Raw genomic sequence first — 54909 nt, 5'->3', positions numbered from 1 at the left:
GAGCGACACGCCCCCACCCGCCGACCGTCCCCGCAGCCGCGCGGTCTTCTCAACCGAGGACTTCGACCTGATGAAGGAAGCCGTCGGCGACTACGTCAAGACGATCGCCGACGATCCACGCTCGGCCAAGTTCAGCAACCTCTATCATCGCCTCGGCCGCCTCGGCTGAGCGCAGATCGGTTCCTGGGGAGGAAGGATGCCCGCCGGTGAGTGCCACCGGCGGGTGTTTTCGTTCCGTCGTTCGCGCTGAGCGTAGTCGAAGCACTCGGCCACAAGCACGTCAGCCGGATGCGGCCACCACATGCTCACGGAACCATGCCGCAACCTGCTCCTCCGGCAGCTCGCCGGCAGCCAAGGCAAGCATCGTGCGGATCGCGTCGGCCTTGTCGAACGTGATCGTCACGCCATTCAGTTGCAGGAAGAGGCGCGCCATGACCCAGGCGGTCCGCTTGTTCCCATCCAGAAACGGATGGTTGCGCGCGATCCCAAAGGCGTAGGCCGCGGCCAGAGCGCACGGGTCTTCCTCGCCGTAAGAGTGTTTGTTGATCGGTCGAGCGATGGCAGAGTCGAGCAGCCCCAAGTCCTTGACACCGTTAAGGCCGCCGTGCTCCGCAAGCTGGCGGTCGTGCACAGCCACCGCGACCGCCGCGCTCAGAAAGCGCGGCACCGGAACCGCGGTCATTTTGCAAGGACCGCCAGGATGTCCCGATCGTCGCGCATGATCTGCTCGGCCGCGCTCATCGCCTCGACGAACGCCGGATCGTGCGCGCGCATGGCAAAGCCGTCGGGCTGCTCCGACAGGAACAGCCGATCGCCCATTTCGACACGCAGCTTGGCAAGCACGTCCTTGGGCAGGATAACGCCGACAGAATTGCCGATCCGCACGAGATTGAGTTCAACGTTCATACGTTCGTTATAACGGCGATCGTCGAGATTTGAAAGAGGAATGCGCGCTTTGCCCGCCGAGCTCAAGGAATCCAACCTCGTCATCTTCGCCGCGCTCGCCGCAAACCTCGGTATCGCGGTCGCCAAGTTCGTCGCCGCCGCGATCACCGGCTCGTCGTCGATGCTGACGGAGGGTGTTCACTCGCTCGTCGACAGCGGCAATCAGGTGCTGCTGCTCTACGGCAAGCACCGCAGCGATCGCCCGCCGGACGCCGCCCACCCCTTCGGCTATGCGCGCGAGCTGTATTTCTGGAGCTTCGTCGTCGCGATCCTGATTTTCGCGGTCGGCGCGGGGGTGTCGGTGTACGAAGGCTGGCAGCATATCCGGGAGCCCGAGCCGCTGCGTTCACCGCTCGCCAACTACCTCGTCCTGGCGATCGCTTTCGCGCTCGAGGGCACGTCGTGGTTCCTGGCGCTGCGCGCCTTCAACGCGGTCCGCGGCGACCAGGGCTGGTGGCAGGCGATCCGCATCTCGAAAGACCCGGCGGGCTTCATCGTCCTGTTCGAGGATTCGGCAGCACTCGCCGGGCTCGTCATCGCCGGGGCCGGCGTCTGGGCCAGCCACGCCTTCGAAGACCCGCGGATCGATGGCGTCGCCTCCATCGCGATCGGCGCGATCCTCGGCGTCGTCGCGGTGCTGCTGGCGCGCGAATCGAAGGGGCTTCTGATCGGCGAGCGCGCCGACCCGGGCGTGATTGCCCGCGTCCGCGCGCTGGTCGATGCCGAACCGCGGATCACCGCGGTCAACCACGTCCGCACCATCCACACGGGCCCGACCAGCATCTTCGTCGCGATCAGCGCCGATTTCGACGACGCCATGACGATGGGCGAAGGCGAAGCGCTGATCGAACGGATGGAAGCGCATTTGAAGGCGCAGGAGCCGATGCTCTCCTCGATCTACATCCGCCCCGAACGCCGTGAGGATGCGGTGGTGACGGCACTGGGGGGATGATGGTAAAGGCCCGGCCTCACAACGGATTGCCCGCGATGAAGACCGTATTGCGCCTGCTCGCCGTCCTCGTTCTCTGGCTGGGCGTCGCCATCCCCGCCCAGGCGGCGGTGACGATCACCTTCTGGAGCCACGAGCTCGGCAACAGCTTCCCGCACGCCTTCTTCACGCTGCGCGGAGTGCCCGACGCCGGCGGCGCGCCGGTCGATCTCACCTACGGCTTCACCGCAAAGTCGGTGACCCCGGCGATCCTGATGGGCACCGTCGCGGGCAAGCTCGACATCGCCAAACCCGGCTATATCGCAGGGAGCACCGCGCAATTCGCGGTCGTGCTCAGCGATGCGCAATATGCCGACGTGCTTGCGCTCGTCGCTCTGTGGGGCGGCCCCGGCGAGGAGGGCCGCTACCGCCTCAACGGCCACAATTGCGTCGATTTCGTCAAGGAAGCCGCGCGCCGTTCGGGCCTGGCCGATGTCGAACGTCCGACGCTGATGAAGCGCCCGCGCTCGTATCTGAAGTCGATCGCCGAAGCGAATACGGACAAGGTCGAGATCATCGACAAGCAGGGACGCGACTATCTGCCATCGCTGGCCGCACTTCCGCGGGACGACGCTCCCGGGGCTTCGGTCACCCCGCCGGTGGAAGCAGTTCGATGACGTCCAGCGTCGATTCGAAGCGCGGATGTGGCAGCACGATCCGCCACCGTGCCTCGCCGACCCGCTCGACGATCCCCGCCATGTCGCGCGACGCGTCGCGGCCATAGTTCAGCGCGCGGGTTTCGTCGCCGATCACCACCGTGCCCAGGAAGATCGCGCGCGCATCCGTGTCGGCAAAGATCGCACCCACCGGGCGCTGGCCGCCGCTCTCCCGAACGAACCCGGTGCCGCCCTCGATCGGCGCGACGGTACACCGTCCCCACACCGACATCGCGAACTCGGGCGTCCCCGCCTCGCGCCCGCCCAGCTTGAACATCCGGCAACGATAAGCGCCCGCTGGCGGAATCGGCCCGCTCAGCGCGCGATCGGGATCGAACAGCAGCCCCTGCGCCCCCGCCTGCGCCGCCGATCCGCCGCCGCGCACCTGGCGCAATGCCGACATCCACGCGCCGCGCCACTCGCGAAGCCGCGCGCGGTCCGCCGGGGTCGCCACACGCCGCCAGTCGACCTGTGCCGCCTGGGCCATCCCGCACGCCAGCAGCAGTGCGATGGCCGCCGCGTATCTCAAGCCGCGGTCCACCCACCATCCATCGACAGATTGGCGCCGGTGATCGCCTTGGCTTCCTCGCGGCACAGAAACAGCGCGAGTGCGGCGACCTGCTCGGGCGTCACGAAGTCCTTGGTCGGCTGCGCGGCGAGCAGCACGTCGGTCATCACCTGCTCGCGGCTCATTCCGCGCGCCTTCATGGTGTCCGGGATCTGGTTCTCGACCAGCTGGGTCCACACATAGCCCGGCGAGATGCAATTGACGGTGATGCCGCAGGTCGCGGTCTCCAGCGCCACCGTCTTGGTCAGTCCCGCCAGTGCGTGCTTGGCCATGACATAAGCCGATTTGTTCGGGCTCGCGACCAGGCTGTGCGCCGACGCGGTCGAGATGATCCGCCCCCAGCCCTTGGCCTTCATGTGCGGCACCGCGGCACGCATCAGGTGCCAGCACGACGACAGATTGATCGCGATGATCGCGTCGAACTTTTCCACCGGAAAGTCCTCGATTGGTGCGACGTGCTGGATGCCCGCATTGTTGACCACGATGTCGCAGCCGCCGGTCTCGGCCACAGCGCGCGCGACGAGCCCCGCGATCTCATCGGGCCTGGCCATGTCGGCGGGGTCGTACAGCGCCGCCGCACCGCTCGCCTGCGCCAGCGCGGCACGCTCGCGCTCGATCGTGTCTACGTCGCCGAAGCCGTTCAGCACCACCGCCGCACCTTCGCCCGCGAACGCCTTGGCATAAGCGAGTCCGATGCCGGAGGTCGATCCGGTGATGATCGCGGTCTTGCCTGTCAGAAACATGCGCGGCCCTGTCTTGGAGTTACAACGTGCTTGCCCGCCATCAACCACCTGCTGCGCGCCGATGCAACCGCGGGCGCCGTTCGGGCATTCATCACGCCAGCGTAACTTTGAACGGAACCACTCCATGCGGCTCGACGATTTCGATCCCAACATCAACGTCGAGGACCAGCGTGGACAGGGTGGCGGGGGTTTCGGCGGCGGTGGCGGCGGCGGGCTGCTGTTCGGGCTGCTGCCGCTGATCGGCAGCCGCTTCGGCTGCGGCGGCATCGTCGTGGTGCTGATCCTGATGGCGGTGTTCGGCGGGCTCGGCAACATCGGTGGCATGCTCGGCGGCGGTAGCCAGGCGCCAGCGACCCAGAGCGGACCGCGCCAGGCGGGCAGCGATACGTCGTCCAGTTGCACCCTCAACGCCAACAGCCGCGCCGCGTGCAACGCCTTCAGTTCGGCCGATCGAACGTGGGAAGCGATCTTCGCCAAGAGTGGCCAGAAATTCACGCAGCCCAAGCTCGTCTTCTTCGGCGATCAGGGCGGCCGCTCGGGCTGCGGCGCGGCGCAGGCCGCAATGGGGCCGTTCTACTGCCCGACCGACCAGGGTGTGTATCTCGACACCAACTTCTTCGACGAACTGGCGCAACGCTTCGGCGCCAAGGGCGATTTCGCGCAGGATTACGTCATCGCCCACGAATTCGGCCACCACATCCAGAACCTGCTCGGCACCTCGGACCAAGTGTCGCGAGTCCAGCGTTCCGGCAACGAACGCGAAGGCAATGCCGCCTCGGTCCGTCTCGAGCTCCAGGCCGATTGCTATGCTGGCGTCTGGGCCAACGCCAACAAGGACCGGCTCGACCCCGGCGACATCGAGGAAGGCATGACCGCGGCGCAAGCGATCGGTGACGACACCCTTCAGAAGCAGAGCCAGGGCCGCGTCGTCCCCGACAGCTTCACCCACGGCAGCTCGGCCCAGCGCATGGCGTGGCTCAAGCGCGGCCTCGACAGCGGCGACCCGGCGCAATGCGATACGTTTTCGGGCGCGATTTGAGAGATTTGGTCGCCCTCACCCTGCCCACTGCCTTGGGCAGCAGGCCCCTTCCCTCTCCCGCCGGGAGAGGGAGGGAGGCGCGGAACGCGCCGGAAGGGTGAGGGCGACTTAAAACAACATCACACCCGAACCAGCATCTTCCCCGTATTCCCGCCCGAAAACAGCCCCAGGAACGCGTCCGGCATCGCCTCGAGCCCCTCGTGCACCGTCTCCTCGCGCTGCAATTTGCCCGCCGCCAGCCAGCCGCCCATGTCGCGGTAGAATTCCTCGGCCCGCGCCATGTAATCGCTGACGATGAACCCGCGCATCTGCACGCGATTGCCGATCAGCCGCGCCAGATAGCGCAGTTCGGTCGGCTTTCCGTCGTTGTACACGTCGATCATCCCGCAGATCGCGAACCGCGCCTTTGGACGCGCAGCGGCAAGTGCGGCATCGAGATGCTCGCCGCCGACATTGTCGAAATACACGTCGATTCCCTTCGGCGCCGCATCGGCCAACGCCTTCACCACCGGCGTGCCCGCCTTGTAATCGATCACCGCATCCGCTCCGAGCGACTTGACCCAAGCGCATTTCTCCGCGCCGCCCGCCGATCCGATGACGGTCATTCCCTTTGCCTTGGCGACCTGTACCACCGTGGACCCAACCGCGCCCGCAGCTGCGGAGACGAACACGGTGTCGCCTTCCCTGGCCTGGGCAACCGCCAAAAGCCCGAAATAGGCGGTCATCCCCGGCATCCCGAACTGCCCCAGGAACGCCTGCGGATCGACGCCCAGCGCGGGCAACTTCTGGACACCCTCGGCCGGGACGACCGCCTGGTCCCGCCAGCCCATCATGTGCTGGACCATATCGCCGACCGCGATGCCGGGGGCGTTGCTCTCGATCACTTCGCCGATCGCGCCGCCCTGCATCGCCTCGCCGATCGCGAACGGCGGTACGTAGCTCTTCACGTCGTTCATCCGTCCGCGCATATACGGATCGACCGACAGCCAGCGGTTGGCGACCCGCACGTCGCCCTCGCCCAGCGCACCATCGGCCAGGTCGATCATCGCGAAATCGGTATGCTTGGGCGTCCCCTGCGGCCGTGCCGCCAGCGACCATGCGCGTGCCATATCCTGCTCCTGTGCTTGTAGCTTCGGAACATCCGGTATGGCCAAGCCGCCGTCTGCGCAAGGGGAAGGACGCGCACGCTGGATCGCCCCGTGCTGCCGTGCGACCCTCGGTCGAACCCGCTTGCGGGAATGTCGGCGGGGCGGTTGCACGCCTGGATTTCCCAAGCTAAGGGCGTCGCAACGCGCGACTTCCAGTCGCGTGAGGCGCGGGGCCGTAGCTCAGATGGGAGAGCGCTGCAATCGCACTGCAGAGGTCAGGGGTTCGATTCCCCTCGGCTCCACCACCGCGCCGGTGCCACGCAAGCAGCGAAGCTGCGCGCGAGAGCACCAAGCGCGGCCGGCGGGCAGCGCCCGTCCGACGACGCGGCTTTGCCGCGGCGCTACCCCGCTCGAGTAGCTAAACCGCCCATGCCCGACGCCATCCCCGCCGCCACGCTCATCGTCTTCCGCGAAACCTCGTTCGGCCCGCCCGAAATCCTGATGGTCGAGCGCGCACGGGCGATGGCGTTCGCCGCCGGAGCCCTGGTCTTTCCCGGCGGACGGATCGACCCGGGCGACGTCGCACTCGCCGCCGCCATCGCCCCCGAACGGCACGACGCCGCCGCGCGCATCGCCGCGATCCGCGAAACCATCGAGGAAGCCGGCATAGCGATCGGCCTGGTGCCGCCACCATCGCCGCAGGCGATCGCGACCATGCGCGCAGCACTCCACGCGGGACAAGCCTTCGGCGATCTCCTGGACGCGATCGGCGCGACCCTCGATCTCTATGCCCTAGTCGTCTTCGCCCGATGGCTCCCCGCGCACGCGCACGCGCGCATTTTCGATACCCATTTCTACCTCGCGCGCCTGCCCGCCGATGCGCCGCCAGCGACCGTCGACACGACGGAAAACGTGCATCTCCGCTGGGCCACGGCATCGCAGGTGCTGACCGATGCCGATGCCGGGGCGGCGACGATCATCTTTCCCACCCGGCGCAATCTCGAACGGCTGGCAGGCTTCGCGAACTTCGCCGCGGCGTTGGCCGATGCAGGCGAACACCCGGTCCGCACCATCACCCCGTTCGTCGAGGCGCGCGAGGGCATCGACCACCTCTGCATCCCCGACGACCTCGGCTACCCGATCACCTCAGAACCCTTCTCCGCCGCCGTCCGCGGCTGATGCGCCGCGTTCGTCGGGCAATCGGCTGGGCGGTCGGCATCGGCACCGCGCTCGTTCTCGCGGTTCTGCTCTGGGCCTCGGTGCGCGGGCGACCGCAGGATCTGCCGTGGACCCCGCTCGATCTCGGGCAACCGCCGGGACTATTCACCGCGGGCAAACTCGCGGCGCTCGGCCGCGATGCGCCGCAATGCCGCGCGCTGCTGGATCGCGCAGGAGTCCGCTACGCCGCGCTGCCCGCTGGCGGGGACGGCCCACGCTGCGGCTATGCCGACGGCGTCCGCTTCGCGCCCGGCGGCGCGCGACGGATCGCCATGCGGCCCGCCAGTGTCGGCATGGCCTGCCCGGTCGCGGCGGCGCTGGCAATATGGGAATGGAGCGTCGTCCAACCCGCCGCCCAGCGCCATTTCGGCGCGTCCGTCGTCGCCATCGACCATCTCGGCAGCTACAATTGCCGCCACATCGCCGGTCGCGAAAGCTGGAGCGAGCACGCGACCGCCGACGCCATCGACGTCGCGGGCTTTCGGCTGAGCGACGGGATGCGGATCACCGTCCTGCACGACTGGAAAGGGTCGGGCGCAAAGGCCGCTTTCCTGCGCGAGGTGCGCGACGGTGCGTGCACCGTCTTCACCACGACGCTATCGCCCGATTACAACGCCGCCCACGCAGACCACCTCCACCTCGACGAAGCGGATCGCGGCACGATGGGCTGGCGCGCCTGCCGCTAACGGCTACGCCGCGGCGACGTCCACCTTTTCGACCCAATAGGGAAAGAACGCCGGCTGGCGGTTGGACCAGCCCGACGCCGTCGCCGCCGCCTCGCTGATCGACTGGAGCAGCTTGCGGCGCAGTTCCGGGTGCAGGTGCGGCAGCGCCGCCGCGGCGCAGAACGCGCTCGGCAACCACGGCCGCACCTCCGCGCCGATCAACCGCTCGTAGAGAAAGCGAAATGCCGAAAAGGTCGTCAGCCGCCCTTGCCCCAGGTCGAACGCCGCCAGCGTGATAAGCGGCGCCAGAAACGGCTCGATCGCATCGAGACCGCTATCGTCGGGCACCATCTCGCGCAGTTCGGGCAGATTGCGGTACAGCTTGGCCTGCGCACGGATGCTCGCCGCCTCGACAACGTCGCGCGACCAGCGCACCGTCGCATCCTCTCGGTCCAGACCGATATCGAGCGAACGCCGGACATACCGCTGTGTCGCCGACGGAAACCCAGCGAACTCCTTCATTTCGGCCAGCGTCATCGCACCCTCGGCCGGTTTCATCTTCGAACCCATCGCCTTACCCCGCCCGCTCGTGGTTACCGGGGATGACGATGCACCCAGGATGGTTAACGCCGTCCCTACCGCCTCATCGTCCCTGTCGGAAGCGAACACGAAAGCTGCTGCGCTGCAACAAGCTATGCGACGAGCGGAGGCGATGGGATGCAAACAATGCTGAAGTGAGGCTTTCGCGCAACTATATGTCAGCCGTACTCACTGGCCTTGCAGCTTGGCCTCGGCCTCCGCGTCGAACCCGGACGAGGCTGCCGGTTCGCCGCTGTCGCCGGGCTGCACCGCGCTGGGCGGGTCGCTGGCGTCCATCGACTCGTCCAGCCCGTTGTCGAGCTGCGCATCGGCATTGTCGGGGTTCTTCTCCAGCCGCTTCGCGATCGATTTGTCCTGGCCCGCCTGCTGGCGCGAATCCTCGGCATCGTTGTCGGCGGGCGCCACCGAAAGGCTGTCGATCGCGCGTTTGTCGATGTCGGTCATCACCGTCTCCTGTTTCGGTTCGCCAGCAGAACGGTTCAGTGCTACGGGCGTTCCTGCATGACGCGCACGCGCTGCGATACCAGCTGCGCCTCGCCGAAGGTCGTCATGAACGCGATGTCGGTCGCGTCGCGTCCCACGCACACGCGCGCCAGGTCGCTGCACGATGCCATGCCGGTCGCATCGACCAGCCGCCAGTCGCCGTCGAGCCACAGCTCGGCCACCGCATGGAAGTCCGGCGGATCGACGCCCGGCGCATAGGCCGAGACGCACCGCGCCGGGATGCCCCCCGCCCGTGCCAGCGCCACCAGCAGATGCGCATAGTCGCGGCATACACCCGATCGGGTCGCAAAGGTGTCGAGCGCAGTCGTCGATCCGTCGCTGGCATTGGCCCGGTAGCGCAGCGAGCCGTGCACCCATTCGGTCAGCGCCGCTGCCATCGCCCCGCCACTCAGCCCCGCGAACTCGCGCTCGACAAATCCGACGAACCGATCCGCCTGGCAATAGCGGCTCGCCAGCAGATACGGCACCAGCGCGCCGTCGTGCAGTCGCACCGGCGTGGCTGCGTAATCCGCCAGCCGCACCGCCTCGCGCGCGACATCCACCGTCGCACGGTAGGACGCGGTCATCCGCCCTTCGGCATGTACCCAGCATCGCTGGCCGACGCCGTCTTCACCGGGCACCGCGTGGATCGGCACGTCGGACCAGAGCGTCAGCGCCTCCGCGACGATCCGCTGGTCGGGCAGCGCCGCCACCTCGACCTGGAGCAGCACGTCGGCGGCATGCTCCAGACTATAGTCGAGATCGACCTCGATGCGCAGTCGCATCGCATTCCCCCGATACGAAAAGGGCCCGGCGGATGTCCGCCGAGCCCGTTCTCAGTCCACCGTTCGTTGCAATCAGTTGCGGCCCGAACCGAACAACCGCAGGATGAACAGGAACATGTTGATGAAGTCGAGATACAGGCTCAGCGCCGACATCACGACCGCCTTGCCGACGAAGTCGGTGCCGGCGACTTGTGCGTACAGAGCCTTGCTGCGCTGCGTATCGTAAGCGGTCAGCCCGGCGAACAGCAGCACGCCGACCGCGCTGATCACCATGCCGAGCGGACCCGACTGGACGAACATGTTGACGATGCTCGCGACCAGCAGCCCGACGACGCCGATGATCAGGAAGGTCCCGAATGCCGAGAGGTCGCGCTTGGTGGTGTAGCCGTACAGACTCAGCGCCGCGAACCCGGCGGCGGTCGCGAAGAACGCCTGCGCGATCGCCAGCGGGCTGTAGACGAGGAAGATCGTCGACAGCGACAGCCCCATCACGACCGCAAAGCCCCAGAACATCGCCTGCAGCGTCGCGGTCTTCATTCGTGCCTGGCCGTAGCTCATGCCGAAGACGAAGCCGAGCGGGGCGAGCATGATGACCCACTTCAGCGGGCCGCCCTGGGTGAAGACGCTCGCCGCAGCGCCGCTCAGCGCGAACGCCAAGGCCACCGCACCGGTCAGCAGCACGCCCGACGCCATGTAATTGTAGACCGACAGCATGTAGGACCGAAGACCCGCATCGTAGGCATCCGTGCGCGCGCCCGTCGCCGCGGGGCGGAACGACGCGGCACCGGGCCGGGGGTCAGACCAATTCGCCATGTTTGCTCCTTTGCCGGCATCCACGCGCCGGATGATGCGAATATCGGCGTTTCGCTTCGCGTTTTCAAGCGGAACCGCTACGCCGATGTCGCCATTCGCGCATCCGACATGAAGGAAAGGTGAAGGATCTGTCATGCGGCTGTTCGTTGCCCTGCGTCCACCGGCTGCCATCCGCGCCGGCCTTGCCGATGCGATGGAAGGCGTCGGCTGCGCGCGCTGGCAGGACGACGACCAACTCCACCTCACCCTGCGCTTCCTGGGGGAGGTCGATCGCCGCCAGGCCGACGACCTCGCCGCCGCACTCGATCAGGTGCACGCCCCTATTCCCACCGTCGCGCTCGCCGGGGTCGGCCGCTTCGCCGATTCGCTCTGGGCCGCGCTTGCCCCCGCCGAAGCGTTGGCGTCGCTCCACCGCAAGGTCGACCACGCCTGCGTCCGCGCCGGTTTCGCTCCCGAGCGCCGCGCCTATCTCCCCCATGTCACGCTGGCGCGGTTCGCGCGATCGCGAGGCGGCGATCCCGAATTCGCGCGGTGGCTCACGACCCATGCAGCGCTCGCCAGCCCCGCCTTCACGATGCCCCATCTGATCCTCTACCGGAGCACGCTCGGCCACGGCGGCGCCAGCTACGACGCGCTGGCGCGCTGGCCACTGGGAACCCGGGGGACGGTGGCGGGTTCGCTTCCGTAACGACCAGGGAGATACGACGATGCGGACGACCACGATCACCACGCTGGCAGCGACCGCATTGGTGCTGACGGGTTGTGCCAGGGGCATGGACACGGGCGCGCCGATGGCGGGTGGCCGCACGGCCACCGCAACGCTCCGCACCGCCGACGGCGCCGACGCGGGTCGCGCGACCGCGACCGAGGTCGCCGGCGGCATCCGCTTCACCGCCGACATAAAGGGGCTGCCCGGCGGCACCCACGGGATCCACGTCCACACCGTCGGCGCCTGCGATGCGCCCGGCTTCACCACCGCAGGCGGGCATTGGAACCCGACCGCGGCCAAGCATGGCACGATGAACCCGCAGGGCCCGCATGAGGGCGACCTGCCCAATCTGATCCTCGGACCCGACGGCCGCGGCACGGTGGCGGCGACGATCCCCGGCGCCATGATGGACGCGCTGCTCGACACCGACGGCGCGGCGATCGTCGTCCATGCCGCTGCCGATGACCTGATGACCGATCCCTCCGGCAACAGCGGCGGCCGGATCGCGTGCGGCGTGTTCGCGGCGGGCTGAAGTCCACCCATTCCTCCCCGGCACGGGGATGGGGACCAGCCGCAGGCTGGTGGAGGGGGCCCGCCGCACGCGATTCGTTTGAGGCGGCCCCCATCACCCCCGCTTCGCAGCGGCTAGATCGCCTCTCCCACCGCCCGCGCCCGCGCCTCGCGCGAAGCCTCGGCGGCCGGAACCAGGCGGATCGCCGCGATCGCGCACCCGACCGTCAGCGGCACTGCCAGCAGCAGCGACAGCATCCCCGTGGACAGGCTGCCCGACAGCGTCGACACCCGCCCCGCCAGATACGGCCCCATCGCCAGTCCCAGCAGCGTCGTTCCGATGAAGAACGTCGCGGTCGCCGCCCCGCGCATCCGGGGCAGCACCAGATCCTGCGTCGTCGCCGCCGCCGCCCCCAGCGCCGAGCTCGCACACAGCTGCCCGATCGCGAGCGCAGGATAGAAGACCAAGGTCGAATCGGCGGTAAAGGCGATGGCCAGGAACGGCGCCTGCATCACCGCCCCGAACAGCACCACCCACAGCCGCCCCGCCGGGTGGCGCTGCCGCAGCCGATCCGCAATTACCCCGCCCAGCGTCACGCCGAGAAAGCCCGAGAGCGCACCCAGGCTGCCGATCGTGAACCCCGCCGCCGCGGGCGTCTGCCCGAGCACCCGCAACGCATACGGCGCCGCCCAGAAGCTCGCCGCGTAGCTCAGGAACGCGTTCATCCCGTAAGCGACCACGGTACACAGAAACGCGGGCGTGCCGACGATCAGCGCGAACGTCGCCGCGTCGCGCCGCTTCAATGCGGTCGCCCACGAATACACCGCATAGACGCCGATCCCGATCGCGAACCACTGCGGCTTGGGCTCGCCCGCCGCGAGCAGCGCCGCGACCGCGGCGACGACGACCCCCAGCCCCAACAGGTTGATCGCCACCCCGCGCCCGCCGCCGCCACGCCAGGCGCCGTACACGGTCAGCGGCGGCAGGATCGTCAGCAACTCGTCGAAAAACGCGCGAAACGGCGCCGGATGCCGATCGGGCTCGGGCAGCCCTTCGACCGCGCCACGCACCGGCTCACGCAGGGTCGCGATCCAGATCGCCACCAGCACGCCCGGAATGCCGACCGCCAGGAACGCCGCCTGCCAGCCCATCAGCCCGAGCGGCCCACCGGCCGGATAGGCCGCGTTCCAGCGCTGGACGATCACCCCGCCGATGAACAGCGAACAACCCCCGCCGACGTACAGTCCTGCGGAATAGATCGACAGCGCGGTCGCGCGCAGCCGCTTGGGGAACCAGTCGGAAATCAGCGAATAGGCCGAGGGACTCGCGGTCGCCTCGCCGATCCCCACCCCTATCCGCGCCGCCGCCAGGTGCCCGCCGGTCCGCGACAGCCCCGAGAGCGCGGTCATCGTCGACCACAGCGCCAGCCCGATCGTCATCAGCCGCACCCGGTGCCAGCTGTCCGCCAGCCGCCCGAGCGGAATGCCGAACAGCGCATAGAACACCCCAAAGGCGGTGCCGTACAGGAACCCCAGATCCTCATCTTTCAGGTGCAGGTCGCGCCTGATGTCCTCGGCCAGGATCGAGATGATCTGCCGGTCGATGAAGTTCAGGATATAGACCACGAACAGGATCGACAGCACGTACCACGCGTAACGCGAGGCTTGCTGAGGGGGCGCCGATGCTCCCGTTTCGTCGCCGATCCCCGTCGCCATCCACCGCTCCCAAGCTGTTTCGCCAAGCTCGTTCGCCAAGCTCTTTCGAACGCGGGGTATCAGACGATCAGGCGATGGCGAAGGCCTAAACCGACGTTTGGGTCAGCGCGCGGGGATGCTGCCGAGGCGTGCCTCAAGCCGCCGAAGCAGCGCGTCGATCGACGGTGCCGCGGCCGCAGGCTCGGGAGCGAGTCGCTTCGGCTGCGGCGATGCGACGGGTGGCGGCGGGGTCAGCACATAGGTGTCGATCCGCTCGCCGGGCGCCAGCGCAAGGCGCGCCAGCGGTGCGACGGGTGCGGACGGTGTCATCGGCACCGCCGGAACCGCCGCGGGGTCGAACGCCGATAGCGGCTGGTCGAGGTCGGCGGGCAGCGTCCGTTCGACCACCGCGGGTGACGGGTCCGGGGAGGACGGCGCCACCTCCATCAACGGCGTGCCGAGGTCGGCCGCAGTCATCGGCCACCGCGGCGGCGCGTCGGGATGCGCATCCGCCCGCCGCACCGCTGGCGCCGCGCGCGCGGCCTTGGGCGCCAACAGGCCGCCCGGGCCGAACAGCAGATACAGCAGCGACCAGACCACCGAAGCGGTCAACGCGCCTCCGGTGAGCGCCAGCACCGCGCGAGCGGTCGTCCCCAGCGGCGGTGCCGCCGCCCCGACGAGCGCGGGCACGCCGCTGCGCCACACCCAATCCTCCAGCATCGTCGCGGGAACCAGCGCGCAGACCCCCGCAACGGCGACGCCCGCGACCAGCGCACCGATCGGCGCAAGCAGCGGATTGGCCCTGAAGGCAGTCAATGACGGAATTTCAGCGAACGCGACCATGATCCATCCGTGCGGGCGGCCTCCACCAGGCCCTGGTAAATCGGCAGGTAACGCGAAACGTTTGACGACCAGTTACGCTCGGCCTCGACAAACGCCCGCGCCCGCACCCGCCGCGCGTTCCAGCCGGATCGATCGTCGAACATTCCGGCCAGCGCATGCGCGATGGCGGCGGGATCGTCGGGGCGGAACAGCGTGCCCGTGTCGCCCCCATCTCCATTGGTGCGGATCAGCTCGCGGTGGCCGCCGACATCCGATGCGGCGACCAGTCTGCCCTGCGCCATCGCCTCCAGCGGCTTGAGCGGGGTGACAAGCTCGGTCAGCCGCATGGCCTTGCGCGGATAGGCCAGCACGTCGATCAGCGCGTAATAGCGCTCGACCTCCTCATGCGGCACACGCCCGACGAAACGGATCGAACCCGCCGCCGGCGACGCAGCCGCCTGCGCACGAAGCGCCGCCTCCATCGGCCCACCGCCGACCAGCACCAGCCGCGCCTTCGGCCGCCGGGCGACGAGCGCGGGCATCGCCGCGATCAGGTCGTCGAGGCCTTCGTAATCGTAGAAGCTGCCGATGAACCCGACGACATCGGCACGGTCGAGGTCGAGCGAACGCGCCAGCACCGGATCGCGCGCCGCGGGCATCCCGAACAAGGTCATATCCACGCCATTCGGCGCCACGGTCACCTTGTCCGCCGGAATGCCCCGCGCGACCAGGTCGTCGCGCAATCCTTCGCAGATCACGGCAATGGCATCGGCGCGCCGCGCCATCCATGTCTCCAGCATCCGCGTCGTGCGGTAGCGGATCGACCCCTCGCGCCCGGTGCCATTGCCGACCGCCGCATCCTCCCAGAACGCGCGGATTTCGTACACCAGGGGCAATCCACGCCGCCGCGCCACCGGCCAGGCGGCCATCGCATCGAGCACCGGCGAATGCGCATGGATCACGTCCGGCCGAAAATCGTCCGCCGCCTGCCCGATCCGCCGCGCAAACGCCGCCACTCCCGCGATCTCGCCGACCGCTCCGGTGCGCCGCGCGCCGACTGTCCGGTGAAATGTGAGCCCGTCGACCGTCTCCACCGCCGCGCTCGCGGCGCCATGCCGCGGCCCGGTCACCGCCGCCACCTGCCATCCGCGCGCGATCTGGCTTTTCAGGATCGCACGCGTGCGAAACGTGTACCCGCTCTGCAGCGGCAGCCCGTGGTCGAGGACGTGGAGGATGCGCATCGTGAGCGCGAGCTTGCCACGCCGCCACTTAACGCCGCGTCAACCGCATCCCGGCTAGAGCGCGATGGGGCCGGGTCGAACCATTTCCCGTTCGCCCTGAGCGAAGTCGAAGGGCATGGCTCCGGGCCGAGGTGCTTCGACTTCGCTCAGCACGAACGGGAGGGCGAGACAGCCGCCGAATCGCAGCAGGACGCCACCCATGATCGACAATCTCGCGATCGCCATCACCCACGGCCTGATGCTGCTCGCCTGCTGGACTCTGCTCAAGCGCCCCGATCTCGACCGCGAACCCGGACCCGCCCGCAACCGCAAGGCGAAGCGGCGTGCATGACCTGATCTTCGTCGGCTTCCTGGCGCTCGTCTTCGCCAGCGGCTTCCGGCGCCCGTTCATTCTCGTCCTCGCCTACGTCTATATCGACATCGTCTCGCCGCAGCGGTTGACCTACGTGCTGCTCAACACCGTTCCCATCTCGATGATCGCGGTCGCGCTCGCGGTCGGCGGCTGGCTGCTCTTCGACGACAAGCGCGACGCCCGCTTCACGCCCCGCCAGGCGCTGATCCTCCTCCTGCTCGGCTATTGCTGGTGCACGACGCAGACCGCCGACTTCCCGCTGGACGCGAAGGAGAAGTGGGACTGGGTCTGGAAGGCGCTCGCGTTTGCCGCCTTTCTGCCGCTCACCCTGCGCACCCGCCTGCGGATCGAGGCGCTGCTGCTGTTCATGATCCTCTCGGCCGCGACCATCGTCATCGTCGGCGGCATCAAGACCGCGGTCAGCGGCGGCGGTTACGGCGAATTGAACCTGATGATCGACAACAATTCCGGCCTCTACGAAGGCTCGACCATCTCCGCCGTCGCGATCGCGATCGTGCCCGTCATCCTCTGGCTGATGACGCATGGCACGATCTTCCGCCCCGACTGGAAGGTGAAGGGGTTCGGCATCGCGCTGATCTTCGCCTGCCTGCTGATTCCGGTCGGCACGTCGGCACGCACCGGCCTGCTCTGCATCGCGCTGCTCGCCTTGCTGTCGCTGCGCACCGTCCGGCGCAAGGGGCTCTACATCGGCGCGCTGGCGCTGCTCGGGGTGGCCGCGATCCCCTTCCTGCCTTCAAGCTTCACGCAGCGGATGAACACGATCCAGACCTACCAGGCCGACGAATCCGCCTCGACCCGGCTCGCGGTGTGGCAGTGGACGATCGACTATGCGAAACAACACCCCTTCGGCGGCGGGTTCGAGGCGTATCGCGGCAACCACATCCGCTACGACCTGAAATCCGCCGGCCCCGGCGCCGCCGCACCCGCCGAAGCGGTCGACAAGGCGCGCGCCTATCACAGCGCCTATTTCGAGATGCTCGGCGAACAGGGCTATCCCGGCCTTGCGCTCTGGCTCCTGATCAACATCGTCGGCCTCGTCCGCATGGAGGTGCTGCGCCGCCGCTACCGCGCCCCGGACGACCTCGCCTGGGCCGGATCGCTCGCCGGCGCGCTCCAGTCCGGCCATCTGATCTACCTGCTCGGCGCCGCGTTCGTCGGCATCGCCTTCCAGCCGTTCGTCTACATGCTGCTCGGCGCGCAGATCGGCCTCGACAGCTATCTGGCGCGCAAACGCAGCGAAGGCACGGTTCGCCCTGCCTTCGACCGCAAGCTGGCTGCCGCCTGAGCGTGCCGGAACGATGCGCCAGCCTTGCGCATTGGGAAGGGCCAGCCGACCAAGGAGACCCGATGCCCGACCGCATCGTCTACAGCGACGACCAGAAGCCCGGAATCACGCGCCGCAAGCTGCGCGGCCACTGGGCCTATTTCAGTGCCGCGGGTGAGCGCATCACCGACCGCGAAGAGATCGACCGCCTCAACGCCATAGGCCTGCCCCCCGCCTACACCGATGCCTGGTTCAGCCCCAAGGCCAACGGCCACATCCAGGCGGTGGGTTGGGACGAAAAGGGCCGCAAGCAATACCGTTACCACACCGGCTTCCGCGAAGCGCAGGAGACCGCCAAATACGAACGCTGCGCCGAATTCGGCCATGCACTCCCGCGCCTGCGCAGGCGGATCGAGGCCGATCTCGCCACCCGTGGCCTCGGCAAGGACCGCGCGGTCGCCGCGGTCGTCCGCCTCCTCGACATCGGCCACATCCGCGTCGGCAACGAAGCCTATGCCGAGGCCAACGAGAGCTTCGGCGCCACGACGCTGCGCGAAGAGCATGGCGAAGTGAAGGGCAACACCCTTAAACTTCAGTTCAAGGCGAAATCGGGCAAGGTCTGCACCAAGAAACTCACCGACAAGAGCCTCGCCCGCTTCGTCAAGGCGTGCCAGGACCTCGACGAGCAGCACCTCTTCGCCTGGCTCGACGCCGACGGCGAGGCGCATCCCGTCACCTCGTCCGACGTCAACGCCTATATCAAGGACGCGACCGGCGGCGATTTTACCGCCAAGCATTTCCGCACCTGGGCCGCCAGCGTCACCGCGTTCGAGGCACTCGCCTCGGCCGAATCGGACCTCAGCCTGAAATCGCTGCTCGAGCCCGTCACCCACAAGCTCGGCAACACCGCGGCGATCGCGCGCAAATCCTATGTTCACCCCACGCTCATCGCGCTTATTAAAAAGGGGCAGTCCGCATTTCGCGCCGCGCTGCAATTGCCGCGTGCGTCCAGCCACCTCAGCCGTGCCGAGCGCGGGCTGATCGCGTTTCTCGAAAGAGCGCCTGCCTGAAGGTTTCACGATGTCCAATACCGCTGCCGCCGCCAAGCCGCCGATCTTCGACGCCGGCGTGTTCCAGGCGCAAACCCAGGGGCTCATCACCGCCAGCTTCGGTTGGCTGCGCGTCCACTGGCTGCAGATCCTCATCGCCTTTGCGGTCGGCACGGTCATCGTCCTCGCGCTTCACGGCGCGCGCAAGCTGGGCGAGAGGCTGTGCGGGCGCGACACGGGCCCGACCGGCTGGGGCACCGTGCTCGGCCGCGCGATCGTGCGCACCAACAATTTCTTCATCGTCATGCTCGCCGCCAAGCTGGTCGCGGGCTACGCGGGCGCACCGCCACAGGTCGCGACGACGATCAACTTCCTCTTCACCGTCGCGGTCGTGTTCCAGGCGGCGGTCTGGACGCGCGAGATCATCCTCGGCGCGATCGAGCACCGCACCAGTTCCGAGCATTATTCGGGCGAGGCGCTGCTTTCGGCGATGGGGCTGATCCGTCTTCTGGTCAGTTTCGCGGTGTTCGCGGTCGCGCTGGTCGTGGTGCTCGACAATCTGGGGGTCAACGTCACCGGTCTCGTTGCCGGGCTCGGCGTCGGCGGCATCGCGATCGGGCTGGCGGCGCAGGGCATCTTCGCGGACCTGTTCGCCGCACTCGCGATCATCTTCGACCGCCCGTTCCGCCGCGGCGACAACATCAGCTACGACAAGGCGTCGGGTTCGGTGGAAGCGATCGGGCTCAAATCGACCCGCATCCGCGGCATCGACGGCGAGGAGCGGGTGATCTCGAACAAGAACCTGCTCGACAAGGAAATCCTGAACAACACCAAGCGCGACCACAGGCGGGCGCGCTTCGCCATCGGCGTCACCTATCAAACCCCGCCCGAGACCTGCGCGCGCATCCCTGCGATGCTCAAGGAGATCGTCGAAGCGCACGGCAAGACATTCATCCGCGCCGGCTTCACCGGCTTCGGCGCGTCGAGCCTCGATTTCGAGGTACAGTTCGACAGCGACGGCGCCGATTACGCCCAATTCTACGATGGCCGCACCGCGGTCGGTGTCGCGATCCTGAAACGCTTCAACGACGAAAAGATCGACATCGCCTACCCGACCCAGACCTCGTTCACGGCCGCGCCCGACGGCACGCTGGTGATGCCCTACGCTGCGCCCGAGGGCATGACTGCGCACGAGACCGCGACGGACACCTGATACCTCCCCGACACGGGGAGGGGGACCGCGAAGCGGTGGTGGGGAAACAAGACAAGCCGCAGTAGCGGCTGCGCGCTACCGCGCGCGTCTCCAATTCCCCACCGCCAACCGCTGCGCGGCTGGTCCTCCTCCCCGAGTCGGGGAGGAGTTACCCACCTCACCCGTTCCGGATCTTGGCCATGACCTTGTCGTGCAGCCACAGGTTCATCTCGGCCGATCCGTTCTTCTCGCCGGTATAGCCCAGTTCGGTCGCCAGTTCCTGGCGATTGTGCAGGCTGGAATCCATCCCGATCAGCTTCATCAGGTCGACGATCGAGGTCTTCCAGTTCAGATCGGGATCGCCCTGCGCATGCGCGATCTTGGCCAGCGCGGCGTCGGGGTCGATCTGCGGCTTGGCCGCGGGTGCAGGCGCGGGCGCGGCGCTTGGGGCCGGCGCGACTTTCGGCGCGGCCGACTGCGGAGCGGGCGGCTGCTCCTGCACCGCCTTGTGGCCGAAGATGGCGTCCTTGATCGAACCGAAAATGCTCATGGGTGTCTCCTTTGATGACGGCGGCCCAACGCGCGGTCCGTGGTTTGGAGCCACTTATTCCTCCCCGGCACGGGAGGGGGACCGCCGGCGAAGCCGGTGGTGGAGGGGCAACCCCAAGCGACACTCCTGCTTGGCTGCCCCTCCACCAGCCTGCGGCTGGTCCCCCTCCCCGTGCCGGGGAGGAACTCTCAAATCCCCCCTTCATCCAGAGACAGCAACGTCGCATTCCCCCCCGCGCTCGTCGTATCGACCGACACCGCCCGCTCCACGCAGAAGCGATAGAGGTAATGCGGCCCCCCCGCCTTCGGCCCGGTCCCCGACAGCCCCTCGCCGCCGAACGGCTGCGATCCGACGACGGCACCGATCATCGACCGGTTCACGTAGAGATTGCCGACCGCCGCCTCGCTCTCGACCACCTCGGCCGCCCGCGCGATCCGGCTGTGCAGCCCCATCGTCAGCCCGTATCCTTTGGCGTTGACCCGTGCGATCGTCTCCGACAGCGCGCCAGCCTTCCACGTCGCGACATGCAGGATCGGGCCGAACCACTCTTGCGTCAGGTCCTCGACCCGGTCGATACGGATCAGCGTCGGGGGGACGAACAGCCCGTCGTCCGGAACCGCGACGGTCTTGACCCAACGATCGCGGACGCTCTCGCGATACCCCATCAGCCGGTCGTACGCCGCCCGGTCGATCACCGGCCCCACGTCGGTCGCCGGATCGCCGGGATCGCCGACGATCAGCGTATCCATTGCGCCGGTCAACATCTCGACCACGCCGTCCGCCACATCCTCCTGGACCAGCAGCAGCCTGAGCGCCGAGCACCTTTGCCCTGCCGACCGGAACGACGATGCGACGACATCCGCCACCACCTGCTCGGGGAGAGCGGTCGAATCGACGATCATCGCGTTGATCCCACCGGTCTCCGCGATCAACGGCACGATAGGGCGATCATCATCCTCCAGCAACGTGCGCGCGATCCGCTTGGCGGTTGCGGTCGATCCGGTGAAGGCAACGCCGGCCACCCGCACGTCGCCGACCAGCGCCGCGCCCACGTCCGGTCCGCCTGGCGCGAGGATCAACGCATCCGCTGGCACCCCTGCTTCGTGCGCCAGTTCCACCGCCCGCGCCGCGATCCGCGGCGTCTGCGGGGCGGGCTTGGCGATCACCGTATTGCCCGTCACCAGCGCCGCCACGGTCTGCCCCAGGAAGATCGCCAGCGGAAAATTCCACGGCGCGATCGTCGCCCACACCCCGCGTCCCTCAAGATGGAGCGTGTTGCGCTCCCCCGTCGGCCCCGGCAGTTCGATCGGCCGGAGTTTCTCGCGCGCCTCCTTGGCATAATAGCGACAGAAATCCGCCGCCTCGCGCACTTCCCCGATCGCATCGGGCATCGTCTTGCCCGCCTCCTGCACGCAAATCGCCATCAGCTTCTCGCGGTGCTCGTCCAGCAGGTCGGCGAGGCGCTCCAGGCACGCGGCGCGGGTGTCGACGGGGGTAGAGGACCAGTTCGGGAAGGCGGCTTCTGCGCGCGAGACAGCCGTTGCAACACCTCTCCCCTCCCGCTCGCGGGAGGGGTTGGGGGTGGACCTGTCCGCAAGCGGTCCGCCCGCGGCTCCCTTAGGCCCACCCCCGCCCCCTCCCGCAAGCGGGAGGGGAGAAGAAACGGCCGCCACCGTCCGCTCCAGCACCTCCACATCACTCAAATCCAACCCAGCGGAATTCCGGTGCCCAGCAGCCCCGAACAAATCCACCGGCAACGGAATGCTCGGATGCCGCGCCCCCCCAACCGCCGCGATCTTCGCCACCGGGTCCGCCAGGATCTCCGCCTCGGTCAGCCGCGCGTCCGCCAATTGATGCACGAAGCTGGAATTGGCGCCATTCTCCAATAGCCTGCGCACCAGATACGCCAGCAGATCACGGTGCCCCCCCACCGGCGCATACACCCGGCAATGATAGCCGTTCTCCTGCACCAGCCGCTCGTACAGCCCGTCGCCCATGCCGTGCAGCCGCTGAAACTCAAAATCTCTGGAGTTCCCCGCCCATTCCATGATCGCCGCCACGGTCAGCGCGTTGTGCGATGCGAACGCCGGCCGGATGTTCGCCGCCGCCAGCATGTCCTTCGCCACCGCAAGATACGACACGTCGGTCGCCGCCTTGCGCGTGAACAGCGGATAGTCGCTCAGCCCTTCGACCTGCGTCCGCTTGATCTCGCTGTCCCAATACGCGCCCTTGACCAGCCGCACGTTCATTACCCGCCCGAGTCCGTCGGCCCAGGCGACGACGGGCCGCGCACGCTTGCCATAGGCCTGCACCGCCATCCCGAACCCGTCCCAGCCTTTCAGCGCCGGCAGCGCCGCAACCGCGCCGATGATGTCGAGCGACATCTCCAGCCGCTCGGATTCCTCGGCATCGACGGTCAGCGCGATACCCTTGCCCGCCGCCTGCACCGCCAGCGCCTCCAGCATCCCGGTCAGCGCAGGCACGCACTCGCTCCACCGCGCCACCTCGTAGCGTGGATGAAGCGCCGACAGTTTAACCGAGATCGAATGCCCGGCTGCAATGTCGTGCCCGACCGCATCGATCGCGCCGACATAGGCCTGAAAATAGCGCGCGGCATCGTCGTGGGTCCGCGCCGCCTCGCCCAGCATGTCGAAACTTGCGGTGAAGCCCTTTAATTCCGGCCGCCGCATCCGCCGCATCGCCTCGTCGATGGTGCGCCCCATGACGAATATCTCGCCCATCATCTTCATCGCCGCGCCCACCGCCTGGCGCACGAACGGCTCGCCCGCGCGGCTCATCAAGCGGCGCAGCGGCCCGGTCTCGCCTTCCCCGACGAGCGCGCGGCCGACGACGAGCCCCCACGTCGCCGAATTGACGAGCAGCGAAGAAGACTTGCCGGTATGCGCACGCCAGTCCGCCTCGCCCAATTTGTCCGCGATCAGCAGGTCTGCGGTCGCCGGATCGGGCACCCGCAGGAACGCCTCCGCCAGACTCAGCAGCGCGACGCCCTCCGACGAGTTCAGCCGGTATTCCTGCAGGAACCGGTTGACCCACCCACGCCCTTGCGCCGCACGCAGGTCGGCGAGCAGCCCGAGCGCATGCCCGACCACCCGCTCGCGCGAGTCATGGGTCAGCGCGGCACGTTCCAGCAACGGCTTTAGAACATCGGGTTCGCTCGCACGGTACAGCGCGCGCATGATGCTGCGGGGGTCCGACGCTACGGCAGTGGCCATTTGGAAGTTCCGGTCTAGGTGGGGCTTGGCAAGCGCCGGATAGCGCGCCTACAGAGCGCCCTGCGTTTAGCGAAGGGATTGAAGCGTGGCGAGCCTGAGCGTCGACGAGATGAAAGCCCGCATCGGCACCGAAACGCTCAGCGACTGGGTCGAGGTGACGCAGGGCATGATCGACAAATTCGCCGATGCGACCGGCGATCACCAGTTCATCCATGTCGATCCGGTGGCCGCCGCTCAAACCCCCTTCGGCGGCACCGTCGCCCACGGTTTTCTCACCTTGTCGCTGATGCCGCTGCTGTCGTCCAAAGTTTCCGACGCGCCGCGCCTCGAAGGTGCGAAGATGGGCGTCAACTACGGCGGCAACAAGGTACGGTTCCTCACACCGGTGCGTTCAGGCAGCAAGGTAAGAGGTCGCTTCAAACTACTGAGTTTCGACGAAAAGAAGCCCGGACAGTTCCAACAATCCAACGAATTCACCGTCGAGATCGAAGGCGCGCCGAAGCCCGCCATGATCGCCGAATGGATAAGCCAGATCTTTGTCTGACCAGGGCTCATTGGCCTCACCTTAGCCTCACTATCGAAGGATCCCGACCATGCGTTCCGCTGTCATTGTCTCCACCGCCCGCACGCCGATCGGCCGCGCCTACCGCGGCGCGTTCAACAACCTGCCCTCGCCCACCCTGGCGAGCCACGCGATCAAGGCCGCGGTCGAGCGTGCCGGGCTGTCGGGCGAGGAGGTTCAGGACGTCGTCGTCGGCGCCGCGCTCCAGCAGGGCCACCAGGCCGGCAACATCGCCCGCACCGCGCTGCTCCGCGCCGGGCTGCCGACGAGCGTCTCGGGCATGTCGCTCGACCGCCAGTGCGCCTCCGGCCTGATGGCGATCGCCACCGCCGCCAAGCAGGTCGTCGTCGACCGGATGGACGTTGTCATCGGCGGGGGTGTGGACTCGATCAGCCTCGTCCAGACCCCCAAGATGAACATCGCGCCCGACCCCGAGCTGCTCGCCATGCACCGCGACATCTACATGCCGATGCTCCAGACCGCCGAGGTCGTCGCCAAGCGCTACGGCATCACCCGCGAGCAGATGGACGCCTACGGCCTTCAGTCGCAGCAGCGCACCGCCGCCGCCCAAGCCGCGGGCCGGTTCGACGCGGAGATCGTCCCCGTCACCGCAACGATGGCGATCGTCGACAAGGAGACCAAGGCGGTCACCCACAAGGAAGTGACGCTGTCGAAGGACGAGGGCAATCGCGCCGACACGACGCTGGAGGGCTTGCAGAAGCTGAACGCCGTCCTGCCCGAAGGCACGATCACCGCAGGCAACGCCAGCCAGCTCTCCGACGGCGCCTCCGCGAGCGTGCTGATGGAGGAGAAGGAAGCGACACGCCGCGGCCTGACCCCGCTCGGCCGCTACGTCGGCATGGCGGTCGCGGGCACCGCGCCGGATGAAATGGGCATCGGTCCCGTCTTCGCGATCCCCAAGCTCCTCGAACGCTTCGACCTGTCGGTGAACGACATCGGCCTTTGGGAATTGAACGAGGCGTTTGCGGTGCAAGTGCTGTATTGCCGCGACAAACTCGGCATCCCCGACGATCTGCTCAACGTCGACGGCGGCGCGATCTCGATCGGCCACCCCTACGGCATGAGCGGCGCACGCATGACCGGCCACGCGCTGATCGAGGGCAAGCGCCGCGGCGCGAAATATGTCGTTGTCACGATGTGCGTAGGCGGCGGCATGGGTGCAGCCGGACTGTTCGAGGTGCTGTGAGGCCTGGAATTCTACCCGGTACGGGTAGCTTTCGAACCGGCGACGTCATCGGCGCCTTTCCGTGGAAGCCCCGATCGTGTCAGCGGTCGGGGCTCTAAGCCTTTGGGGCTTGGGTCTTAGCCCGAGCCCCTCCCGTGTGCCTTATCGGCGACCTGCCACTTCTGTGATCTTCAGAACCAAGGTCGCGAAGGCGAAGAGTACGCTGAGGACGAGACACAGATGGGCGAGCGTCATTGGCTCTCCTTTCCGTGGTCGACAGCAGGATTGATGCCGCGACGCTCATGGCCGAGTGACGGTGTGCGCGCAACCAACCCCCCGCCGCATCGTTCACCCAGGGCTTGCCAACCAGGAGAACCGATATGGCCGACAAGGATACCCCGCAGGAAGTCGCAAACAAGTTTCTCGCCAAGCTCAAGGACAGCCCGTTCATTATGCTGGGTCTGACCGACGGTCAGCATTCGGAGCCGATGAACGTCAAGCTCGACGACGATCAGCCCAACACGCTGTTCGTATTTTCGGGCAAGGACAACCGCATCGCGCAGGGTGGCGACGCGATGGCGCAGTTCGTCGGCAAGGGTCACGACTTCTTTGCCTGCCTCGCCGGAACCGTGTCGCAGGAAACCGATCAGGCGACATTCGACAAGCTCTGGGACAATCGCGTCGAGGCTTGGTTCCCGAACGGCAAGGCCGATGCCCGGCTCAATCGCTTCGACGTCACGTCGGCGGAACTCTGGGAAACCGACATCTCGCTGTCGGGGCGCGTCAAGATGCTGTTCGGCGGCACGATCAAGGCTGGCGAGTCGTCGAGCCACGCGGTCGTGGACTCGGTCGCCTGAGACCACATGGGCCGCCTATCCAGGCGGCCCATGTGCTTCAGGCGTTGATCGTCATCCACTCCTCGACCACCGGCGCGATCTGGTCACGCCAGCGCGAGCCGTTGAAAATGCCGTAATGCCCGGCACCTTGGGCCATCAGATAGCGCTTCTTCGTTTCGGGTAGGCTGGTCGCCAGCGTCAGCGCCGCCTTTGTCTGTCCCAAACCCGAAATATCGTCGCGCTCGCCTTCGATCGCGAGCAGCCCGACATCGGTGATCGCACCCATGTCGACCAGCTTGCCGCGGTGCGTCATCGTCCCCTCGGGCAACGCGTGCGTTTGGAACACCAAATCGACGGTCTGCAGATAGAATTCGGACGTCATATCGCACACCGCGCGGTATTCATCGTAGAAGTCCTTGGTGAGATCGGCGCTGTCGTCGTCGCCGCGGACCAGGTGTTTGAACATTTCGTAATGGCTGACCATGTGGTTGCCGAGGTTCATCGACATGAAGCCCGCAAGCTGCAGGAAGCCCGGATACACCCGCCGCCCCGCGCCCGGGTAGGTCATCGGCACCGTGACAATGGCGTTTTGTTCGAACCACGAATGCGGCCGCTTGGTCGCCAGCGTGTTGACTGCTGTCGGCGCCTCGCGCGTGTCGATCGGCCCTCCCATCATCGTCAGCGTGGCAGGGCAACAAGGATTGCCGTCGGCGCTCATCACGGCTGCGGCGGCGAGGCACGGTACGGACGGCTGACACACCGCGAGCACGTGGGCTCCCGGCCCCATCGCTTCGAGAAACCCGATGATGTAATCGATGTAATCGTCGAGATCGAAACGTCCGTCGGACAGCGGCACCAGCTTGGCATCGCGCCAGTCGGTGATGTGGACATCGGCGCTCGGCAACATGCGCTCGACCGTGCCACGCAGCAGCGTCGCATAATGCCCCGACATCGGGGCGACGATCAGCAGCTTCGGTCCGCCCTCCACGCCTTCTCGGGCGAAGCGCTTGAGCTGGCCGAACGGTTTTCGGACGACCACCTCCTCGTGAACCGCAACCTCGCGCCCGTCCACCGTCGTGCGATGAAGCCCGAACTCCGGCTTGCCGCGCGGCGCCGCCGCATGCGCGAACACCTCAAGCGCCGATCCGACGATCGTCCCACCGCCGAGATAGGCGAACGGGTTTGCCGGGTTCTGGAGCATTCCCGCGCCGAAACTCGCCATCGCACTGGCGTTTGCGAGCAGCGAACGCTGCATCTCATAGGCGTTGTAGAGCATCGGGTTTCCTTTAACCCCAGATAGGTTGCGCAAGCCGTAACGCAAACGTGCCGCACCGCAACCAAGTTCGCACTCGACGATCGCGAGCGCCTCGCGTTGAGTGTCGCGATGCGCGCTGCTACGTGAGCGGCCATGGCGTCTTCCCCCACTCCCGTCCCTCTCCCCACGCGAGAACGCCGCCGCATCGGCGACCTTGCGATCGTCTGGCATCAGGCGAAACGGTATCCGGGGCGGATCCTGCTTGCGTGGTGCGCGCTTGCGGTCACGTCGGCTGCGACGATCGCGATTCCCTACGGCTTCAAGCGGGTGATCGACCGCGGCTTCGGGCCGGGCGCGAGCGGCAATGTCGCCTCGTCGTTCCACTATTTGCTGATGATCGTCGTTATCCTGGCGATCGCAACCGCGGTGCGTTTTTACTTCGTATCCTGGCTGGGGGAGCGCGTCGTCGCCGATGTGCGTGCCGCAGTGCAGACCAACCTGCTGCGCCTGTCCCCACGCTTCTTCGAGGAGAACCGCCCCTCCGAGATCGCGTCCCGGCTGACATCGGACACCGGGCTGATCGAGAATGTCGTGGGTAGCACGGTGTCGGTCGCATTGCGCAATGCCTTCACCGGCGTCGGCGGCATGATCTACCTGTTCGCGCTGTCGCCCAAATTGGCGGGAATGATGATGCTGGGCATTCCGGCGATCATCTTGCCGATCGTGGTGCTGGGGCGGCGCATCCGCAATCATTCGCGCACGTCGCAGGACCGGATCGCCGACGTGGGATCGATCGTCACCGAGACACTGGGGGCGATGAAGATCGTACAGGCATTCGGGCAGGAAGAGCGCGAGACCGGGCGGTTCGTGCAGGCGGTCGAGGCGTCGTTCGGCGCGGCCAAGCGGCGCATAGCCTTGCGCGCGATCATGACCGCGATCGTCATCGGGCTCATCTTCGGATCGATCACGCTGATCCTGTGGGAAGGCGCGATCGACGTCGCCGCGGGGCGGATCAGCGGCGGGTCGATCGCGGCGTTCGTGCTGACCGGCGGCATCGTTGCGGGCGCGTTCGGCGCACTGACCGAGGTCTATGGCGACCTGCTCCGTGGCGCGGGCGCGGCGGGGCGGCTGGCCGAACTGCTGCGCGAGCGCCCGGAAATCGCCGCGCCTGCCAACCCGCAAGCGCTGCCGGCCCCCGCCATTGGTACGCTGGCGTTCGAGGGCGTCCGCTTCCACTATCCCACGCGCCCCGAAGTCGCGGCGCTCGACGACTTCACGCTGTCGGTGTCGCCGGGCGAGACGGTCGCGATCGTCGGTCCGTCGGGTGCGGGCAAGTCGACGCTGTTCCAGCTTGCACAGCGCTTCTACGACCCCGATGCGGGCCGGGTGACGATCGACGGCGTGGGCCTGCGCGACGCGGACCCTGCCGCCGTCCGGGCGCGCATCGCGATGGTGCCGCAGGATTCGGTGATCTTCGGCGCGTCGGCGCGCGACAATCTGCGCTATGGCGACTGGGACGCGTCCGACGACCGGCTGTGGGTCGCCGCCGAAGCCGCCAATGCCGCCGAGTTCCTCCGCCGCCTTCCCGACGGGCTCGACACCTTCCTCGGCGAAGGCGGCGCGCGGCTGTCGGGAGGGCAGCGCCAGCGGGTGACGATCGCGCGTGCGCTACTTCGGGATGCGCCGATCCTGCTGCTCGACGAGGCGACCAGCGCGCTCGACGCCGAGAGCGAGCGGCTGATCCAGCAGGCGCTCGAACGGCTGATGGCGACTCGCACCACGCTCGTCATCGCCCACCGCCTAGCCACCGTGCGCGCCGCCGACCGGATCATCGTGATGGACGATGGGCGGATCGTCGAGGAAGGCAATCACGCGACGTTGATCGCGCGCGGCGGGCTGTATGCACGGCTCGCCAGCCTGCAGTTCCAGGAAGCCGCCTGACGCTTGCCCGCTCCCGTGGAGCGGCGCATAGTTTCGCCGAACGGGAGTGGATGACATGCGCGATCTCGACGTGGTGGTGTATGGCGCGACCGGCTTCACCGGGCGGCTGGTCGCCGAATATCTAACCCGGACCGGCGCGACGCGCTGGGCGATGGCCGGGCGTGACATGGCAAAGCTGGAAGACGTCCGCGATGCTGTCGGCGCGCCCGCCGACACCCCGCTGATCACCGCCGACGCTGCCGACCCCGCTTCGCTGCGCGCGCTCGCCGAGCGCACGACGGTCGTGCTGACGACGGTCGGGCCGTACCAGCTTTACGGATCGGACCTGGTCGGCGCCTGCGCCGCGACCGGGACCGCGTACGTCGACCTGTGTGGCGAGCCCGCGTGGATGCGCAAGATGATCGACGCGCACCACGACGAGGCCAGGCGCACCGGCGCGCGGATCGTGTTCAGCTGCGGGTTCGATTCCATCCCTTTCGACCTTGGCGTGCTGACGCTGCAGGAAGCGGCGACGACGCGTTATGGGCGGCCCGCGCCGCGGGTGAAATGCCGGGTGCGGACGATGAAGGGCGGCTTCTCGGGCGGCACCGCGGCCAGCCTGAAGGCGACGCTGGCCGCGGCGGCGCGCGATCCGTCGCTGATCAAGCTGCTCGCCAGCCCGTTCGCGCTGACCCCGGGCTTCTCGGGCCCGCACCAGCCGACCGGGCTGATTCCCGAATATGATTCGACGATCCAGGCGTGGGTCGCGCCGTTCATCATGGCGGCGATCAACACCAAGAATGTCCACCGCACCAATTTCCTGCTTGGGGCACCGTATGGCGCGGATTTTGTGTACGATGAGATGATGGTCGCGGGACTTGGCGACATCGGCAAGGCGGCAGCGGAAGCGCTCGCCAAGATCAACCCGTTTGCCAGCGACAAGGGACCGAAGCCCGGCGAAGGCCCCTCCAAGGAGGAGCGCGACGGCGGCAGCTACGACATCCTGTTCGCCGGGCTGATGCCCGACGGCGCGCGGATCGACGCGGTCGTCACCGGTGACCGCGATCCGGGCTACGGATCGACCAGCAAGATGATCGCCGAGACCGCGCTGCTGCTGTCCGAGGGTGAACAGGAGGGCGGCATCTGGACACCCGGTGCGCTGCTCGGCACCGCCTTGCGCGATAGGTTGCAGGCCAAGGCGGGGCTGAGCTTCACCGCCGGCTGACGCGAAAGGTCACTGGAAAGTCACATCCTACACGGGTCAATCGCCTGGGCGGCCCTCCGAAAGCCGGCTGTCGGCAGAACGACGGTCAAGCATAGTCCACGCCTGTAGGACAGCGATTTCTGGTCGGCCTTACCGCCGACGTCCCTGATGACGGATGTTGGCCGGGCGCCCGCGATGCTTGAGGATGCGAGGCGGGCGCGACCCAGGCTCCGCCCCCTTGCCCTCGGGCAATTCGAACCGGAGCGCGCCCGAGACGGGGTTGGCATCCGCGAGCTTCAGCGTCAGGCGTTGGCCGAGCGCGAAGATGTCGCCGCTGGTCTCGCCCGTCAACGTCCGCGCGGCCTCGTCGAAGCGGAAGTACTCGCCGCCCAGATCGCGCACCGGCATCAACCCGTCGCCGCCGATCCCGTCGACCGTCGCAAAGAAGCCGAAGTTGGTCACGCCGGTGATCCGCGTCTCGACCATCTGGCCGACGCGTTCGGACAGGAAGGCGGCGACGTAGCGGTCGGTGGTGTCGCGCTCGGCCTCCATCGCGCGGCGTTCGAGGCGGCTGATCGCTTCGCCTATACGCTCCATCTCGCCGCCATCGGGCGCGGCACCGCCAGGGCCCAGCGCATAGGTCGACACCAAGGCGCGGTGGACGACCAGGTCGGCGTAGCGGCGGATCGGCGAGGTGAAGTGCGCGTAGCTGCCGAGGCCGAGGCCGAAATGGCTGTGGTTCATCGGCCCGTAGTAAGCCTGGGTCTGGGTGCGCAGGACCTGCTCCATCACCTGCGGGCGGAAGTCGGCGTCGCCGATGCGATCGAGGAGGTGGTTGAAGGTCGCCGGCTTGACCACCTGACCGAGTGCCAAGGGCACGCCGAAGGTTTCGAGATAATCCTTGAGCGCGACCAGCTTCTCGCGGCTCGGCGGTTCGTGGTCCCGGTACATGACCGGGGCCTTCTTCGCCTCCAGCGCCTTGGCCGCGGCGACGTTGGCGGCGATCATGTAATCCTCGATCAGCCGCATCGAGTCGAGCCGTTCGCGCGGCGCGACCGAGAGGATGCGGCCTTGCTCGTCGAGGACGACGCGGCGTTCGGGGAGGTCGAGTTCGAGGGGTTGGCGCGCGGCGCGCGCCTTGGCGAGGGCATGCCAGCAGGACCATAAGGGGCGGAGGACCACGGTCAATTCCTCCCCCGCAGAGGGAGGGGAACCAGCCGCAGGCTGGTGGAGGGGCAGCCCCACGGAATTTTCGCTTGTGGCTGCCCCTCCACCACTCGCTTCGCGAGCGGTCCCCCTCCCCGTACCGGGGAGGAATTTATCAGCAACAGCCTGCGCATCCTCGTAGGCGATGTTCGCCGCGATGCGGACGACCGCCCGCGTAAAGCGCCACGCCTTCAGAACGCCTGACGAGGTAATCGTCAGATGACACGCCAGCGCCGCCCGATCATCGCCCGCCTTCAACGAGCACACGTCCGCCGACAGAATCTCGGGCAGCATCGGGACGACGCGATCCGGGAAGTACACGGAGTTACCTCGTGCCCGTGCCTCGCGGTCGAGGGCCGAGCCGGGCCGAACGTAGAAACTGACGTCGGCGATCGCGACGATCGCCTTCCAGCCGCCGGGATTGGCGGGGTCGTCGTCGGGTGCAGCCCAGACCGCGTCGTCGTGGTCGCGCGCGTCGGCGGGGTCGATCGCGACGATGGGCAAGTGACGCAAATCCTCTCGGCCATCGCCGAGCGGCTGCGTCGCGACCTGCTGCGCCTCCTCCAGCGCCTCGGCGGCGAAGACGTCGGGGATGCCGAGCTTGTGGATCGCGATCAGCGAGAAGCTGCGTGGCGCGAACGGGTCGCCCAGCCGCTGGACGACCCGCGCGGTGATCCGCGGCGGGCGGCCCGCCTTCTCGGCCAGCACCAGGTCGCCCGCCTTCGCGTCGCCCGCGTCCGACACGGCAACCTCGCGACGATCCTTCTTGTCGACCGAAGTCAACCACATACGTCCGGCTTCTTCGCGCAGGACGCCGAGCATCTGTTCGGAGGCGGGGGCGAGCACCTTCATCGGATGCGCGATCCACCCTGCCCCGGCTTCTTCGGTACGCGCCAGGATACGTTCGCCGACCCCCAGAGCGCCGCGCTTGCGTTCGCGCACGCGCAGCCGCGGCGGCGGTGTCTCGGCTTCCCAGCGCTCGGGCACCGCCCAGACGTTGCCGCCGTCGTCGACATCGGCGATGCGCAGCACCGTCACCTTCGGGATGCCGCCCATCTTGTGGAACGCGCGGCCGGGGGCGGAATCGATCAGCCCCTCGTCCGCCATGTCCTTGAGCAACGCTTTCAGCGCGATCTTGTCCTGCGCGTGCAAGCCGAACGCGCGGGCGATCTCGCGCTTGCCCGCGGGTTCGTCGGAGGTCGCGATGAAGTCGAGGATCTGGTCGCGGCCGGGGAGGCCGGGGGTCGGTCTGCGCATCGGACGAGAGATAGGGTTTCGCGACGCCCGCGTCACCCGCTATGAACCAGGTGCCATGACAACGATGACATACGACCTGCTGATCGCCGGCGGCGGGATAAACGGCGCGGCGATCGCGCGCGAAGCGACGCTGAACGGCTGGTCGGTGCTGCTGGTCGAGAAAGGCGATCTGGCGGGAGCGACCTCGTCGGCATCGACCAAGCTGATCCACGGCGGGCTGCGGTACCTGGAATATTACGATTTCCGGCTGGTCGCCGAAGCCCTTCGAGAACGCGAGCGGCTGGTGAAGGCGGCGCCGCACATCATCCGGCCGATGCGCTTCGTGCTGCCGCACGAGAATGCGGTGCGGCCGTGGTGGATGGTGCGTGCCGGGCTGTTCCTCTACGACCGGCTCGGCGGACGCTCGACCTTGGAGCGCTCGCGCGGGCTCAAAGCGTCGGACGCGGCCTATCTTGCGCCGCTCAAGGGTAGCGGCAAGGGCTTCGTCTATTCGGACGCGTTCGTCGACGATGCGCGGCTGACCGTCCTCAACGCAGTCGACGCCGCGGATAACGGCGCGGAGATCGTCGTCGGCGTGGCGCTGGAAAGCGCGCGGCGTGAAGGCGGCGTCTGGCGCGCAGTCCTGTCCGACGGGCGCACGGTCGAGGCGCGTGCGATGGTCAACGCGGCGGGGCCGTGGGTCGCGCAATTGCTCGGGCGGCTCGGAGTCAATGCCGCCGCGGGGGTGCGGTTGGTCAAGGGCAGCCATATCGTCGTGCCCCGGCTGTACGAGGGCGACCACGCTTACATTCTACAGCAGCCCGACCGGCGGATCGTCTTCGCGATCCCGTATCAGAACGACTTCACCGAGATCGGGACCACCGACGTGCCCGTCGACGCGCCCGAAGACGCGGTGATCGACGATGAGGAGATCGCCTATCTATGCGGCGCGGTGAACGGCCATTTTGCCCGGCAGATCGCGCCCGCCGATGTCGTGTCGACCTGGTCGGGGGTGCGCCCGCTCTACGACGACGGCGCGAGCGAGGCGCGCGCGGTGACCCGCGACTACGTGCTGGAGCTCGACACCGCCGGACCACCGCTGCTGTCGGTGTTCGGGGGCAAGATCACCACCGCGCGGCATCTGGCCGAGGAAGCAGTCGCAAAGATCGCGGTGCCGATGGGGCGCGAGGTCCAGGCGGTGACCCGCGCGCGCGTCTTTCCGGGCGGCGGCATTCCCGATTTCGCGACCTTCGCCGGTCAGGTTCGCGCGCGCTGGCCATTCCTCGGCGACGCCCGCAACGAACGGATGGCGCGGGCGTATGGCGCGCTGCTCACGACCATGCTCGCCGACATCGGCGACGAAGCAGCGATGGGCCAGGCGCTCGGCGCAGGGCTGACCGAGGTCGAGGCGCGCTGGATGCACGACCGCGAGTGGGCGCGGGCGGCCAGCGACGTGCTGGAGCGCCGGTCGAAGCTGGGATTGCACATGACCAACGAGGAACGCGACGTGTTCGCGCACTGGTGGAGCGACACCTTTCCCACGGATCGAACGGTTGCATCCGCCTGATGTTGCATTGCACAATTTGCAATTGCGCAAGGACGTGCTGCGATGCACAAGGAGCACGCCTTTCAGGCATCCTCTCCTAAAAACTTTCAAAGGCCGGGCGCAAGTCCGGCCCTTTTTTTGTGCCCACCAATCCGCTATGCGCTGGGCGTCGTCTCGCCGATCATACGAAGTTTCGGAGGGGAAGCCGCCGGCAAGACCGGCACCGGCGCGAACGACATGCGGGGGATAGAGCCTTGGCTCTCCCCCGCATCGTTGCTCAACGAACCGACTGACGCGTGCTGATGCCGCCTCGATCGCAGCAATCGAGGAGAGCCGAGAAAGAATGCCGTTGGACTAACCTTTGGCTAAACTTCCGATCTTGCGATCATCGAAAAATCGAACCTGTCGTTTCAGCTCAGTAAGATCGTCCGATGAGCACCCGCTCAACCGCTGGATGGCCGGTGAACACGCACACACCCGACGTAATGCCCTGCCCCATCGGCGCGTTGCGTATTGTCAGCTTCAGCGCCTTCAACCGTTCGACCACCGCGTCGAGCGCCGCACCCGCGGGTTTCGACCACGGCACATCGACCCAGCCGGGGTTCTTCACGCCCGAGGCGAAACGAGCCTCGACCTCCGCCCACTCGTCCATGGGCACGATGTTGGCGCGCAGGGCGGCGGTGGCCTGCGCGTGGAGCGCGCCCTGGATGTCTTCGAGCATCGCGGCGGCGCCGGCCAGGAAGGCGTCGCGGGCGACGATCTGGCTGTCTAGCTTGCCATCGTGCCGGTATAGCCGGTCACGGCGGATGACCGAGACGTTGCTGCCCGCGACATCGCGGCCGCCGACTTCGATAACGACCGGCGCGCCCTTCTTGACCCAGCCCCAACGCTTGGCGGCGGCCTTGGCGGGTTTGAGGTCGAGCAGGGCGCGGACCGGCTCGCGCAGCGCGGTAAGTTTGGCGAGATCGGCCTGCAAGTCCTTGCAATAGGACACGATCGCCTCATCCTCCGGCTGATCGCGCAGCATCGGCACGATCACCACCTGCCACGGCGCGATGGCGGGGGGCACGCGCAGGCCGTCGTCGTCGCCATGGACCATGATGACGCCGCCGATCATCCGCGTCGACACGCCCCAGCTCGTCGTGTTGGCGAGTTCCAACTGCCCCTCGGCATTCTGGAAGCGGATGTTCTGCGCGGTAGCGAAGTTGGTGCCGAGGAAGTGCGAGGTGCCCGCCTGAAGCGCCTTGCCGTCCTGCATCATCGCCTCGATCGAGTACGTCGCGACCGCGCCGGGGAAGCGCTCGTTCTCGGGCTTCTCGCCGGCGACGACGTGGAGCGCGAGGCAGTCCTCAGCGAAGCTGCGGTAGACCTCCAGCATTTTCAGCGTCTCGTCACGCGCCTCCTGTGCGGTCGCGTGCGCGGTGTGGCCCTCCTGCCAGAGGAACTCGGACGTGCGCAGGAACATGCGGGTGCGCATCTCCCAGCGGACGACGTTGGCCCATTGGTTGATGAGCACCGGCAGGTCGCGCCACGACTGCACCCAGCGCGCGAACGCGGTGCCGATCACGGTTTCGGAGGTCGGGCGGACGACCAGCGGCTCCTCCAGCTTGGCGCTCGGATCGGGGATCAGCCCGCCCTTGTCGTCAGGGATCAGCCGGTGGTGGGTGACGACCGCCATCTCCTTGGCGAAACCCTCGACGTGCTCGGCCTCCTTCTCGAAATAGGAGAGCGGGATGAACAGCGGAAAGTAGCAATTCTCGTGGCCGGTCGCCTTGATCCGGTCGTCGAGGAGCCGCTGGATTCGTTCCCAGATGCCGTAGCCCCAGGGACGAATGACCATGCAGCCGCGCACCCCCGATTCCTCGGCAAGATCGGCTTCGGCGATTACGGACTGATACCAGGCGGCGAAATCGGTTTCGCGGGTGACGGGGAGCGCGTGCTTTATCATGGCCTCGGCGATAGCGTGCCTGTTCGCAGGCGTCACCCCGGTCTTGTTCCGCAGCGCAGCGGATCGCATAGCGCCGGGCATGTCATCCGACCGCATCCTGCCCGCGATCGCGCTGCGGCTGTTGTCGGTGCTAATCTTTGCGTTGATGAACACCGCGATCAAGCTGGCGCAGGGGTCCGGCGCGAGCATCGGCGAGATCCTGTTCTTCCGCCAGTTCGGCGCGTGCCTGCTGGTCGCCAGTGTGATCGCGGCCGGGCCGGGGATGCGATCGGTGGCGACAGGCAAGCTGCCCGCGCATGTCGTGCGTGCCGTGGTGGGGCTGTCGGCAATGGCGTTCACCTTCAACGGCATCGTTGCGCTGCCGCTGGCCGAGGCGACGACGATCGGCTTCACGGTGCCGATCTTCGCGACGATCCTGGGCGCCCTGGTGCTGCGCGAGCCGACGGGGTGGCGGCGCTGGGCGGCGGTGGCGGCGGGGTTCGCAGGCGTGCTGATCGTGGCGCAGCCGACCGGCGCGCACTTTCCGCTGTGGGGCGCGGCGTGTGCGCTGACGGGAGCGTTCGGGACCGCGTCGGTGACGATCCTGCTGCGCCAGATCGGGCGAACCGAGGCGGCACTGACGACGGTGTTCTGGTTCTCCGCGCTGTCCCTGCTGCCGTTGTCGATCATCTACTCCCAAGTAGCGCGACCGCATGACGTCACCGCGTGGTTCTGGCTGGCAAGCGTCGGGCTGCTTGGCGGCGCGGCGCAGATTGCGATGACCAATTCGCTGCGGCTGGGGCCGGTGTCGGTGGTGGTGCCGATGGACTATTCCAGCCTGTTGTGGGCGACGCTGCTCGGCTGGCTGGTGTTCGGTGCGACCCCTGCGCAGGCGACGTGGATCGGTGCGCCGGTGATCGTCGCCAGCGGGCTGTACATCGTCTGGCGCGAGCATGTCCGCAGGCAGGTCGAGACGCGCCAGGCGGTTACCTGATTCCGGCGAGCATCCGCTTGCCGCGCAGGTACATCTCGATGCGTTGCGCGGTGAACAGCCCGAGCGCCAGCGCGACCAGCATGTCGGTGATCGCGGTGGCATCGAGGTGGAGCGCGGTGCTTCCCGCCATGCTGCGCGCGCCGCTGCGCACCGCGACCAGCAGGAGGACGAACAGCATCGCGGCGGGCGACCCGGTCTGGTTCAGCGCGTGGGTGGCGGGATCGATCGTGATCCGCATGGTCTTGCCGCGCTGCCACCCCAACGCCGCGCCCGCCGCCAGCGCGAGCGCGCAGAACAGCCAGCCGAAGCCCGCGGGCGGCGCGTGGACGACCATGGCGACTGCGACGGCCGCGTAGAAGGCGGGAAAGACCCACAAGCGTTCGAGCTTGAGCGGGCGCGCGCGGCGCATCCGACGCCAGCGCAGCGCCAAGACGACCGCGATGACGACGGCGGTGACCGTGTAGGTGACGAGTTTCTGCTGGTCCGGCTGCATGGACGATCCCCCTGCCGTGCGGTGTGGCGTGGCGGGTAGCGCGCGTCCAGTGTCAGGACGGGCAGCTTGATACGCGTGCGGCGATCCGCCACGCTGGCGCGATGCGCCCTACCCTGCTTGTTGCCGCTCTCGCCCTTGTCGCCGCTGCGCCATCCACCACGGACGCCACGTTCGAGCGCATCTGGAAGGCGGAATGGGCTTGGCGGATCGAGCAGGGCATCGCCGATGCGGCGCCCGGGACGGTCGATGCGCATCTGCCCGACGAGTCGCCGCAAGCGCATGCCCGGCGGGCGGTGCGCTGGCGGGCGACGCTCGCCGCGCTCGACGCCCTCGATCAGGCACGGCCGTCGGCCGAGGCGCGGGTGAACTTTCAAGTGTATCGCGCGCAGGTCGCGGCGCTGCTCGACGACGAACGGTTTCGCGAGTGGGAGAAGCCGGTCAACGGCGACAGCGCCTTCTGGTCCGACGTGCAATATCCGGCGCGGGGGGACTTCGCGGGCGGCGAGACGGAGTACCGCGCCTATTTGTCGCAACTGCGCGAGCTGCCACGGTGGATGGATCAGGAGATCGCCAATCTCGATGCGGGGCTGAAGCGCGGGTTCACGCCGCCTAGAATCGTGATGGCCGGGCGTGACGCGCCGGTGGCGGCGATCGCGGAGGCGGACGATCCGGAGAAAACGGTGTTCTTCGAGCCGTTTGCCAAGATGCCCGCGTCCGTGCCGGGACGCGAGGCGCTGCGGGCCCGGGCGCGCGCGGCGATCCGCGACGGGGTGATCCCGGCCTATGCGCGGCTGTTGGCGTTCCTGCGGACGCGCTACCTGCCGGGGCTGCGGCCCGAGCTGGCGGCAACGCGGTTGCCCGACGGTGCGGCCTATTACCAGAGCCGCATCCGTGCCTACACCACGCTCGACATGACGCCGGACGCGATCCATGCGCTGGGGCTGCGCGAGGTGGCGGGCATCCGTGCGGAGATGGAGCGGGCGAAGGCGAATGCGGGGTTCAAGGGTGACCTGCCCGCGTTCCTGGCCTTCCTGCGCACCGATCCGCGCTTCTATGCCAAGACGCCTGACGAGCTGCTCAAGGAGGCGGCTTGGGGGGCGAAGCGGTTCGACGGCATGGCGTCGCAATGGTTCGGGCGGCTGCCGCGGCAGCGGTTCGCAATCCGGCCCGTGCCCGACGACATCGCGGCCTTCTACACCGCAGGGCGTGGCGGGCCGGGGGTGTATCTGGTCAACACCTACGACCTGCCGTCGCGCCCGCTGTTCCAACTGCCCGCACTGACCCTGCACGAGAGCGCGCCGGGGCATGCGTTCCAGATCCCGCTCGCCGCCGAGAACACGACGCTCCCTGCGTTCCGGCGCAACAGCTACATTTCGGCCTATGGCGAAGGCTGGGCGCTATATACGGAGCGGCTGGGCGACGAGATGGGCTTCTACCGGACGCCATACGAGCGGTTCGGGATGCTGAGTTATCAGATGTGGCGTGCGGCAAGGTTGGTGGTGGATACCGGCATCCATGCCAAGCGCTGGACGCGCGAGCAGGCGCTCGCCTTCCTGCGCGACAACACCGCGCTGTCGGAGCGCGAGGTGACGACCGAGGTCGACCGCTACATCGGCTGGCCGGCGCAGGCGCTGAGCTATTACCTGGGTGAAATCGCGATCCGGCGCGCGCGGGCGAAGGCTGAGGCGGCGCTTGGGACCAGGTTCGACATTCGCGCTTTTCACGATACGGTGCTGAGCCTCGGGTCCGTGCCGTTGCCGGTGCTGGAGGCGCGGATCGACCGGTTCATCGCGGACGATGGGCAAGGGCCGTACCAGCAGCCGTAAACGTTGCCTGAAACAAGAAAGGCCACCCATAACAGGTGGCCTTTCCGAACACTTCAGTTCCACCAGCTTGTTATCGCCTTTGCAGAACTGGCTGCTCGCGAAAAGCAGTCTCCAAGCCCGATGCTTTCGCAGCGCGGGAACGCAGATCAATTAATGTTTTACATGTGTTTTGTCAAGGACTCAAAGCCGAGACCGCATAGCGTGGCCACCCGAACGGCCCTTAGTTGTTCCGGTGAAACGCGACCGACCATCCACTGTCGCGGGCCGCCATAACGCGCCCGAGGAATCTTGAAGCGGTCAAGCCGGTCGAGAGACACCGATGAGACCATATCGCACTTCGCCCAAGCGACCGGCGCATCAAAGGGCGGCGGCAAAGCCGGGTCGAGGTCGATACGATATTGGAAGCGCTCGACAGGTATCGGCTCTGTCGTACTGAGCGGTACGACGGTAACCAGTCGCGCCCGGCGACGGAGACGCGGCCCTACTACTACGACGGGCCGCGTCTTACGCATCTCCGGCTCGACCGGATCGAGGTCGTAGTGACATACCAGGATTTCGCCAGCTGGGGGATAGTAGCTAAGCGGCATTGCTGACTGACATAGGCTCTTTCCAGACCAGCACCGGCTTGCGTGCGGCTTGGGTCTCGTCGAGGCGGCTGCGGGGCGCGAAGTGGGGAGCGGTTTTCAGCGCGGTGTCGCCTGCCTTCGCGCGCTCGGCGACCGAACGCAGCGCGGCGATGAACTGGTCTAGGGCCGCCTTCGATTCGGTCTCGGTGGGCTCGACCAGCATCGCGCCGTGGACGACTAGCGGGAAATAGACGGTCATGGGGTGGAAGCCCTCGTCGATCAGTCCCTTGGCGACGTCCAGGGTCGAGAAGCCATCCGCCAGATCGGCGTCGGAGAACAGCGCTTCGTGCATGCAAGGGCCGGAGGCGCCGAAGGGGGCGTTCAGAACGTCGTCGAGGCTGCGCAGGACGTAATTGGCGTTCAGCACCGCGTCCTCGGCGACGTGGCGCAGGCCATCCGCGCCGTGGCTGAGGATATAGGTCAGGGCGCGGGTGAACATGCCCATCTGGCCGTGGAAGGCGACCATGCGGCCGAAGCTGGACGCGTGATGCTCGCCTGCCGTTTCTTCTTCGACAAGCGCGAAGTGATCCCCCTGCTTCTCGACGAAGGGGAGCGGCGCGAAGGGAGTGAGCGCTTCGGAGAAGACGACCGGGCCCGATCCCGGGCCGCCGCCGCCGTGTGGGGTGGAGAAGGTCTTGTGGAGGTTGATGTGCATCGCGTCGATGCCGAGATCGCCCGGCCGGACCCGCCCGACGATCGCATTGAAGTTCGCTCCGTCGCAATAGACGTAGCCGCCGCACGCGTGGACGGCTTCGGAAATCGCGCACATGTCGCGCTCAAACAGGCCGCAGGTGTTTGGGTTGGTGATCATCACCCCGGCGATATCGGAGCCGAGTCGGGCCTTGAGCGCCGCGAGATCGACTCGGCCCTCGGCGGTTGCGGGGATGTTCTCGACCGCGAAGCCCGCGAAGGCGGCGGTGGCGGGGTTGGTGCCGTGGGCGCTTTCAGGGACCAGGATCGTCGTGCGTGCGCCGTCGCCACGCGCCGCCAGCGCGGCCTTGATCGCCAGGATGCCGCAAAGCTCGCCGTGCGCGCCCGCCTTGGGGCTCATCGCCACCGAGTCCATGCCGGTCAGCGTCACCAGCCAATGCGCGAGCTGGTGAATGACTTCGAGCGCACCCTGCACCGTGTCGACGGGCTGGAGCGGGTGGACGTCGGCGAAGCCGGGGAGCCGCGCCATCTTTTCGTTGAGGCGCGGATTGTGCTTCATCGTGCACGATCCGAGCGGGAACAGCCCAAGGTCGATGGCGTAGTTCTGGCGGCTGAGGCGGGTGTAGTGGCGGACGGTCTCGGGCTCCGACATACCGGGGAGGCCGATGGCGGCGGTGCGGGCGAGACGGCCGAGGCGCGACTCGACCGCCCCGGGAGCGGCGACCTCGACCCCGGTCGTGGACGCGTCGCCGATCTCGAAGATCAGCGCTTCCTCCAGCATCAGCGCCTTGTTGCCGGTCGACGTCGCAGGGACGCCGCCGGGGTTTGACGATGGCACTTCGGGGCGCCAGCCGCTTGCGTTGATCGTCATGCCAGCACCTCCGTAAGCGCAGTCGCAAGGGTTTCGACGTCGTCCGCCGTTGTCGTTTCGGTGACCGCGACGACCAGGCCGTTGGTAAGGCCGCTTTCGTCGGGGTAGAGTCGCCCCAGCGACACGCCGGCCAGCATGCCACGATCGGCAAGGGTGCGGACGACAGGCCTTGCAGCCTTGGGAAGTTCGAGCGTGAACTCGTTGAAAAAACTGTCGTTCACGAGCCGCACGCCAGGCACCTGCGAAAGGCGCTCAGCCGCGGCGACCGCGCCTGCGTGATTGGTCGCGGCCAGAGCGCGCAGGCCCGCTTCGCCGAGCAGGGTCATGTGGATTGAAAAGGCCAGCGCGCAAAGCCCTGAGTTCGTGCAGATATTGCTCGTCGCCTTCTCGCGCCGGATATGCTGTTCGCGTGTGGAAAGCGTTAGCACGAAGCCGCGGCGACCGTCCGCATCGATCGTCTCGCCGCACAGCCGCCCCGGCATCTGGCGGACGTATTTGTCCTTGCAGCCGAACAGGCCGACGTAAGGCCCTCCGAACTGGAGACCGACGCCGATTGACTGGCCTTCGCCGACGACGATGTCGGCGTCCATTTCGCCGGGCGATACAATCGCGCCGAGTGCGACGGGTTCGGTGACGACCGCGACCAGGAGTGCCTTCTTCGCGTGGCACGCGTCGGCCAGCGGGCGGAGATCGGCGATGCGGCCGAGGATGTCGGGATACTGGACGACGACGCAGCTCGTTTCGTCGTCGATCCCGGCGATCAGCCGGTCGAGATCGGTGTCGGCGACCAGCCACGGCGCGGTCGTCTCCAGCGTGTCGCCAGTGTATTTCGCCATCGTCTTCGCGACCGAGACGTAGTGCGGGTGGAGCCCGGCCGAAAGAATCGCTTTGCTTCGCCGCGTGATACGGCGCGCCATGACGATGGCTTCCCAACATGCGGTGGAGCCGTCGTACATCGAGGCGTTGGCGACGTCGGTGCCGAGCAGCCGCGCGACCTGGGTCTGGAATTCGAACAGCATCTGCAGCGTGCCCTGCGCGATCTCGGGCTGGTAGGGCGTGTAGGCGGTCAGGAACTCGCCGCGCTGGATCAGGTGATCGACCGACGCGGGAACGTGGTGGCGGTACGCGCCGCAGCCGAGAAAGAAGGGGACCTCGCCTGCGATGGTGTTCTTGCGAGCCAATGCGGTCATGTGGCGTTCGACCGCAAGTTCGGACGCATGCATCGGCAGATCGTGAATCGGGCCATCGAGCTGCGCCTGTGCGGGCACGTCGACGAAGAGCGCGTCGATCGAATCGGCGCCGACGACGCGGAGCATCGCGTCGCGGTCGGGCTGGGTCAGGGGGAGGTAGCGCATTCTGGTTCCTTCTCCCCTCCCTGCAAGGGAGGGGTTGGGGGTGGGTTAGCGGCGGGCGGGCTCGATGCGCGACCGCCGCTTTTAGAGCTGACGTCGGAGCGCGGCTGCGCCGCGCACCCACCCCCCTGCCCCCTCCCTTGCAGGGAGGGGAGAACAAATCACAGCTTCGCGACGAAGGCCTCGTAGGCAGTTTCGTCCATCAATTCCGCCAGTTCCGCGGGATCGCTCAGAGTCAACTTGAAGAACCAGCCGTCCTCTTCCGCGTCGCTGTTGACCAGCGCGGGTTCGTCGGTGAGCGCGGCATTGCCTTCGATGACGGTGCCAGAGACGGGCGCATAGACGTCGGACGCGGCCTTGACCGATTCGACGACCGCGGCCTCGTCACCCTTGGTCAGTTCCTTGCCATCTTCGGGAACGTCGACGAAGACGATGTCGCCCAACTGGCTCTGCGCATATTCGCTGATGCCGACAGTGCCGATGTCGCCATCGACATCGACCCATTCGTGATCCTGGGTGAAATAGCGGCTCATATCACTTACACTCCTGCGCGGACGTAGCGGTGGGAAACGAAGGGCATAGCGGCGACGGTTCCGGTGTGGATCCTGCCGCGCTGAAACAAGCGGACAGGGGTGCCGGGGGCAGCCATCGCAGACGGCACGTAGGCCATCGCTACGGGCGCGCCGACGGTGGGGGCAAAGCCGCCGCTGGTGACCTTGCCGACCGGCGCGTTGTCCGCGTCGACGACGGTCGCGCCTTCGCGCACCGGCTGCTTGCCGTCGACGAGGATGCCGACGCGTTTGGTGGCGGGACCGTCGGTGCGTTCGGCGAGGATGCGCGCCGCACCCGCGAAATCGGCGGCCTCGCGGCGGCGTTTCGACAGCGCGAAGCCGAGATCGGCGGCGACCGGGGTGGTCTCGGGGTCGAGATCGTGGCCGTAGAGCGGCAGCCCGGCCTCGAGCCGCAGCGAATCGCGTGCACCGAGACCGACCGGTTTGACTTCCTTCTGTTCCAGCAACGCATCGGCGAACGCTTCCGCGGCTTGCGCCGGCAGCGATATCTCGAAGCCGTCCTCGCCGGTGTAGCCCGAGCGGCTGGTCCAGAGCGCATGCCCCTGCCAGTCGAAGGCGGCTGCGGTCATGAAGGTCAGCGCCGCAACGCCGGGGATCAGCCGGGCGAGCGCGGTGACAGCTTCTGGGCCCTGCAAGGCAAGGAGCGCCTGCTCGTCGAGCAGGTTCATCGTCACCTCGTCGGGCAGATGATCGAGCAGATAGCCGATATCGTCGTATTTGGTCGCGCCGTTGACGACCATGTAGAGTTCGTCGCCGCGTTTGGTGAGCATGAGATCGTCGAGGATGCCCCCGTCCTCGCCGAGCAACAGCGAATAGCGCATGCGGCCGTCGCCGAGCCCGGTCACGTCGCCGGGAATGACGGCTTCGAGCGCTTTTGCGGCGCCCTCGCCGGTGAAAACAAGCTGCCCCATGTGGCTGACGTCGAACAGCCCGGCATGCTCGCGGGTCCAGAGGTGCTCGGCCATGATGCCGTCGTATTGGACGGGCATCCGGTAGCCGGCGAAGTCGACCATCCGGCCGCCGCGGGCGACGTGCCAGCTATCGAGCGGAAGCTGTTGTATCTCGACGATTTCCTCGTCGGCAAAGTCGATATCGCTCACGGTCGCACTCCGTCGAAGGGGTCGCGACCAGCCCTTTACGGACCGGTCGATCGTCTCGAACCCCCTCTGTCGCTTGAACCTGAGAGCTTTCGCGGGCGTACCCGCTTACCCCTTCGGTGGGACTCAGGCTCGAAGCCCATGTCCGCTTTCCAGAGTGTCGACGCCGCGCGCGGTCCGTTGTGCCTGAGAGATTCCGGGGCGGTTGCTCCTTCGGCGTCCCGCTCGACCGGTGAAGGTCGGAGGGCTCTCTCCCGCGCGCTGCCATGGCGATTGACCGCCATCGACCCCCGAGGTTTGGCCGCGCGAGGCGCCCGAGTCAATCGGTCACCGCGTCGCGTTGTACCGTAATTGCGCGTCGGTGAGCTGGAAGCCGACCAGCGCCTCGAACGACGCGCGCAGCACCGCCTGGCGGACCTCGGGCTTGGTCAGCGGATCGGTGGCGGCATCCTCGTCGCCGGCCTTGCGCTTGCGGGTGATCTGCTGGCGGATCTCGTCCGGGAGCGTCGCGGCGGCGCGGCTGACGTAGCCGATCCCCTGCCCGGTCGTCGAGGCACGCGCTTGCCCCGCATCGAAGTGGACGCTCACGCGGCCGACCCGCTTGGCGACGACGTTGCTGCCGCCGCGGACCATTGTGATGAAATACGGCAGGACGACGTCGCGCGGCGCTTCGGTGCGGGTACGCGTCGCGCGGACCTCGAAGGTGACGGTCGACGTGATCTGGTCGGTGGCATCGGCGCAGGCGCCGCGAACGTTGGTGATCGACGCGACGACATCGATCGCGCTCTCGTCGCGGCTAGTCTCGGGCGCGAAGAGCGTGACGTCGCCGGTGCCCGCGGGCACGCCGACGATCGGGCAGGCGGAGCGCACCGCGCTGATCCCTCCTGTCGCGTCGATCTCGCCGCTCTTGGCGCAGCCGCCCAGAACGGCGAGGACGGGGAGCGCCCAGACAGACGGATGGAGAACGAGAGCCTTCACGGGACGCATACCTTTGTTGGGGAGCGCCTGCGCCATAACCGGCTTTGCCGCTGGCAGGCAATCGCGTAAGGCGGGGCGCGTGATCGAAGCCGTCCCCGCCCCCTCCCCGTCCGCCGCGCCCAAGCCGGTGCTGGAGCTCCTCATCGCCGCGCCGCGCGGATTCTGCGCAGGCGTGGACCGCGCTATCCGGATCGTCGAACTAGCGATCGAGAAGCACGGGGCGCCGGTCTATGTCCGCCACGAGATCGTCCACAACAAGTTCGTCGTCGACAGCCTGCGCGCGAAGGGCGCGGTGTTCGTCGAGGAGCTGGACGAGGTTCCCGACGGCGCGCCGGTGGTGTTTTCGGCGCATGGCGTGCCCAAGTCGGTGCCCGCGGCGGCGGACGACCGGGGACTAGACTATCTCGACGCGACCTGCCCCTTGGTGTCGAAGGTCCATCGCCAGGCCGAACGGCTGGTGGCGGCGGGGCGGCATATCGTGTTCATCGGCCACACCGGGCACCCCGAGGTGATCGGGACGTTCGGACAGGTGCCCGCGGGCGCGATGTCGCTGATCGAGACCGCCGCCGATGCGGAGGCCTTTTCGCCGCCTGACCCGGCGAACCTTGCGTTTCTCACCCAGACGACGCTGTCGGTCGACGACACCGCGGCGGTGGTCGCGACGTTGCAGCGGCGCTTTCCGCTGATGCAGGCGCCACGAGGCGAGGACATCTGCTACGCGACCTCGAATCGGCAGGCCGCGGTGAAGGCGATCGCGGCGTCGGTCGATGCGATGCTGGTGATCGGCGCGCCCAATTCGTCGAACTCGGTGCGCCTCGTCGAGGTCGCGGAGCGCGAGGGGGTGCCGGCACGGCTGATCCAGCGCGCTGACGAGCTCGACTGGGAGTTCCTGGAGGGCGTCGGCACGCTGGGCATCACCGCCGGCGCGTCGGCGCCCGAGCTGCTGGTGCGCGAGCTCGTCGACCGGCTGGCGACGCGGTACGACGTGATCGAACGCGAGGAAGAGACGACGCGCGAGACAATCGCGTTCAAGCTGCCGCGCGGGCTCGAAGCCGCAGCCTGACGTGGCGGTCTATACCCAGGTTTCCGCCGAGGCGCTGAGCGCGTTCCTGGCCGATTACGACGTCGGCGAACTGGTGTCGGCCAAGGGGATCGCCGAGGGGGTGGAGAATTCCAACTACCTCGTCGACACGACGCGCGGGCGGTTCATCCTGACCTTGTACGAGAAGCGCGTCGAGGCGGGGGACTTGCCGTTCTTCATGGCGTTGCTCGATCATCTGGCGGCCAAGGGCCTGGCCGTACCGCCCGCGATTAAGGATCGTTTGGGCGTGGCGATCAAGGAACTGGAAGGGCGGCCTGCGTGCCTCATCCGTTTCCTGCCCGGCGTGTCGCTCTCGCATCCCACACCGAAGCAGGCGCGGGCTGCGGGGCAAGCGATGGCGGACATGCACGCCGCGGTCGCCGACTTTGCGCCGACCCGCGCCAATTCGATGGGGTTCAGGACGTGGCAGCCGCTATTCGAGCGGTGCGGGCGCAGCCTGAACAATATCGCGCCCGGCCTGTACGACGACCTCGGCTTCGCGATCGAGGACGTCACCTCGTTCTGGTTCGACGACGATTTCGATCATATCGCGATTCACGCCGACCTGTTCCCCGACAACGTCCTGATGCTCGGCGACGAGGTGGCGGGCCTGATCGATTTCTATTTCGCCTGCACCGACATCCGCGTCTATGACCTTGCCGTCATGCACTCCGCCTGGTCCTTTAATGCCGCCGGATCGATTTATGCTCCCCAGATCGGCGATGCGCTGATCGAGGGTTATGGCCGCCGGTTCGCGTTGTCGCCGTTCGAGACCGCCGAATTTCAGAAGCTCGCGAGCGGCGCGTGCATCCGTTTCGCGCTGTCGCGCGCCTGGGACTGGCTCAATACGCCCGCCGATGCGCTGGTGACCCGCAAAGACCCGCTCGCCTACATGCGGCGGCTGCGCCATTACGATCCGGCGCTGGCGAAGCGAGTGGCATGAGCGAACTGACAAAGGTCGACATCGCCACCGACGGCGCGTGCAAGGGCAATCCGGGGCCGGGCGGCTGGGGGGCGCTAATCCGCATGGGGGAGCATGAGAAGGAATTGTCCGGCGGCGAGGCGGTGACGACCAACAACCGCATGGAGATGACCGCGGCGATCCAGGCGCTGAACGCGCTGACGCGGCCGTGCGAGGTGACGCTGTCGACCGACAGCCGATACGTGATGGACGGGCTGACCAAATGGGTGGCGGGCTGGAAGCGCAACGGCTGGCGGACCGCGGACAAGAAGCCGGTGAAGAACGCCGAGCTCTGGCACGCGCTGATCGCGGCGGTCGACCGCCATGTCGTCAAATGGGTGTGGGTGAAGGGGCATGCCGGGCACCCGGACAACGAGCGTGTCGACAAGCTCGCGAGCGATGCGGCGGTGGCGGCGGGAAAGCGGACCTAGGCGAACGATCGCTCGCGGCGCTCAATGGACCTTTGGGGTAGGCGCCGGGCCTGCCTTCGGCATAGGCATAGTCGTCGGCGAACGACGTCATGTCGGTGCGCCGGAATATAAACGGTTCGCCGCGGACGTATTCGGGCTGCAACCCCGTTCCCCTGCCCTTCCATTTCGGCGCGACCACGCCGAGGTTGATGACGCAGCCGATCGGCGCGATGACGAGCGACAGGTGGCTGAAATATCCGGGCAGAGCCAGGGTCTGGACGATTTCGTCGCGGGGCAGGATGACATCGCCGAACGACATCCACCGGCCTTCCTCACCGGATGCGGCGCGACCCGGCAGGTCTACGCCATCGGTGTGGAATCGAAAGCCGCGAAGGGGTGTTGTCAGCTCGAAGGTCAGATAATGTTCGTTCGTCCATGCGGTATCGTCGAAGGACTTGGCCCGCGGTTCGATCAGGTGACCATCGACGACGATTTGACCGCCAAAGGCGTGATAATGTGCCATCCTGTTCCTCCGCCGAGATCGCGAACTTACAGGACCATGCGATCACGCCCAATGTCAGATGCGTACTTGGGTGGACGCGAAAATCAGGTCCTTAGGCGGCTCGGCGCGTAGGCTGCCGGGTCGATGCCCGCTATCGCGGCAGCGGGCGCACGCTCGAGCAGCACGCTTGCCGCCAGCATGGCGGCGGCGGGGGCGGTCTGGATGCCGAAGCCGCCCTGCCCTGCGCACCAGAAGAAGCCGGGGACGCTCGCATCGAAGCCGTAGACCGGCAGGCGGTCGGGCGCGAAGCTGCGCAGGCCCGCCCAGCGGCGCTCGACCGCGGCGACCTGCCAGTCGACGACGTGTTCGAAGCGGTCGATGGCCACCGCGACGTCGAGTTCCTCGGGCGCGACGTCGTGCGGGTCGACGAGGGTTTCGTCGTGCGGGCTGAGCCATAGCCGCCCGCCCGCCTCGGGCTTGAAGTAGAAATGGCCTGAGATGTCGGCAACATGGGGCATGCCCGGCGGCGGTGCGGGATCGGTGCGCAGCTGGGCAATGGTGCGGCGGTACGCGCGGATGCCGATCGGCGCGACGCCTGCGGCCTGCGCGACCGTGTCGGCCCAGGCGCCGGCGGCGTTCACCAGGATCTCGGCGTCGAACGCGCCTGCCCCCGTTTCGAGACGCCAGCGGCCATCCTGGCGCTCGGCGGCGTGAAGCGCGGCGCCCGTCACAAGGGGGGCGCCATGGCGGCGGGCGGTGGCGAGCGTGGCGGCGTGAAGCGCGGCAACGTCGATGTAGGCGCAACTGGGCTCGAGCACGCCGAGGGTCCATTCGGGGCGCAGCCCGGGGACGGCCGCGGCGGGATCGACTCGTTCCAGCGGCACTGCGCTCCCTGCGAATTCGGCCATGAAGGCGTCGATCGCCGCGGCGTCGGCGGCGCGGCCGATGTGGAGCGAGCCGAGCGGTTCGAGGAAGCCGCCGGCCCGCAGCGCCGGGCCCGAGGCGGTCGTCAGCGGCTGGATCGCGGGGCCGCCGTAGGTTTCCGACCAGAAGGCGGCCGAACGCCCGGTCGCGTGATAGCCGGGGGTCGATTCGCCCTCAACTATGAGGACGCGGGCGTGTGGCGCGAGCTTGGCCGCCAGGCTGGCGCCCGCGATGCCGGCGCCGACGATGGCAATGTCGTAGGTCACGCCATGCGGGCCAGAAAGGCGTCGATCGCGGACAGCGCCCGGTCGCGGACCGGATCGGCCTCACGCAGGATTTCGTGCGCCGACTCGGGCCCGAAACGGAGCAGCGTCGCACCGCGCAGCCGCGTCGCCACCTTCACCGCGGCGCGTGCGTCGACCAGGCCGTCGTGATCGGCGACGAGCAGCAGCACCGGCGGCGCCAGCGTGGCGAGGCGCGGATCGCGTGCCAGCGCGCCGGTCGCTTCGAACGATTCGGCCAGCCATGCCCAGCTTGGCGGGCTGGGGGCGTGATCGGGAGCCTGCGCGTGCCACCACGTCTCGTCGGCGTAGCGCGCGACATCGGTGGTCAGCAGCGGCTGGCGCGCGACTCGCGAATCGGGACGTTCGTTGGTCTTCCAGGCGAGCCGCGCAGGATCGCCCCGGTCGCGCAGGAAGCGCGACACGGGCGCGCTGAACCGGCCGAGCGGACTGCGCAGGCCGAGCATCGGTGCAACCAGGACCAGCGCATCGGGGTCCACCGCCTGCTCGACCGCAGCGCGGAGCGCGAGGAAGCCCCCCATCGAATGGCCGAGCAGCACCCGCGGCTTGTTCCGCGGCAACGTACGCCAGACCGCCGCCAGATCCCGGATCGCGGTCGCGAACTCGCCGTGGGCAACGTCGAGCGGCGGACGCCCCGATCCGCCATGCCCGCGCCAGTCGAACGCGACGATGCTCCAGCCCGCGGCGTGCCAGTGCGCGAACGCCTCGAGATACTTTTCGAACACATCGGCACGCCCGGGCTGGAACACCAGAACCCCACGCGAATCGGTGGCGGGCCAGTCGAAGCGGCGCAGCGGCCAGCCGTCAGGGGTAATCCAGCGCGAGACGGTCGCGCTCGCGGGAATGGTACGGCGCGGGTCGGTCATCGTTCACGTGGTTACGGTTTCGTAAGCGGTCGCGTCTAGCCTCGCGGCCATGAACCTGTCGTTTTCGACCGCCATGCTCGCGATCCTCGGCCTCCTGCTCCTGTCGGCGGGGATCGAGGACGTGCGCACGCGCGAGATCGCCAATCGGAAGAACGCCGCCATCGCGCTGCTCGCGCCCGTCTGGTGGTGGGCCGCGGGCGTGGGTTTTTGGCCAGGGGTAGCGATGCAGATCGGGGTCGCGATGGTCGCACTGGCGGCATTCGCGGTCGCGTTCCGATTCGGCTGGATGGGCGGCGGCGACGTCAAGCTGATCGCCGCGCTGGCGCTCTGGCTGCCGGTCGGGTCGCTGGCATGGATGCTGATCGTGATGTCGATGATCGGCGGCGTGCTGACCGCGGTGATGCTGGCCGAGCACGGGTTCGCCCGGCGCGAAGGCGTGATCGAGGTGCCGTACGGCGTCGCGATCGTGGTCGCAGCGCTGCTCACATTGCGTGAACCGATACTTAACCAATTTCCTTGATGTTGAAGGCTGGACCAACCGGCCGCGCTCGAAAGGCACGCATTCGCCATGGATAGTCGCAAAATCATGTTGCTGGCAGGCGCGCTGATCGTCGCTGCGATCACCGCGTTCTTCGCACGCACGCTGATGACGGGCAGCGCCACCGCGCCCGCCTCCGCCTCGATCAATTCCCAAACCGTCGTCGTCGACGGACCTGGCGTGCTGGTCGCCACCCGCGCGCTGCCGGTCGGCACGATCCTGGACGCCACCGCGCTGAAGTTTCAGCCATGGCCCAAGGAGCTGGTCGACAATGCCTATTTCATCCAGGGCAAGGCCGACCTGAAGCAATTGCAGGGCACCGTGGTGCGCAACGCGATCACCGCGGGACAGCCGGTAACGCAGGGCGCGCTGGTGAAGCCGGGCGATCGCGGCTTCCTGGCCGCAGCACTCGGGCCGGGGATGCGGGCGGTCACCTTTCCAGTATCGGCCCAGACATCGGTCGCGGGCTTCGTCTTTCCGGGCGATCGCATCGACCTGGTGCTGACGCAGCAGGTCGCGGGCGGCGGCGACGGTCAGCCGCTCAAGGTATCGGAGACGATCCTGCGCAACGTCCGCGTGCTCGCCACCGACCAGCGCACCGACAATACGGTGGGCGAGGACGGCAAGACCGTCGTACGCACCTTCGGCACCGTGACCGTCGAGGGCACGCCCAGGGTCGCGGAACAGATCGCGGTCGCGCAGACCGTCGGCGCGCTGTCGCTGTCGTTGCGATCGATCGCGGACAATCCAGCCGAGCTGGAGGAAGCCATTGCGTCCGGCGAGGTCAAGGTGCCAACCAACGGTGACGCCAAGGCCGAAAAGGCCATGCTGGTCAAACTGGCCGGTCAGCCGACCACTGGCGGATCGACCTTCGCCACCGGCGCCGACGTCTCGCGTTTCCAGCGCTCCACGGTGCCGAGCAAGCCGTCCGGGGGCGGAATGGGTGGACCGAGCGGAGCGCCCATCGCCGCGGGATCGGGCGCGAGCTTCCCGGGATCGGCACCTGCCGTGACGCTGGGCCCAGTCGTGCGGGTTGCGCGCGGCAACACTGTGACCGTCGTACCTGTCGGGGGGAAGAACTGATGCGCATCGCACTTATGCCGATCGGCTGGCCGCTTGCGGCAGCCCTGATCGCCGCCGCTCCCGCCGGAGCAGCACCCGAGAAGCCCCGCGTGACACCCGCCGCGCGGACCGGGGGTAGCCTCCAGACCGTCCAGGTCAACACCGGCCGCGGCCGGCTGGTGACGCTGGCACGGCCGATGAGCGACCTGTTCGTCGCCGACGATTCGATCGCCGACGTCCAGGTCCGATCGCCGACCCAGCTCTATGTCTTCGGCAAGAAGACCGGCGAGACGACGATCTCGGCGACCACCAAAGGCGGCGGCGTCGTCTATGCCGCGACCGTCCGGGTCGGCAACAATTACGACTCGGTCGGCTCGATGCTGCGCCTGGCGATGCCAGAAGCGACGATCGTCGCGACGCCGATGAACGGCCTGGTGCTGCTGACCGGCACGGTCGCGGCGCCCGACGATGCGGCGGAAGCCGAGCGGCTGGTGCAGGCCTATGTCGGCGAATCGACCAAGGTGCTGTCGCGGCTGAAGACCGCGACCCCGTTGCAGGTCAACCTGCAGGTTCGGATCGCGGAGGTGAGCCGCACCTTCGCCAAGAACATCGGCAGCAATCTGACCACGCTCGACGGCACCGGCGGCTTCAAGTTCGGCATCGGCACCGGCCGCACCACCACGTCGCAATTCAATGCGCTGGGCGGCCCCCTCGGGATCGGCTCGACCGCGGCGACGTGTTTGCCGCCGATCTCGGCCACCGGTCAGTGCGCCGGCACCATCCCCGGCACGGCGATCACGCCGGGCAGTCAACGCACCACCTTCGGCTTCCTCACAAAATTGTTGGGCCTCGACCTGCTCGGCGCGCTCGACCTCGGCGAGACGGTGGGTCAAGTGACGACGCTCGCAAACCCCAATCTCACCGCATTGTCGGGCGAGACCGGCACTTTCCTGGCCGGTGGCGAAGTGCCGATCCCGGTGTCGCAGGGACTCGGCGCGGTGACGGTCGAGTACAAGCAATATGGCGTCGGCCTGTCCTACACGCCGACCGTGCTGGCGGACGGACGCATCTCGATGCGGGTCCGCCCCGAAGTGTCGCAGCTGGATTACTCCAACGCGGTCACGCTCGGCGGCACCCGCGTGCCCGGGCTCACCACCCGGCGGACCGAGACCACCGTCGAGCTCGGCTCCGGCCAGAGCATGATGATCAGCGGCCTGCTGTCGAACAGCCACAACAACACGTATGACAAGACGCCGGGTTTGAGCGACCTGCCGGTGATCGGCGCGCTGCTCCGCTCCAACCAGTTCCAGCGCAACGAGACCGAGCTGGTAATCGTGATCACGCCGTATCTGGTGAAGCCGGTCAACAACGCCGCCGACATCGCGCTGCCGACCGATGGCTACAAGGCGCCGAGCGATCTCGGCCGGGTGCTGCTGGGCCAATTGAGCGGCGGCACGACCGGCGAACGCCGGCCGGTGGCGACGATGGTGCCGCCCACCGGATCGCCGCCCCCTTCGATCGGCGCCGTCGCACCGGTACAGGCCGCGCCCGCGGGCACCCGCCCGCCGGCGGCCAAGCCGGACGCCAAGCCCAAGAAGGGCAAGCGCGGCGATGCGCCCGCACCCGGCTTCTCGAACTGATGCGAAGGACCCTGTCCATGACCAGATCGCTTCTCCTCCTCGCCGCCGCCATCCCTGCCCTGACACTGGGCGGATGCATGGGCACCCAAAACCGCGGCATCGAATCGGTGCACCAGCCGGTCGTCGCGCGGCATGACTATGCGCTCGACCTCGCGACGCAGGGCGACGGCCTGGCGCCGGGCGAGGCGCAGCGGCTGGCCGGCTGGTTCGGATCGATGCATCTCGGCTACGGCGACCGGGTCGCGGTCGATGACCCGGAAAATGCGCGCGGCGCACGCCGGGACGTCGGCGGCATCGTCGCGCGATCGGGGCTGTTGCTGTCCGACGACGCGCCGGTCACCGGTGCCTCCGTCGCGCCCTCCACGATCCGCGTCGTCGTCAGCCGGCTGAAGGCGGACGTGCCCGGATGCCCCGACTGGAGCCGCGATTCGGCGCACGAGTTCGACAGCAACACCTCATCCAACTACGGCTGCGCGGTGAACACCAACGTGGCGGCGATGGTCGCCAACCCGGGCGATCTGGTTCGCGGGCAAGGCAGCACGACCGGCGCCGACCCGCGGGTCAGCTACCGCGCGATCGACACGTACCGCAAGGCGCAGACGACCGGCAACGGCGGCGGCAAGGTCGAATCCGCTGGCGCAGGAGGCAAGTAGAATGAACGCACCCTGGAAACCCGCCGGTGCCGCGCACCGCGAGCCCTTCACCGCTTATGTCTGCGACGAGACGACCGCCGAGGCGATCCGGCCGATCGCGCTGGAGCTGGGCTGGTCGCCCGACAAGGTCAACCGCGGCGGCCTGCGCAACGCGGTCCAGTCGCTGTCGGTTTCGGCGAGCCCGCAGATCCTGTTCGTCGATCTGGCCGAATCCGGCGATCCGCTGAACGACATCAATGCGCTCGCCGAAGTGTGCGAGCCGGGCACGGTGGTGATCGCCAGCGGGCAGGTCAACGACGTCCGGCTGTACCGCGACCTAGTCGCCAGCGGCATTCAGGATTACCTGCTCAAGCCGTTGTCGCCCGACATGCTGCGCGATTCCTTCACGCACGCGCAGGCGATG

General features: G+C 67.7%; 55 protein-coding genes, 1 tRNA gene, 1 pseudogene and 1 riboswitch (1 of these 58 only partly in view). Of the genes and pseudogenes, 31 read left to right on the top strand and 26 right to left on the bottom strand.

All coding sequences use genetic code 11. From position 1 onward, the window contains the following. On the top strand, nt 1-169 hold the 3' portion of the coding sequence (locus ACE5C1_RS14035) for a hypothetical protein (RefSeq protein WP_374944694.1). Its footprint begins 2 nt before the window's first position; 169 of the gene's 171 nt are visible here — the last part of the coding sequence; the start codon is cut by the window's left edge — 1 of its three bases falls inside, at nt 1; it ends in the stop codon at nt 167-169. 111 nt (nt 170-280) lie between these two features. Here the strand turns inward: ACE5C1_RS14035 and ACE5C1_RS14030 are convergent, their stop codons facing one another. Both ACE5C1_RS14030 and ACE5C1_RS14025 read right to left on the bottom strand, forming a co-directional pair. After that, nucleotides 281-682 (bottom strand): type II toxin-antitoxin system death-on-curing family toxin, encoded by a 402-nt coding sequence (locus ACE5C1_RS14030; protein WP_374944693.1) that lies wholly within the window; start codon nt 680-682, stop codon nt 281-283. Then, a complete protein-coding gene (locus ACE5C1_RS14025) occupies nt 679-972 on the bottom strand; it encodes an AbrB/MazE/SpoVT family DNA-binding domain-containing protein (protein ID WP_374944692.1) in 294 nt (97 codons plus the stop codon). Before ACE5C1_RS14025 ends, ACE5C1_RS14030 begins: the two co-directional genes overlap by 4 nt. On the opposite strand from ACE5C1_RS14025, the gene ACE5C1_RS14020 reads away from it, so the two are divergent. Both ACE5C1_RS14020 and ACE5C1_RS14015 read left to right on the top strand, forming a co-directional pair. Further along, nucleotides 947-1897, top strand: a complete 951-nt coding sequence (locus ACE5C1_RS14020; protein WP_374944691.1) for a cation diffusion facilitator family transporter — start codon at nt 947-949, stop codon at nt 1895-1897. The two genes, ACE5C1_RS14025 and ACE5C1_RS14020, sit on opposite strands and share 26 nt — an antisense overlap. A 35-nt stretch (nt 1898-1932) precedes the next feature. Next, a complete protein-coding gene (locus ACE5C1_RS14015; RefSeq protein WP_374944690.1) occupies nt 1933-2550 on the top strand; it encodes a hypothetical protein in 618 nt (205 codons plus the stop codon). Here the strand turns inward: ACE5C1_RS14015 and ACE5C1_RS14010 are convergent. Next, complete coding sequence (locus ACE5C1_RS14010; protein WP_374944689.1) at nt 2522-3118, bottom strand: DUF4893 domain-containing protein; 597 nt, start codon at nt 3116-3118, stop codon at nt 2522-2524. The genes ACE5C1_RS14015 and ACE5C1_RS14010 overlap by 29 nt on opposite strands. After that, a complete protein-coding gene (locus tag ACE5C1_RS14005; RefSeq protein ID WP_374944688.1) occupies nt 3115-3900 on the bottom strand; it encodes a 3-hydroxybutyrate dehydrogenase in 786 nt (261 codons plus the stop codon). The genes ACE5C1_RS14010 and ACE5C1_RS14005 overlap by 4 nt, the downstream gene beginning before the upstream one ends. A 124-nt stretch (nt 3901-4024) precedes the next feature. On the opposite strand from ACE5C1_RS14005, the gene ACE5C1_RS14000 reads away from it, so the two are divergent. After that, on the top strand, nt 4025-4939 hold the full coding sequence (locus ACE5C1_RS14000; RefSeq protein ID WP_374944687.1) for a neutral zinc metallopeptidase: 915 nt from the start codon (nt 4025-4027) through the stop codon (nt 4937-4939). Nucleotides 4940-5058: 119 nt separating this feature from the next. Here the strand turns inward: ACE5C1_RS14000 and ACE5C1_RS13995 are convergent, their stop codons facing one another. Further along, nucleotides 5059-6048: an NADP-dependent oxidoreductase gene (locus ACE5C1_RS13995; protein WP_374944686.1), complete on the bottom strand. Its 990-nt coding sequence runs from the start codon at nt 6046-6048 to the stop codon at nt 5059-5061. Between the two features lie 208 nt (nt 6049-6256). On the opposite strand from ACE5C1_RS13995, the gene ACE5C1_RS13990 reads away from it, so the two are divergent. From ACE5C1_RS13990 to ACE5C1_RS13980, 3 genes are all read left to right on the top strand, one after another. Continuing rightward, nucleotides 6257-6332, top strand: a tRNA-Ala gene (locus tag ACE5C1_RS13990). A gap of 124 nt (nt 6333-6456) precedes the next feature. Next, nucleotides 6457-7206 carry an NUDIX hydrolase gene (locus tag ACE5C1_RS13985; RefSeq protein ID WP_374944685.1) on the top strand — a complete coding sequence of 250 codons (750 nt, stop codon included), beginning with the start codon at nt 6457-6459 and terminating at the stop codon, nt 7204-7206. After that, on the top strand, nt 7206-7931 hold the full coding sequence (locus ACE5C1_RS13980) for an extensin family protein (protein ID WP_374944684.1): 726 nt from the start codon (nt 7206-7208) through the stop codon (nt 7929-7931). The genes ACE5C1_RS13985 and ACE5C1_RS13980 overlap by 1 nt, the downstream gene beginning before the upstream one ends. 3 nt (nt 7932-7934) lie before the next feature. Here ACE5C1_RS13980 and ACE5C1_RS13975 read toward each other — a convergent pair whose 3' ends face one another. The 4 genes from ACE5C1_RS13975 to ACE5C1_RS13960 all read right to left on the bottom strand — a co-directional run bounded on the left by ACE5C1_RS13975 (nt 7935) and on the right by ACE5C1_RS13960 (nt 10591). Further along, on the bottom strand, nt 7935-8480 hold the full coding sequence (locus tag ACE5C1_RS13975) for a hypothetical protein (RefSeq protein WP_374944683.1): 546 nt from the start codon (nt 8478-8480) through the stop codon (nt 7935-7937). Between the two features lie 198 nt (nt 8481-8678). Continuing rightward, a complete protein-coding gene (locus ACE5C1_RS13970; protein ID WP_374944682.1) occupies nt 8679-8954 on the bottom strand; it encodes a hypothetical protein in 276 nt (91 codons plus the stop codon). A gap of 41 nt (nt 8955-8995) precedes the next feature. Then, nucleotides 8996-9778: a transglutaminase family protein gene (locus ACE5C1_RS13965; RefSeq protein ID WP_374944681.1), complete on the bottom strand. Its 783-nt coding sequence runs from the start codon at nt 9776-9778 to the stop codon at nt 8996-8998. 72 nt (nt 9779-9850) lie between these two features. Next, nucleotides 9851-10591 (bottom strand): Bax inhibitor-1 family protein, encoded by a 741-nt coding sequence (locus ACE5C1_RS13960; RefSeq protein ID WP_374944680.1) that lies wholly within the window; start codon nt 10589-10591, stop codon nt 9851-9853. A 133-nt stretch (nt 10592-10724) separates the two neighbouring features. On the opposite strand from ACE5C1_RS13960, the gene thpR reads away from it, so the two are divergent. Beyond that, on the top strand, nt 10725-11279 hold the full coding sequence (gene thpR / locus ACE5C1_RS13955) for an RNA 2',3'-cyclic phosphodiesterase (RefSeq protein ID WP_374944679.1): 555 nt from the start codon (nt 10725-10727) through the stop codon (nt 11277-11279). 19 nt (nt 11280-11298) lie between these two features. Then, nucleotides 11299-11832: a superoxide dismutase family protein gene (locus ACE5C1_RS13950; protein ID WP_374944678.1), complete on the top strand. Its 534-nt coding sequence runs from the start codon at nt 11299-11301 to the stop codon at nt 11830-11832. A 113-nt stretch (nt 11833-11945) separates the two neighbouring features. On the opposite strand, the gene ACE5C1_RS13945 is transcribed toward ACE5C1_RS13950, so the two are convergent. The 3 genes from ACE5C1_RS13945 to ACE5C1_RS13935 form a co-directional block, all read right to left on the bottom strand. Further along, nucleotides 11946-13526 (bottom strand): spinster family MFS transporter, encoded by a 1581-nt coding sequence (locus ACE5C1_RS13945; protein WP_374944677.1) that lies wholly within the window; start codon nt 13524-13526, stop codon nt 11946-11948. A 102-nt stretch (nt 13527-13628) separates the two neighbouring features. After that, entirely contained in the window at nt 13629-14321 is a 693-nt protein-coding gene (locus ACE5C1_RS13940) for a hypothetical protein (RefSeq protein ID WP_374944676.1), read from the bottom strand. Continuing rightward, nucleotides 14318-15568, bottom strand: coding sequence for a TIGR04063 family PEP-CTERM/XrtA system glycosyltransferase (locus ACE5C1_RS13935; protein WP_374944675.1), 1251 nt, complete (start codon nt 15566-15568; stop codon nt 14318-14320). Before ACE5C1_RS13935 ends, ACE5C1_RS13940 begins: the two co-directional genes overlap by 4 nt. Nucleotides 15569-15767: 199 nt before the next feature. On the opposite strand from ACE5C1_RS13935, the gene ACE5C1_RS13930 reads away from it, so the two are divergent. The 4 genes from ACE5C1_RS13930 (at nt 15768) to ACE5C1_RS13915 (ending at nt 19467) form a co-directional block, all read left to right on the top strand. After that, entirely contained in the window at nt 15768-15899 is a 132-nt protein-coding gene (locus ACE5C1_RS13930) for a hypothetical protein (RefSeq protein WP_374944674.1), read from the top strand. Next, on the top strand, nt 15892-17226 hold the full coding sequence (locus ACE5C1_RS13925; protein ID WP_374944673.1) for a putative O-glycosylation ligase, exosortase A system-associated: 1335 nt from the start codon (nt 15892-15894) through the stop codon (nt 17224-17226). Before ACE5C1_RS13930 ends, ACE5C1_RS13925 begins: the two co-directional genes overlap by 8 nt. A 62-nt stretch (nt 17227-17288) precedes the next feature. Then, nucleotides 17289-18275, top strand: coding sequence for a DNA topoisomerase IB (locus ACE5C1_RS13920; protein WP_374944672.1), 987 nt, complete (start codon nt 17289-17291; stop codon nt 18273-18275). Between the two features lie 10 nt (nt 18276-18285). Then, a complete protein-coding gene (locus ACE5C1_RS13915) occupies nt 18286-19467 on the top strand; it encodes a mechanosensitive ion channel family protein (RefSeq protein ID WP_374944671.1) in 1182 nt (393 codons plus the stop codon). A 157-nt stretch (nt 19468-19624) separates the two neighbouring features. Here the strand turns inward: ACE5C1_RS13915 and ACE5C1_RS13910 are convergent, their stop codons facing one another. Both ACE5C1_RS13910 and putA read right to left on the bottom strand, forming a co-directional pair. Then, nucleotides 19625-19996: a DUF3597 domain-containing protein gene (locus ACE5C1_RS13910; RefSeq protein ID WP_374944670.1), complete on the bottom strand. Its 372-nt coding sequence runs from the start codon at nt 19994-19996 to the stop codon at nt 19625-19627. A 188-nt stretch (nt 19997-20184) separates the two neighbouring features. Further along, nucleotides 20185-23229 carry a bifunctional proline dehydrogenase/L-glutamate gamma-semialdehyde dehydrogenase PutA gene (putA, locus tag ACE5C1_RS13905; protein WP_374944669.1) on the bottom strand — a complete coding sequence of 1015 codons (3045 nt, stop codon included), beginning with the start codon at nt 23227-23229 and terminating at the stop codon, nt 20185-20187. A gap of 109 nt (nt 23230-23338) precedes the next feature. Between putA and ACE5C1_RS13900 the strand changes: the two genes are divergently transcribed. From ACE5C1_RS13900 to ACE5C1_RS13890, 3 genes are all read left to right on the top strand, one after another. Continuing rightward, complete coding sequence (locus tag ACE5C1_RS13900) at nt 23339-23773, top strand: MaoC family dehydratase (RefSeq protein ID WP_374944696.1); 435 nt, start codon at nt 23339-23341, stop codon at nt 23771-23773. A gap of 49 nt (nt 23774-23822) precedes the next feature. After that, nucleotides 23823-24998: an acetyl-CoA C-acyltransferase gene (locus ACE5C1_RS13895; protein WP_374944668.1), complete on the top strand. Its 1176-nt coding sequence runs from the start codon at nt 23823-23825 to the stop codon at nt 24996-24998. 359 nt (nt 24999-25357) lie between these two features. Then, the gene (locus ACE5C1_RS13890; protein WP_374944667.1) at nt 25358-25834 is read left to right on the top strand and encodes a pyridoxamine 5'-phosphate oxidase family protein; all 477 of its coding nucleotides are present in this window, start codon (nt 25358-25360) and stop codon (nt 25832-25834) included. A 37-nt stretch (nt 25835-25871) separates the two neighbouring features. On the opposite strand, the gene ACE5C1_RS13885 is transcribed toward ACE5C1_RS13890, so the two are convergent. After that, on the bottom strand, nt 25872-27089 hold the full coding sequence (locus ACE5C1_RS13885; protein WP_374944666.1) for a polyhydroxyalkanoate depolymerase: 1218 nt from the start codon (nt 27087-27089) through the stop codon (nt 25872-25874). A gap of 132 nt (nt 27090-27221) precedes the next feature. On the opposite strand from ACE5C1_RS13885, the gene ACE5C1_RS13880 reads away from it, so the two are divergent. Together ACE5C1_RS13880 and ACE5C1_RS13875 are read left to right on the top strand one after the other, a co-directional pair. After that, entirely contained in the window at nt 27222-29009 is a 1788-nt protein-coding gene (locus tag ACE5C1_RS13880; RefSeq protein ID WP_374944665.1) for an ABC transporter transmembrane domain-containing protein, read from the top strand. Between the two features lie 55 nt (nt 29010-29064). Then, on the top strand, nt 29065-30213 hold the full coding sequence (locus ACE5C1_RS13875) for a saccharopine dehydrogenase family protein (protein WP_374944664.1): 1149 nt from the start codon (nt 29065-29067) through the stop codon (nt 30211-30213). Between the two features lie 129 nt (nt 30214-30342). On the opposite strand, the gene ACE5C1_RS13870 is transcribed toward ACE5C1_RS13875, so the two are convergent. Then, complete coding sequence (locus ACE5C1_RS13870; RefSeq protein ID WP_374944663.1) at nt 30343-32655, bottom strand: ribonuclease R family protein; 2313 nt, start codon at nt 32653-32655, stop codon at nt 30343-30345. A 64-nt stretch (nt 32656-32719) separates the two neighbouring features. Here ACE5C1_RS13870 and glpD point away from each other — a divergent pair, with 64 nt between their 5' ends. Both glpD and ACE5C1_RS13860 read left to right on the top strand, forming a co-directional pair. Further along, nucleotides 32720-34201, top strand: a complete 1482-nt coding sequence (glpD, locus tag ACE5C1_RS13865) for a glycerol-3-phosphate dehydrogenase (RefSeq protein WP_374944695.1) — start codon at nt 32720-32722, stop codon at nt 34199-34201. 42 nt (nt 34202-34243) lie between these two features. Beyond that, nucleotides 34244-34483, top strand: coding sequence for a hypothetical protein (locus ACE5C1_RS13860; protein ID WP_374944662.1), 240 nt, complete (start codon nt 34244-34246; stop codon nt 34481-34483). Nucleotides 34484-34595: 112 nt separating this feature from the next. Here the strand turns inward: ACE5C1_RS13860 and ACE5C1_RS13855 are convergent, their stop codons facing one another. Further along, nucleotides 34596-36128, bottom strand: coding sequence for an aminoacyl--tRNA ligase-related protein (locus ACE5C1_RS13855; RefSeq protein ID WP_374944661.1), 1533 nt, complete (start codon nt 36126-36128; stop codon nt 34596-34598). Between the two features lie 79 nt (nt 36129-36207). Here ACE5C1_RS13855 and ACE5C1_RS13850 point away from each other — a divergent pair, with 79 nt between their 5' ends. Then, nucleotides 36208-37101: a DMT family transporter gene (locus tag ACE5C1_RS13850; protein WP_374944660.1), complete on the top strand. Its 894-nt coding sequence runs from the start codon at nt 36208-36210 to the stop codon at nt 37099-37101. Here the strand turns inward: ACE5C1_RS13850 and ACE5C1_RS13845 are convergent. Continuing rightward, nucleotides 37094-37594, bottom strand: a complete 501-nt coding sequence (locus ACE5C1_RS13845) for a CcdC protein domain-containing protein (RefSeq protein WP_374944659.1) — start codon at nt 37592-37594, stop codon at nt 37094-37096. The two genes, ACE5C1_RS13850 and ACE5C1_RS13845, sit on opposite strands and share 8 nt — an antisense overlap. A 101-nt stretch (nt 37595-37695) precedes the next feature. Between ACE5C1_RS13845 and ACE5C1_RS13840 the strand changes: the two genes are divergently transcribed. Continuing rightward, nucleotides 37696-39420 carry a DUF885 family protein gene (locus ACE5C1_RS13840; protein WP_374944658.1) on the top strand — a complete coding sequence of 575 codons (1725 nt, stop codon included), beginning with the start codon at nt 37696-37698 and terminating at the stop codon, nt 39418-39420. Nucleotides 39421-39578: 158 nt separating this feature from the next. On the opposite strand, the gene ACE5C1_RS13835 is transcribed toward ACE5C1_RS13840, so the two are convergent. The 6 genes from ACE5C1_RS13835 to ACE5C1_RS13810 all read right to left on the bottom strand — a co-directional run bounded on the left by ACE5C1_RS13835 (nt 39579) and on the right by ACE5C1_RS13810 (nt 45567). Further along, nucleotides 39579-40007 (bottom strand): type II toxin-antitoxin system PemK/MazF family toxin, encoded by a 429-nt coding sequence (locus tag ACE5C1_RS13835; RefSeq protein ID WP_374944657.1) that lies wholly within the window; start codon nt 40005-40007, stop codon nt 39579-39581. Continuing rightward, nucleotides 39997-41568, bottom strand: coding sequence for an aminomethyl-transferring glycine dehydrogenase subunit GcvPB (gene gcvPB, locus ACE5C1_RS13830; RefSeq protein ID WP_374944656.1), 1572 nt, complete (start codon nt 41566-41568; stop codon nt 39997-39999). The genes ACE5C1_RS13835 and gcvPB overlap by 11 nt, the downstream gene beginning before the upstream one ends. After that, nucleotides 41565-42923 carry an aminomethyl-transferring glycine dehydrogenase subunit GcvPA gene (gene gcvPA / locus ACE5C1_RS13825; protein WP_374944655.1) on the bottom strand — a complete coding sequence of 453 codons (1359 nt, stop codon included), beginning with the start codon at nt 42921-42923 and terminating at the stop codon, nt 41565-41567. The genes gcvPB and gcvPA overlap by 4 nt, the downstream gene beginning before the upstream one ends. Nucleotides 42924-43081: 158 nt before the next feature. Next, the gene (gene gcvH, locus ACE5C1_RS13820; RefSeq protein ID WP_374944654.1) at nt 43082-43453 is read right to left on the bottom strand and encodes a glycine cleavage system protein GcvH; all 372 of its coding nucleotides are present in this window, start codon (nt 43451-43453) and stop codon (nt 43082-43084) included. Nucleotides 43454-43458: 5 nt separating this feature from the next. Beyond that, a complete protein-coding gene (gcvT, locus tag ACE5C1_RS13815) occupies nt 43459-44592 on the bottom strand; it encodes a glycine cleavage system aminomethyltransferase GcvT (RefSeq protein ID WP_374944653.1) in 1134 nt (377 codons plus the stop codon). A 160-nt stretch (nt 44593-44752) separates the two neighbouring features. Then, nucleotides 44753-44856, bottom strand: a riboswitch (glycine riboswitch). 60 nt (nt 44857-44916) lie between these two features. Further along, complete coding sequence (locus ACE5C1_RS13810) at nt 44917-45567, bottom strand: hypothetical protein (protein WP_374944652.1); 651 nt, start codon at nt 45565-45567, stop codon at nt 44917-44919. A gap of 79 nt (nt 45568-45646) precedes the next feature. Between ACE5C1_RS13810 and ispH the strand changes: the two genes are divergently transcribed. The 4 genes from ispH (at nt 45647) to ACE5C1_RS13790 (ending at nt 48653) form a co-directional block, all read left to right on the top strand. After that, on the top strand, nt 45647-46630 hold the full coding sequence (ispH, locus tag ACE5C1_RS13805; protein WP_374944651.1) for a 4-hydroxy-3-methylbut-2-enyl diphosphate reductase: 984 nt from the start codon (nt 45647-45649) through the stop codon (nt 46628-46630). Nucleotide 46631: 1 nt separating this feature from the next. Beyond that, nucleotides 46632-47591, top strand: a complete 960-nt coding sequence (gene thrB / locus ACE5C1_RS13800) for a homoserine kinase (protein ID WP_374944650.1) — start codon at nt 46632-46634, stop codon at nt 47589-47591. After that, nucleotides 47588-48040, top strand: a complete 453-nt coding sequence (rnhA, locus tag ACE5C1_RS13795) for a ribonuclease HI (protein WP_374944649.1) — start codon at nt 47588-47590, stop codon at nt 48038-48040. The genes thrB and rnhA overlap by 4 nt, the downstream gene beginning before the upstream one ends. A gap of 223 nt (nt 48041-48263) precedes the next feature. Then, nucleotides 48264-48653: a hypothetical protein gene (locus tag ACE5C1_RS13790; protein ID WP_374944648.1), complete on the top strand. Its 390-nt coding sequence runs from the start codon at nt 48264-48266 to the stop codon at nt 48651-48653. On the opposite strand, the gene ACE5C1_RS13785 is transcribed toward ACE5C1_RS13790, so the two are convergent. Then, nucleotides 48626-49711: an NAD(P)/FAD-dependent oxidoreductase gene (locus ACE5C1_RS13785; RefSeq protein ID WP_374944647.1), complete on the bottom strand. Its 1086-nt coding sequence runs from the start codon at nt 49709-49711 to the stop codon at nt 48626-48628. The two genes, ACE5C1_RS13790 and ACE5C1_RS13785, sit on opposite strands and share 28 nt — an antisense overlap. Continuing rightward, nucleotides 49708-50613, bottom strand: coding sequence for an alpha/beta fold hydrolase (locus tag ACE5C1_RS13780; RefSeq protein ID WP_374944646.1), 906 nt, complete (start codon nt 50611-50613; stop codon nt 49708-49710). Before ACE5C1_RS13780 ends, ACE5C1_RS13785 begins: the two co-directional genes overlap by 4 nt. Nucleotides 50614-50662: 49 nt before the next feature. On the opposite strand from ACE5C1_RS13780, the gene ACE5C1_RS13775 reads away from it, so the two are divergent. From ACE5C1_RS13775 to ACE5C1_RS13755, 5 genes and pseudogenes are all read left to right on the top strand, one after another. Then, nucleotides 50663-51133 carry a prepilin peptidase gene (locus ACE5C1_RS13775; protein ID WP_374944645.1) on the top strand — a complete coding sequence of 157 codons (471 nt, stop codon included), beginning with the start codon at nt 50663-50665 and terminating at the stop codon, nt 51131-51133. A 48-nt stretch (nt 51134-51181) separates the two neighbouring features. Beyond that, the gene (cpaB, locus tag ACE5C1_RS13770; protein ID WP_374944644.1) at nt 51182-52234 is read left to right on the top strand and encodes a Flp pilus assembly protein CpaB; all 1053 of its coding nucleotides are present in this window, start codon (nt 51182-51184) and stop codon (nt 52232-52234) included. Continuing rightward, nucleotides 52234-53853 (top strand): type II and III secretion system protein family protein, encoded by a 1620-nt coding sequence (locus tag ACE5C1_RS13765; RefSeq protein WP_374944643.1) that lies wholly within the window; start codon nt 52234-52236, stop codon nt 53851-53853. Before cpaB ends, ACE5C1_RS13765 begins: the two co-directional genes overlap by 1 nt. Before the next feature lie 17 nt (nt 53854-53870). Beyond that, complete coding sequence (locus ACE5C1_RS13760) at nt 53871-54506, top strand: CpaD family pilus assembly protein (RefSeq protein ID WP_374944642.1); 636 nt, start codon at nt 53871-53873, stop codon at nt 54504-54506. A 1-nt stretch (nt 54507) separates the two neighbouring features. Continuing rightward, a pseudogene (locus ACE5C1_RS13755) lies at nt 54508-54909 on the top strand (pilus assembly protein CpaE); the annotation flags it as partial.

Source organism: Sphingomonas sp., from assembly GCF_964263785.1.
In the GTDB taxonomy this organism is placed as follows: Bacteria; Pseudomonadota; Alphaproteobacteria; order Sphingomonadales; family Sphingomonadaceae; genus Sphingomonas.
This window is presented reverse-complemented; position numbering and strand designations above follow the sequence as displayed.

Bases quoted from the DNA above. Each gene is read 5' to 3' on its own strand.
- ACE5C1_RS14020 (WP_374944691.1), top strand. From the start codon at position 947: ATGCGCGCTTTGCCCGCCGAGCTCAAGGAATCCAACCTCGTCATCTTC.
- ACE5C1_RS13780 (WP_374944646.1), bottom strand. From the start codon at position 50,613: ATGACCGACCCGCGCCGTACCATTCCCGCGAGCGCGACCGTCTCGCGC.
- ACE5C1_RS13975 (WP_374944683.1), bottom strand. From the start codon at position 8,480: ATGGGTTCGAAGATGAAACCGGCCGAGGGTGCGATGACGCTGGCCGAA.
- ACE5C1_RS13985 (WP_374944685.1), top strand. From the start codon at position 6,457: ATGCCCGACGCCATCCCCGCCGCCACGCTCATCGTCTTCCGCGAAACC.
- ACE5C1_RS14030 (WP_374944693.1), bottom strand. From the start codon at position 682: ATGACCGCGGTTCCGGTGCCGCGCTTTCTGAGCGCGGCGGTCGCGGTG.
- ACE5C1_RS13900 (WP_374944696.1), top strand. From the start codon at position 23,339: ATGAAAGCCCGCATCGGCACCGAAACGCTCAGCGACTGGGTCGAGGTG.
- ACE5C1_RS13965 (WP_374944681.1), bottom strand. From the start codon at position 9,778: ATGCGACTGCGCATCGAGGTCGATCTCGACTATAGTCTGGAGCATGCC.
- ACE5C1_RS14000 (WP_374944687.1), top strand. From the start codon at position 4,025: ATGCGGCTCGACGATTTCGATCCCAACATCAACGTCGAGGACCAGCGT.
- rnhA (WP_374944649.1), top strand. From the start codon at position 47,588: ATGAGCGAACTGACAAAGGTCGACATCGCCACCGACGGCGCGTGCAAG.
- ACE5C1_RS13960 (WP_374944680.1), bottom strand. From the start codon at position 10,591: ATGGCGAATTGGTCTGACCCCCGGCCCGGTGCCGCGTCGTTCCGCCCC.
- glpD (WP_374944695.1), top strand. From the start codon at position 32,720: ATGACATACGACCTGCTGATCGCCGGCGGCGGGATAAACGGCGCGGCG.
- ACE5C1_RS13980 (WP_374944684.1), top strand. From the start codon at position 7,206: ATGCGCCGCGTTCGTCGGGCAATCGGCTGGGCGGTCGGCATCGGCACC.
- ACE5C1_RS13890 (WP_374944667.1), top strand. From the start codon at position 25,358: ATGGCCGACAAGGATACCCCGCAGGAAGTCGCAAACAAGTTTCTCGCC.
- ACE5C1_RS13920 (WP_374944672.1), top strand. From the start codon at position 17,289: ATGCCCGACCGCATCGTCTACAGCGACGACCAGAAGCCCGGAATCACG.
- gcvPA (WP_374944655.1), bottom strand. From the start codon at position 42,923: ATGCGCTACCTCCCCCTGACCCAGCCCGACCGCGACGCGATGCTCCGC.
- ACE5C1_RS13870 (WP_374944663.1), bottom strand. From the start codon at position 32,655: ATGCGCAGACCGACCCCCGGCCTCCCCGGCCGCGACCAGATCCTCGAC.
- gcvH (WP_374944654.1), bottom strand. From the start codon at position 43,453: ATGAGCCGCTATTTCACCCAGGATCACGAATGGGTCGATGTCGATGGC.
- ACE5C1_RS13850 (WP_374944660.1), top strand. From the start codon at position 36,208: ATGTCATCCGACCGCATCCTGCCCGCGATCGCGCTGCGGCTGTTGTCG.
- putA (WP_374944669.1), bottom strand. From the start codon at position 23,229: ATGGCCACTGCCGTAGCGTCGGACCCCCGCAGCATCATGCGCGCGCTG.
- ACE5C1_RS13970 (WP_374944682.1), bottom strand. From the start codon at position 8,954: ATGACCGACATCGACAAACGCGCGATCGACAGCCTTTCGGTGGCGCCC.
- thpR (WP_374944679.1), top strand. From the start codon at position 10,725: ATGCGGCTGTTCGTTGCCCTGCGTCCACCGGCTGCCATCCGCGCCGGC.
- cpaB (WP_374944644.1), top strand. From the start codon at position 51,182: ATGGATAGTCGCAAAATCATGTTGCTGGCAGGCGCGCTGATCGTCGCT.
- ACE5C1_RS13860 (WP_374944662.1), top strand. From the start codon at position 34,244: ATGCACAAGGAGCACGCCTTTCAGGCATCCTCTCCTAAAAACTTTCAA.
- ACE5C1_RS13935 (WP_374944675.1), bottom strand. From the start codon at position 15,568: ATGCGCATCCTCCACGTCCTCGACCACGGGCTGCCGCTGCAGAGCGGG.
- ACE5C1_RS13950 (WP_374944678.1), top strand. From the start codon at position 11,299: ATGCGGACGACCACGATCACCACGCTGGCAGCGACCGCATTGGTGCTG.
- ACE5C1_RS14005 (WP_374944688.1), bottom strand. From the start codon at position 3,900: ATGTTTCTGACAGGCAAGACCGCGATCATCACCGGATCGACCTCCGGC.
- ACE5C1_RS13840 (WP_374944658.1), top strand. From the start codon at position 37,696: ATGCGCCCTACCCTGCTTGTTGCCGCTCTCGCCCTTGTCGCCGCTGCG.
- ACE5C1_RS13765 (WP_374944643.1), top strand. From the start codon at position 52,234: ATGCGCATCGCACTTATGCCGATCGGCTGGCCGCTTGCGGCAGCCCTG.
- ACE5C1_RS13875 (WP_374944664.1), top strand. From the start codon at position 29,065: ATGCGCGATCTCGACGTGGTGGTGTATGGCGCGACCGGCTTCACCGGG.
- ACE5C1_RS13855 (WP_374944661.1), bottom strand. From the start codon at position 36,128: ATGATAAAGCACGCGCTCCCCGTCACCCGCGAAACCGATTTCGCCGCC.
- ACE5C1_RS13775 (WP_374944645.1), top strand. From the start codon at position 50,663: ATGAACCTGTCGTTTTCGACCGCCATGCTCGCGATCCTCGGCCTCCTG.
- ACE5C1_RS13885 (WP_374944666.1), bottom strand. From the start codon at position 27,089: ATGCTCTACAACGCCTATGAGATGCAGCGTTCGCTGCTCGCAAACGCC.
- ACE5C1_RS13945 (WP_374944677.1), bottom strand. From the start codon at position 13,526: ATGGCGACGGGGATCGGCGACGAAACGGGAGCATCGGCGCCCCCTCAG.
- ACE5C1_RS13835 (WP_374944657.1), bottom strand. From the start codon at position 40,007: ATGCCGCTTAGCTACTATCCCCCAGCTGGCGAAATCCTGGTATGTCAC.
- ACE5C1_RS13845 (WP_374944659.1), bottom strand. From the start codon at position 37,594: ATGCAGCCGGACCAGCAGAAACTCGTCACCTACACGGTCACCGCCGTC.
- ACE5C1_RS13915 (WP_374944671.1), top strand. From the start codon at position 18,286: ATGTCCAATACCGCTGCCGCCGCCAAGCCGCCGATCTTCGACGCCGGC.
- ACE5C1_RS13910 (WP_374944670.1), bottom strand. From the start codon at position 19,996: ATGAGCATTTTCGGTTCGATCAAGGACGCCATCTTCGGCCACAAGGCG.
- ACE5C1_RS13895 (WP_374944668.1), top strand. From the start codon at position 23,823: ATGCGTTCCGCTGTCATTGTCTCCACCGCCCGCACGCCGATCGGCCGC.
- ACE5C1_RS14015 (WP_374944690.1), top strand. From the start codon at position 1,933: ATGAAGACCGTATTGCGCCTGCTCGCCGTCCTCGTTCTCTGGCTGGGC.
- ACE5C1_RS13760 (WP_374944642.1), top strand. From the start codon at position 53,871: ATGACCAGATCGCTTCTCCTCCTCGCCGCCGCCATCCCTGCCCTGACA.
- ACE5C1_RS13930 (WP_374944674.1), top strand. From the start codon at position 15,768: ATGATCGACAATCTCGCGATCGCCATCACCCACGGCCTGATGCTGCTC.
- gcvPB (WP_374944656.1), bottom strand. From the start codon at position 41,568: ATGACGATCAACGCAAGCGGCTGGCGCCCCGAAGTGCCATCGTCAAAC.
- ACE5C1_RS13880 (WP_374944665.1), top strand. From the start codon at position 27,222: ATGGCGTCTTCCCCCACTCCCGTCCCTCTCCCCACGCGAGAACGCCGC.
- ACE5C1_RS13995 (WP_374944686.1), bottom strand. From the start codon at position 6,048: ATGGCACGCGCATGGTCGCTGGCGGCACGGCCGCAGGGGACGCCCAAG.